Origin of the sequence: Phytohabitans aurantiacus (assembly GCF_027923225.1) — a bacterium.
Lineage (GTDB): Bacteria > Actinomycetota > Actinomycetes > Mycobacteriales > Micromonosporaceae > Phytohabitans > Phytohabitans aurantiacus.
Window position 1 is genome coordinate 1 of the sequence record NZ_BSDI01000037.1, and the last position, 55650, is coordinate 55650.

Here is a 55650-nt window from a genome sequence, read left to right on the forward strand (position 1 = left end):
TCGATCGCATATCCGCGTGCATTCGCCCTTGATCCATGCGAATGCCCTTGATCGGCCCGCAGCGCGCCGCGCGCGCGACCCGCGCACCGCGCAGGGTGCGCGCCCGCGGAGCGCGCGGCCCCCGGCCAGCGCCCGCCCGACCCGCCCGACCCGCCCGACCCGCCCGGCCAGCACGGCCCGCGGGCCAGCGGCGCCGCCCGACCCCCGCACGGGGCCGGCGTGGAGGATGCCTCAGACGCTCTGGCGCTGGGCCTCGACGGTCATGCCGGAGCGGTTCAGCCGCAGCAGCGTCGGGATCAGTTCCGTGGCCGGGCAGGGCGATTCGAGCACCATGCGGCGCACGTCGTCGGCCCAGCTCGACCGCGCGCCGGTGACGACCAGCGTGTCCGGCTCGGGTAGTCCCACGAGCAGGTCGTCTTCGCCGAGCAGCTCGGACATGCGCTCGTGGAAGTCGGGCATGGCGACCGCCGACGAGGCGAACGACCCCTCTCGGTCCAGTCGCAGCAGCGTGACCCGCTCGGGGTTCGCGTCGTCGTTGTAGCAGTTGACCTGCAGGCCACCGGCCAGCGCGCCGAACGCCTCCGCGACCAGGTCGTTGAAGGGCCGGCCGGACAGGCCGGACTCGGTCACATGGCTCATGCCGATCGTGCCGCGCGACGTGGGCCCTACCGTCGCGAGCGAGTAGCACAGCTGCCCGGGCACCACGTCGACGTGCGGCAGGAACTCCAGCATCCCGGACCGGGGCGAGCCGTGGCTCCACAGTACCGGCAGGAGCTCGCCGTTCTCGCCGACCTCGCGCATTCCCTCGGCCGCCGCGCGACCGGCCTGCTCGTGTGCGGCCTCGACCATCGCGTGGCGGGCGCCTTCGAGCGCAGCGCCCCAGCCGTCGGGTCCGGGGCGCTCGAAGGAGTACGACATGTCGGCGCCCGCGAACGTCTCGCGGACGAAGCGGACGTCGTCGGCGGACGGCTCCCATTCGCTGTACAGGCTGGAGACCTCGGCGGCGGTGGCGTCGTGCTCGCGCCGCACCTGCTCCCACGCCTGGCGCAGGCCGTCGTCGTCGCGGGTGGGCACCTCGGCGAGCGCGCGCTGGCCACCACCCCTGCGCAGCTCGAAGACCACCAGGTTGCGCGACGGATCGGCGTCCACGCCGACACCTCCTCGGACTGCGCTCGGGCATCGTCGCCCGGGCCAGGGTTTCACACGGCGTGAAGACCCTACCGGTGCCCGGGTCGGCCCACCACAGTGGAGCGTCGGCCGCGCGGGGTTCCACCGGTGCCCGGTGGCGAAGGGAAAGCGCTTGCCATATGATCGGCGTCAATCCTGCAAATATGGCGACTCTCTAATCCGGCAATAGCGCGCACACCACCGCCGACCGACGAGTCGCCTACTCGCATGTGCCGGATTTCTTGCAACAAAGCTGCACATGGCAGGCATTGACTGTTTTAAGTCTACCTTTCTACGTTGGCAGGAAAGCGCGTTCCGACGCAGGGAGGTAACAGTGCAGGAAGCGCGGCACGTCCACCACCGCCTGGGCAGGCGCACGCGAACCGCTTTCGCGGCCGGTGCCAGCGCCGCCGTCACCGCGGTGGTCCTGACCATCAGCGCGGTCGCGAACGCGGCCACGTTGTTCTCGGACGATTTCAACGACGGCAACGCCAGCGGTTGGAGCACCTCCGGCGGCAGCTGGTCGGTATCGTCCGGCGCCTATTCTCAATCCGGCTCCAGCGCCAGCGCCAAGGCCCTGGCCGGCGCCACGTCGTGGTCGACCGCCACCGTGCAGGCGCGGGTGACCGCGGGCGCGTTCGGCGGTGCGACCTCGCGCGGCATCGGCATCGCGGCCCGGGTGCAGAGCACCTCGAACTTCTACGCTCTGGTACTCACGCCCAACGCGGTGCAGATCCGCAAGGGAGCGACCACCACGCTCGCCTCGGCGTCGTTCTCGACGGTCACCGGCACCGCGTACACGCTGCGGCTGAGCGCCACCGGCGGCTCGCTGGTCGGCTCCGTCAACGGCACGCAGGTGGTGTCCACCTCGGACAGTTCGTACGCCACCGGCCGCGCGGGCCTCATCGCCAACTACGCCGCGGGCTCCTTCGACGACGTCCTGGTGACCGACGCGGCCGGCCCGAGCCCCACCACTCCGGCGCCGACGTCACCCTCAACCTCACCCTCAAGTTCACCTTCAGCCTCGCCGACGACCTCGCCGACCGCGGGGCCGACCACCAGCCCGCAGCCGCCCGGCGGGATCATCGGCTGGGCGACGCAGGCCGGCGGCACCACCGGCGGCTCGGGCGGCGCCACGGTCACGGTGAGCAACTGGAACGACTTCCGCACCCAGGCGCAGGCGTCCGGCACCCGGACCATCCTGGTCAACGGCATGCTCGCCGGCTCGGGCACCGTCGAGGTCACCGCCAACAAGACGATCCGCGGTGTCGGCGCCAACTCCGGCGTCTCCGGTACGACCCTCAACATCGAGGACATGTCACCGGCCAACGTCATCATCCAGAACATGAACATCCGCGGCGTGCCCGGCACCGACGCGATCCAGATCGAAAACGCGTCGCACATCTGGATCGACCACAACACCATGCAAAGCACCATCGAAAGCGATGTCGACTTCTACGACGGAATGATCGACATCACGCACGCCGGTGACTACATCACCATTTCCTGGAACATCGTCCGCGACCACTGGAAGACGTCACTGGTCGGCCACTCCGACGGCAACGCCGGCGAAGACGTCGGTCACCTACGAATCACGTACCACCACAACTGGTTCGACCGCACATTCGAGCGCAGCCCGCGGGTGCGTTTCGGCGAAACCGTCCACGTCATGAACAACTACTACACGAACGTCAACAACAACACATCCTCGTACGCCATCGCCTCCACCATGAACGCCGGCGTGCTCGTCGAAGGCAACGTCTTCGAAAACGTGCAGCAGGCATGCTGGTCCGCGAGCGGTTACGCCGACTCCGACCCCGGGCGGCTCGTGGCCCGCAACAACTCGCTCACCAACTCCGGGCCGTGTGAGGTCAACGGTTCGGTGGCCGCGCTCCCGTACGCCTACACGGCGGAGAGCGTCGGCACCGTCAAGGCGTCCGTCACCGCGGGCGCCGGCGCGGGCAAGATCTGACCCATCGCGGGTCACGCGCGGCCCTGAGACGTCCCGCGTCTCAGGGCCGCGCGGTTCGATTTGAGCTACCGCGACGCCCGCCGCGCTCCATACCGTTGCTCCCGCGGCCTCACCGTCCGCGAGTCTGGATATCGACGTGGCCGGATGGGAGAATGTGCCGATGCTTCGTCGAATTCTCGTCGTGCTGACCGCGGTCTGCGGTCTCACCGCCCTTGGCGCCGCGCCCGCCCATGCCGACTCGGCCTGGGGATGGAAGATCTATCGGGCCAGCTCCACCACCTACTGCGGCGGCAAGATGGTCGCGTCATACGCCAACAACACGGCCATTTCCATCAACTACAGCCGAAGTGTGACAACGTCGGAGCAGGTGTCGATCTCCGCTACCATCAGCGGCGGCACCGAACGGATCGGCATCGAGATCGGCGCCTCGAACGAGCAGACAATCACCATCAACGACCAGATCTCGATGGTGATTCCGCCGTACACGATAGTCAACATCAACGCCCGGCTCACCCGCGAGACGTGGAACCTCGAATACCGGAACCTCATCATCCAGTCGTACGGAACCGGTGTCAGCACACGCCCCGTCGGCATGTGCGTATCCACCGCGCCGGTGCCCGGAGGGCCGTGACAGCCTCCCAACCCGTCATTACCAGCAGTGTCCGCAGGCGGGCGTGTGCTCGACCGCGTACTCGGTGACCATGACCTTGCGGTTGACATAGGGGGCGGTCGGCGGCAGCGACGCCACGGTAAACGCCTTCTCCCCCTGCTGCCCGGGGTTCCTCGTCACCATGACGCACGCGACACGCACGCTGTAGTCGGTCACGAGGCAGACCGCGAACCGCCTGGTCGCCGCGGCGATCTGGTTCTCCACGGTGGCTTCGGTCGGTGCAAGCTTCGAGTACGGCTGGAGGTGGAACCAGAACACCACGCCGATGCCGCGGTCGCCGTAGCGGGCGTACGCGAAGGAGGCCCGGGACCGGCGGTTGACGCAGTCGAGGTGGCCCTTCAGCACGAGGAACTCGGCGTCGGTCACCGAGGTCGCGTGGATGCCGCCGCTGAGGCAGCGAATCCGCGTCCACTCGGTCTCTCCGGCCGTGACGGGACCGGCGGTGAACACCATCGCCAGCACGGTGGTCAGCACCATCACGGCCCGAGCCAGCCACTTCATCCTGTACTCCCATCGGTCGACCGACTCGACGATGAGACCACGGGGTCGTGGGCGCTGTCGGCGTCCAGCAAGATCATCGAAAGCTTCTCTTGCGGAATCACGCATTCGATCACGACAGCAGGCCGCGCCGGTACGCCTCGCCGACCGCCGCGGCGCGGTCGCGCACGCCGAGCTTGTCGTAGATGTGCAGCAGGTGCGTCTTGATGCTGGCCTCGCTGATGAACAGCCGGCGGGCCACCTCCCGGTTGGACGCGCCCTCCGCCACGTGCCGCAACACCTCCAGCTCCCGCTTGCTCAGTCCCGGACCGCCCGGCCGGCGTACGTGGCCCATCAGCTGACCGGCCACCGATGGCGCCAGCACCGACTCGCCCCGATGTGCCGCGCGCACGGCACGCAGCAACTCGCCAGGCGTGGCGTCCTTGAGCAGGTACCCGGTCGCCCCGGCCTCGATCGCGGGCAGCACGTCGGCCTCACTGTCGAATGTGGTCACCACCAGTACCCGGATTGCTGGCGCCCGTTCGCGCAGCGCGGCGATCGCCTGCACGCCGCTCATCACGGGCATCCGCAGGTCCATCAGCACCACGTCGACGCCCAGCCGGACGGCCTGCTCGACAGCCTGCCTGCCGTCGGCGGCCTCGCCCGCGACGTCGATGTCGGGCTCGTCGGCGAACGCGCCGCGCAGCCCGTTGCGGACGATCGGGTGGTCGTCGGCTATCAGTACCCGGATCACGGCGCCCCCACGGACATCATCGGTACGCTGACACTGACGGCGGTGCCCTCGCCGGGCGCGCTCTCCACGGTCACGGCGCCGCCGATGCCGCGGATGCGCTGGCGCATGCTGTTGAGCCCGAATCCGCCACTGTCGGCGTCACGCATCCCCACGCCGTCGTCGCGCACGTCCAGCAGTACCACGTCGCCCAGGTACGACAGCGTCAGCCCGACGCGCGCGGCGCTGGCGTGCTTGGCGACGTTGGTCAGCGCCTCCTGGGCCACCCGAAACAGCGCGACCTCGATCGCCGGGCTCAGCGGCACCGGCTCACCGGTGATCTCCACACTCGGTTCCACCCCCGTCTCGTTCGACCACCGCCGGGCGAGGTCGGCCACGGCGTCGGGCAGCCGCGCCTCCTCCAGCTCGCGCGGCTGCAGCGCCTGTACCGACCGGCGCGCCTCCGTCAGGCTCTCCTTGGCCAGCGCCAGCGCCCGGTCGACGTGCGGCCGGGCGCGTGCCGGCTCGGGCCAGACCCGCTGCGCGGCCTGCACCTGGGTGATGATGCCGGCCAGACCCTGCGCCAGGGTGTCGTGGATCTCGCGGGCCATCCGCTGCCGCTCATCCAGTACACCGGCCTCCCGCGCCTGGGTCAGCAACTGCGCGTGCAGGCCGGCGTTCTCCTCCAGGGCCGCCTCCAGGCGGGCCACCATCTCGTCGCGGCGCCGCTGCTGCTCGCTGGCCTTCTCGCCGAACACGATCCCGGCGCCGATCGCGGCCGACTGCACGATGATCACCCCGAGGTAGCCGCCGAGCGACGCGGGGGTGGCTTCCGGGGCGCCCATCGTCATCGTGTTCAGCACCACCGAGGTGACCAGCACCCCGGCCACTCCGAGCGGCCACGGCTTGAGCTGGTAGGCGTGGAAGAACGCGGTGATGGTGAACAGCACGTAGATCACGTCGTACGCCATCAGCGCCGCGCACAGGGCGAGCAGGCCGGCCATGTAGACGGCGCCCGGCCACCACCGCTCCCAGCGTTCGCGCCGCGGCCGGGTGTGCCAGCCGTACACCCACGCCGCGGCGAGCGCCGCCAGGGCGAGGGTGCCGGCCCGAACGCCCGCCGCCTGGTCGGGCGTGGCCTGGTTGATCGCCACGGACGGGACCAGCAGGAGCCACGGGACGACCACCAGAACCCGCGCGTACCGCCGGTCCCAGTCGATTGATGCCACGCCCGTCCCCATTCCCGGTCATTCCCAGCGGAACAGCTTGGCCGCGGCCGCCCCCGCCACGATGGCCACGCCCGCCATTATCGCCAGTTGGACGAGGCGCGTACTCCCGCTCTGGGCGCCGACGGTGGCCAGTACCCCCGGGTGGTCGGACCAGGCGGTCAGCAGGCCCTGGACGCCGGGAGGGGTGTAGTCGCCCATCCGCACCAGCGCGTCGGGCATCAGGAACCGGGGCAGGAACACGCCGCCGGCGAACATCACCACCATGTACACGAGGGTCGCCAAGCCACCGGCGACCCGGCTGCTCGGCGCGACGGCCGCGATCAGCGTGCCCAGAGCCAGCACCGCGCCGAACCCGACGCCGAACGCGGCCAGGAACGTCCACGGATGCCGCGGCAGCGGGACATCGAGTACCAGCCAGGCCGTGACGACGACCAGAGCGCCCGCCACGACGCACGCGGCCAATCCCACGAGGAGCTGGGCGAGCAGGAGCTTGACCGGGTGTACGGGGGTGGTGGACAGCCGGCGCAGCACCCCGTGCTCGCGGTAGGTGGCGAGGACGCCCGGGATGTGTTGCAACGCGATGACGCCGATGCCCAGTACCAGAGCCGACGGCGCCCACAGCTCGACGAACCGGGCCCCGTCGTACTCCTCGGAGGGCTCCCGGAGTGTGGGAATGGCGCCCAGGGCCAGCAGGATGAGGGTCGGTGACAGTACGCCCAGGATCGCGGCGGTCGGCTCCCGCAGGAACAGCCGGGCCTCGACGAGGGTGGTCCGCATCAGGGTCGACATCAGTGGTGGCTCCGTCCGGTCAGCGCCACGAAGGCGTCGTCGAGGCTGGCATGCTCGATGCGCAGGTCGTGGGCGACGATGCGGTTGCGGGCCAGCACAGAGGTGAGAGCGTGGAGCAGGTCCCCGGTACCGGTGACGATCACCTGTCCCCCACCGCGCCGCACGCTGGTCACCTCGTCCAGGTCGGTCAGCAGGGCGTCGTCCAGCGGCGTCGACGGGGTGAACCGCACCCGCTGCTCGCGGCCGGCGCGGGCGATCAACCCGGCGGGCGTGTCGAGGGCGGCGACCCGGCCCGAGTCGATCAGGGCGAGCCGGTCGCAGAGCCGCTCGGCCTCGTCCATGAAGTGGGTGACCAGCACGATGGTGACGCCGGACGCGCGGACCTGCTCGATCAGGTCCCAGGTGTCGCGGCGCGCCTGCGGGTCCAGGCCGGTGGTCAGCTCGTCCAGCACCGCCACCGTCGGGCTGCCGACGAGCGCGAGGGCGATCGACAGGCGCTGCTGCTGACCGCCGGAGAGCTTGCCGTACCGGGTGTTCCGCTGGTCAGCGAGGCCGAGCCCGTCCAGCAGCTCCCGCCAGTCCGCCGGATGCTGGTAGTACGAGCTGTACAGGGCGAGCGCCTCGCTGACCGTGATCTTCTCCTGCAGCCGGCTCTGCTGCAGCTGTACGCCGACCCGCTGGCGCAGCTCGGCGCGATCCCGCTGCGGGTCGAGCCCGAGCACCGTGATGCTCCCCCGGTCGGGCCGGCGCAGCCCCGTAATGGACTCGACCGTGGTCGTCTTGCCGGCACCATTGGGACCGAGGATGCCGAATATCTCGCCTTCTTCGACCGCGAACGACACGTCGTCCACCGCCACCGTGCGGCCGTACCGCTTGTGCAGGTTCTCCACCGCGATGATCGCCATGAATCGAGGATCGCGGGCGGTCGCCGAACGCGGGACGCCCGGCCGGCGACGAGCTCGGTGGATTCCCGTATCAACCAGTTGACGGATACCGGTGATCAGGGCGTCCCTGAAGTCGTTAGGGCGACTTGAGGGACGCCCTGATCATGGAGGCCCTCAGTGGGCGAAGTCCCAGCGGGTGGCGCCGTGAGGCTCGGCGGCGGCGACGCCGAAGGCGGTGTGCAGCGTCAGGCGGTACAGGTGCCACGGCGGCGGGCCGGCGCTGGGCGCGGTGAACGGAGCCGTCAGCCCGTCGCCCTCCACCGACGCCGGCCAGCCGCCCCCGCGATAGACAGTGGCGACACGCTCCAACGTGGACGGATCGGTGACCCGGTGCGCGTCGCCCTCCAGTACCAGATCTATGCCGGGCAGCCGCACCGACACCGTGCACGCCGGGTTGGCCGCGAGGTTCCGCGACCTGCGGGTGCCGGGACCGCCCACGAAGTACAGGGCGTCGTCCACCCACACCGCGCCAACCCCCGCCGTGTGCGGCCGGCCGTCGGGGCGGACGGTGGCGACGAAGAACGTGAGGTCAGACTCGGGCGACTCGCTGGCGAGCAGGTCACGCGGGCGGCTCCACGGCAGCTCCGCCGAGCCGTACTGGTCGAGGTTGCGAGTCGAGATCGGCTCGTTCATGTAGTCAGTCATACCCGTACGTCGACCGGCCCGCCCCATTTTCGACACCCACCCTCGCCCTTCTGCCCGCCGATCAAGGGCGAACGCACGTTGTTGGATCTCTTTGCCGCGTGCGTTCGCCCTTGATCCCGGCGTTTGCCCTTGATCGCGGCCGGCAGCCGACGCAGCTGCCGCCGAAGGCGTGCGGCCGTGCCGGCGCCCGGCCGGCTCGCTCCGCCAACCGGCGCATCGGTCCCGCGTCGGAGGCGCAGTACGTTCCGGCGGCGTCTTTGTCGTCGCATCGTGCATGGGCACAAACGGACGTACCCGGGGGTGGTGCCGGCGCCGATCTCGCACGCGCGCTGAATCTTGGAGCTGGACCGTCGCCAGGGCGACGCTGGGCATCCAAGATCTGGAGCTGAGCAGCGCCTGTGGCGCCGCTCAGCGCGGGCACGCTTGAGCGACGGCCGTCGGCGCTTCCTGAGATCGCCCGAATCGCCGGCGGAGAGCGCGAACACTTCCGCAAGAACGCCATGCGGCAGGCCCCGCGCGGCGCGGCACCCGCGCGATGGCCGCGCGAGCGCGCGTGGCCGCGTAAGCGCGCGTGGCCGCGTAAGCGCGCGTGGCCGCGTAAGCGCGCGTGGCCGCGTAAGCGCGCGTGGCCGCGTAAGCGCGCGTGGCCGCGTAAGCGCGGGACGGCCCGCGATGGTCGCCGCCGCGAGGTTAGCCCCCAGACGGCTCGGTCTTGACGCGCCCAGAATCACCCAGCTTGATGGCCGCGATCAAGGGCATCTGCATGGATCAAGGGCGAATGCACGCGGAAATGAGATCCAACCACGTGCATTCGCCCTTGATCGACGAACAGGGCAGCCAAGCGCGCGGGCCGAGCGGACGCGGGCCGAGCGGACGCGGGCCGAGCGGACGCGGGAGGGGCAGCGGGAGGGATGAGAAATCGGCTGTAACGTTCTCGGCCGCGCTCGCGATACATAGATGCCGGCCGCAACTCCGGCCACCCATAGCACCTAGAACGTGTTCCTGGAATTTCAGATAAGAAACATTTCAGGACTTGTTCTAACTTGTAGAACCTGTTCTACTAGCCCAGTGCGACCGGGATTGAGCGTATTCATGGCGATTGCTGCGTGTCTCGCACTGCCGGCCTGCGGGTCCGCCCTGACCCCCGAGCAGCGCGCCGACGTGCTGGGCGCACCCGGAGGCGGCGGGGCCGCAGCGGGTGGTGACAGCGGCGGCGGGACCACGGGCGGCGCCGGCACCAGCGATGGCGGCGGCGACGGAGCGGCGGCCGGTGGCGGCGGGCCGGGCGGCACGACTGGCGGCGCGCAAAAGGGTGCGCCGGTGAAGTGCCAGGGCACCGGGGGCGCGACCGCACCGGGCGTGACCGCCAACAAGATAAAGATTGCCAACGTCTCCGACGTCAGCGGGCCCGTGCAGGGGTTGTTCGAGTCGGCGCAGCAGGCCGTCAAGGCGTACGTCGGCTATGTCAACAGCACCGGCGGCGTCTGCGGGCGCACGCTCGAGCTGATGGCGCTGGACTCGCGCACCGACTCCCGCGGCGACCAGGAGGCTACCGCGCGGGCGTGTTCGCAGGCGTTCGCGCTGGTTGGCTCGATGTCGGCGTACGACCAGGGCGGCGCGGCGACAGCCAGCGGCTGCGGCATCCCGGATCTGCGGGCGGTCACCACGACAGCGCAGCGCCAGAAGGTGGCCGTCACCTACGGAGTCAACTCGAACAAGGTCAACTTTCAGTCGACCGCGGTCGCCGACCATTTCAAGGGTAAGTTTCCGGCCGCCGTGTCGAAGGCCGCCTTCCTGTACCTCAACTCCGAGGTTACCAAGCAGAACGAGGCCAGCTTCGTCAAAGCGTTCACCGGCCGCGGCTTCACGTTCGTCTACGAGCAGGCCATCGACGTCGCCGACTTCAACTACGCGCCCTACGTGGTGCAAATGAAGGACCGCGGCGTGCGCTACGTGCAGTGGCTCGGCTCGTACCAGCACGCGGCGCGCCTGCTGCAGGCCATGAAGCAGCAGGGTTTCAAGCCCGACGTGTTCGTCATGGACCCGGTCGCGTACGACGCCAACTTCGTCAAGCAGTCCGGTGACGCGGCCGAGGGCATGGCGGTGTTCACCAACACGGCCCTGCTCGAAGAGGGCGGCGGCAACGCGGAGATGAAGCTGTACCGTTCGTGGCTGGCTCGGGTCGCACCCGGCGCGGCGCCGGACTACTTCGGCTTCTTCGCGTGGGGTGCCGCCAAGCTCTTCGTCGAACTGGCCGCGAAGGTCGGACCCAACCTGACCCGCAAGGCCCTGCTCGACGCGGTCAAGGGCGTGCACGCGTACACCGCCAACGGACTGTTCTCGCCGCAGGACGTGGGTGGGAAGCGCACCGCGAAATGCTGGGCGTTCATCCGGCTCAAGGGCGGCCGGTGGGTCCGCGAGGCGCCCGGCTCCGGATTCCGATGTGGACAACTCGTCAACACAGGCGTGGGCGGATGAGCGGACTCATCGCGTTCACGGTGCTCGGGCTCGTCACCGGCGCCGGATACGCCGTTGCCGCGAGTGGGCTGGTGCTGACGTACAGCACGTCGCGGGTGTTCAACGTCGCGCACGGCGCGATCGGCATGGTGATGGCGTTCCTGTGCTGGGAGCTGACCGTCCAGCGTGGACTGCCGGGGTGGCTGGCCGTGCTGCTGGTCGTCGGGGTGGCCGCGCCGCTGCTGGGCGCGTTCGCCGAACGCGTCATGATGCGCCACCTGGCCGGCGCGCCCGAGGGCACCACGCTGGTCGTCACCGTCGGGCTGCTTATCATGCTGATCGGTGCGGCACAAGCGATCTGGCCAGCGACCGCACGCCCGGTGGAGCCGTTCTTCGGCCAGCGCGGGTTCCGGGTCGGCAGCGCCTTCGTCACGTACCACGATCTCGTGATGGTCGCCGCCGCCCTGGTCGTCGCCGCTGGCCTGTACAGCTTGCTCAGCCGGACCCGGATCGGCGCCGCGATGCGCGCGTCGGTCGACAACCGCGAGCTGTTGCGCCTTTATGGCGCGCGCACATCGCTGGTTTCCGCGCTCAGCTGGGCGATCGGCGCGGCTCTGGCCGCGCTCGCCGGCATCTTGCTGACGCCCGTCGTGGGCCTCAGCTACTTCGACCTCACCCTGCTGGTCATCAGCGCGTACGCCGCCGCCGTGGTCGGCCGCCTCCGCAGTCTACCGTGGACATTTGTCGGCGCGCTGCTGCTGGGCCTCGCGCAGTCGTACGCGGTCGGCTATCTTCCGCCCACCGAGGCCCTGAGCGGTCTGCGCGCCGCCATTCCGGCTCTCTTCCTGTTCGCCGCGCTGCTGCTGTCGCCGCAGGCCACTCTCCGCGTCGGCCAGATCAAAGGCATCGCCGGTGTACCGGTTCCGCCCGCCCGCCGCGCGCTGGTATCCGGGGTGCTGCTGGTCGGCGCGGCGGCGGCCGCCTCCTTCGCCCTTCCCGCCGCGCAGAACGACCAGCTGGCGCTCGGATTCGTGTACGGCATCGTGATGCTGTCACTCGTGCCCCTAACCGGGTACGGCGGATTCGTCTCCCTCACCCAGCTGACGTTCGTCGGCATCGGGGCGGTCACCGTGGCGCGGCTGGGCACCGCCTCTCCGCTCGGACTGCTGGCGGCGGCCGCCGTGGCCGCGCTCGTCGGTGCCCTCGTCGCGCTGCCCGCGCTGCGGCTGCGCGGGCTCTACCTTGCACTGTCCACATTGGCCTTCGGGTTGCTGATGGACAAGCTCGTCTTCCAGTCCAGCCTCGCGTTCGGCTTCAACGGCAGCCTCTCGGTACCCCGGCTGGCCGGCCTGCGCGGTGAGCGCGCCTATGTGATGGTCTGTGCGGCGGCGTTCGTCGTCGTGGGGCTTGGCGTGCTGGCGTTGCGCCGCAGCGGATACGGCCGGATCCTGCTCGCCATGCGCGACAGTCCCGCCGGCTGCGCCACGCTCGGCCTGAACATGCGGTGGACGCGGGTGCGGCTCTTCGCCCTCTCCGCGGGCATCGCCGGGTTCGCCGGGGGCCTGCTCGGCGGGTTGCGGCAGACCGTCGCGGCGACCGACTTCCAGCTCATGGGCAGCCTGCCGTTGCTGCTGCTCGCGGTCGTGGCCGGCGTCACCTCGGTCTCCGGGGCAGCTCTGGGCGGCATGGCTCTGATGCTGCTGCCGGTACTGGCCAGCGCGTTCCCGGCGCTGGGCGGGCTGGTCTACCTGCTCGTCGGTGTGGCCTCGGTCGGGCTCGGCCGCGACCCGAACGGCGTGGTGAGCCACCTGTTCAAGCTAGGCCGCCGGCGCGAACACTGGCGTCCTGCACCCGCGCGGCGCCCGCCCAGCTCTGCTTCCACGGAGGCGACACGTGTTTCCTCCGCGGAAGCAGAGCAAAGCAGCACGGAGAACAACAGCGGCGCCGAGCACAGCGGGACGCCAGCGCTTCCCCTGCGGGGAGCGGGGGTGAACCGATGACGCTGCTGGAAGCGGTCGACGTGACGGTGCGGTTCGGTGGGGTGACGGCGGTCGGCGCCGCGAGCCTGGCGGCCGCCGCCGGCCAGGTGACGGGGCTGATCGGGCCCAACGGCGCCGGCAAGACCACGCTGTTCAACGTGATCACCGGGCTGCAGCGCCCCACCCGCGGCACCATCCGGCTCGCCGGGGAGGACATTACCGGGCGCGCCACCCACGAACGGGCCCGGCGGGGCATCGCCCGCACGTTCCAGCGGCTGGAGGCGTTCGGCTCGTTGACGGTACGGGAGAACGTGCTCGTGGCGGCCGAGATCCACCGCCGGCACGCGCTGCGCCGCTCGCGCCGCCAGCAGGCGCCGGCCCGGGTGACCGACCGTCTCATCGAGAGGGTCGGCCTCGACGCGTACGCCGACCGGCCCGCCGACACGGTGCCCACCGGCATCGCGCGGTTGCTGGAGCTGGCCCGGGCGCTCGCGCTGGATCCCCGCCTGCTGCTGCTGGACGAGCCGTCGTCCGGGCTGAGCGTGGCGGAGACCGAGTCGTTCGGCGACCTGCTGCGGGAGCTGGCCGGCGAGGGGCGGGCGGTGCTCATCGTCGAGCATGACATGGACCTGATCATGCGAGTGTGCGACCGCGTCAACGTGCTCAACTTCGGCGCGGTCATCGCCTCCGGCACACCCGCCGAGGTCCGCGCCGACGCCGGCGTCCAGGCCGCCTACCTGGGAACGGCCGCATGAAGCCGATCCTGGAACTCGTCGGGGTGACCGCCGGATACGGCCGGATCGAGGTGCTGCACGGCGTCGACCTGGCCCTGCCGCGCGGCGCGGTGATGGCGCTGCTGGGCCCGAACGGCGCCGGCAAAAGCACGCTGCTGAAGGTCGCGAGTGGACAGATCCGGGCCACCGCCGGCCACGTGCACGTGGGCGGGGCGCACGTCAACGGCGCTTCCCCGGACGCCCTCGCCCGCGCCGGGCTGTGCACGATCCCGGAGGGCCGCTCGGTCTTCCCCAACCTCACCGTGCGCGACAACCTGCGCCTTTCCACGTACGCCGGTGCGCGGGCGGCAGATGTATACGGGACAGCGTTCGACCGGTTTCCCCGCCTCGCCGAGCGCGCCAACCAGCTCGCCGGGTCGCTGTCGGGCGGCGAGCAGCAGATGCTGGCGATGGCTCGCGCGCTCGCGACCAACCCGGCTGTCCTGCTGGTCGACGAGCTGTCGATGGGGCTCGCCCCGCTGGTCGTGCGGGAGCTGTACGAGGTGGTGGCCGGGCTCGCCGCCGATGGCGTGAGCGTGCTGGTGGTCGAGCAGTTCGCCGACGCCGCCCTGGCGGTCGCCGACCGCGCCGCCGTACTGGTCCACGGGCGGGTCGTCGCGACCGGCGGGCCCGACGAGATCGCCGACGAACTGGCCAACCTCTACCTGGGAAGCGTCACATGAAGACATCGCGCACCCTCATGACCGTGTTCGTAGGCGGCGCCCTGCTGGCGATACCGGGGCGGGCCGAAGCCGCGGACCTGGCCGGCTTCACCCTCAGCGCCGACGCGGCGCCGGTCGCCGTCCAGATATTCGAGCCGACCATCCCGATACCGGCCGAGCCCCAACTGGAGCTGAACCTCTCGTACTCCCGCGCCAAGCTGTCCAGCGGACCGACCGGGCGGGCGGTGTCGAGCCTCATGTGGCCCGGTGACGCGGTCGGGTACGGGCTGCCGGAGCTGCTGCAGAACCCGGACGCGACGTACCCGGTAAAGGTCGACGCGGCACACCCCGGCGGACCCGCGGACGCCAAGCAGGAGGTGGCGCCGGGCGCGGCGATGACCTCGCACGCGGACGGCGGCTCCGTCGAGGCGGCCGCCCACGGTGCGAAGCATTCCAGCCCCGCACTCCCCCTGCCCGGCCTGCCCATCTCGCCGGTACTGGTCGCGCTGGAGGGCTTCTCCTCGCACAGCAAGACGGCGGTCGGCGGCGACAAGGCGACCGCCGTCTCGTACGCCACCGCCGGCTCGATCTCGCTGCTCGGCGGACTGGTCAAAGTGGACGGTCTGCGGGCGGAAACCGAGGCGGTCAGCGACGGCGCCCGGGGTACGGCCACCGGCACCGTGGTGTGGAAGTCGTTGACCCTCGTCGGCCAGAAGGTCGCGCTCAACCAGGACGGTGTGGCCGGGCCCACCGGTGTCACCAAGCTGCCGGCGCTGCCCGCCGAACTCACCACCCGTCTGAAGGACCTGGGGCTGAGCGTCGACCTGCCAGCGGTACAGCGAAAGGTCAACGGCACGGCGGCCACGGTGACCGGCCGGGGTCTGACCGTGACCCTCGATACCGGCGCGCTGCTCAAACGGCTCGGCCTGGCGTCGCTGCTCGACCCGGTCCTCGCGCTGCTGCCGGCCGACCTGCGCACCCAACTCGTCCCGTGGCTCAACCTGTCGCCCCGGCTCGTGTTCGTACTGGGCACGGCGACCGGCCAGGCGACGGCCTCCCCAGCGGTGGCCGCCGAGGCCCCGCCGCCGGCCGCCGGACCGGCCGGCGGCGGGAGCCAGGCGGGCGGCGGCGACGCGGGCGCCGGGGTGGGCGGCACCGGCGGCGAGGTGCCGCCCGAGTCCGCGCCGGGTGAGGCCACCACGCCGGTCGCCAGCAACGAGTGGCCGGTGTTCCCCGGCGTGCCCTGGTACGCCTTCGTCATCGGCCTCGCCGTCGCCGCCGCCGTCTCGTACGGGCTGCGCCGGTATGTCGCGCTGATGTTTGGCGGTGGCGGCTGCGACCTGGGAGTACCGAACGGCGTGCCCAACCTGAGGGAGCGGTAGATGGGAAACGAGCAGCGGCTCCAGCAGATCCTGACGCTCGCCGGCGGCTTCCTCATGCCGCTCGGGCTCGCGGTCATCGGCATCGGCTGGTACGGCACGGCGCACACCGGGTACGTGTTCGAGCAGGTGCCGTACCTGGTCTCCGGTGGGCTCTTCGGGCTCGGGCTGACCATCTGCGGCGCGCTGATCTTCTTCAGCTCGTGGCTGGCCCGGCTCGTCTCCCTGCAACGGGAGCAGGCCGAGCTGATCCGCCGCCTGGCCGACCGCCCGACCGCCCCGGAGCCGGACTCGACGCGCCTGCTACCCACCGTCGAGCCCGACCGCGCCGGCGTCTCCTAGTCCGTCAGCCCTGCACCGTGGGTATGGCGATGATCTCGGCCAGGTTGAGCCGCGCGGGTGCCGCGGTGGCGTACGCGATGACGTCGGCGATGTCCTCCGCCGGCAGCGGCGGCACGGCGCGCCGCATCTCGTCGAGGATCTCGCGCTGCTGGCCGTCCTGCATGCCGTCGCCGAGTTCGGTGCTGACGAAGCCGGGCTCGACGTTCTTGACCCGTACGCCGCGCGGGCCGAACTCCGCCCGCAGGCCGCGGGTCAGGTGCGCGACCGCGGCCTTCGTCGCCGTGTAGACCGCGTAGTTCGGAAACACCGTGTGGCCGCCGATCGACCCGACGAGTACCAGGTCGGCGCGCTTGTCGCCGGCTGCGGCGGCGAGCAGGTCGTCGATGAACGCGCGGGCGGTGTAGAGCAGGCCGTTGATGTTGGTGCCGACCATCTGGTCCCACTCGCCGGTCCGCCCCGCTTCGAAGGGTGCGGCGAGCATCACACCCGCGTTCGCCACGACCAGGTCGGCAGGCCCGAGCGTCGAGCGGATGGTCGCCGCGGCGGCGTACACGGCCTGCTGGTCGGTGATGTCGACGGCGACCGGCAGCGCGGCCGTGCCGAGCTCGGTGGCCAGCTCCTTGAGACGGTCCTCGCGCCGCCCGAGGAGGGCGACGGACGCGCCGCCCGCGACCAGCCGCCGCGCGATGGCGGCGCCGATGCCGCTGGTGGCGCCGGTGACGATGGCGATCCGGCCGGAGAGTGCGTTGTTGTCTGTCATGGCTCCACCATCGCGGCGTCGCGGCGGGCCATCCAGGACGGGCTTTTCCTGGTAGTGGCGGGGCCAGGATAGCCGCGGGCGGCCGGTCTAGCCTGGGGTGATGAACAGCGACAACCGGCTCGGCGAGTTCCTGCGCGCGCGGCGCGAGCTGGTGCGCCCGGAGGAGTTCGGCCTGCCGGACCCGGGGCGGCGGCGGGTGCCGGGCCTGCGCCGCGAAGAGGTCGCGCTGCTGGCCGGGATGAGCGCCGACTACTACGTGCGGCTGGAGCAGGGGCGCGACAAGCACCCGTCCGAGCAGGTGGTCGACGCCCTCGCCCGGGTCTTCAGCCTCGACGAGGAGGCCGCGACGCACCTGCGCGAGCTGGCCCGCCCGGTCGCCCGCCGGCGGCGCCGGCCCAGCCAGCCAGAGCGGGTCAGTCCACACCTGGCACGCCTGCTTGACGCCTGGTCCGGCACGCCCGCCCTGATCCTGGGCCGCTACATGGACGTGCTGGCCAACAACCGGCTCGCCGCCGCGGTGAACCACTGCTCGGTCAAGGGGCAGAACCAGCTGCGGTTGGTGTTCCTGGAGCCGGAGACCCGCCAGATCTACCCGGACTGGTCCACAGTGGCCGCTCAGACCGTGGCGAGCCTGCGCGCCAGCGCCGGCGGCGACCTCGACGACCCCCGCCTGACCGAGCTGGTCGGCGAGCTGTCACTCAAGAGCGAGGACTTCCGCCGGCTGTGGGCACGCCACGACGTGCGGGCCAAGACCGCGGGCAGCAAGCGCTTCCACCATCCGATGGTCGGCGAGCTGACGCTCGCCTACGAGACCTTCACGGTCAACGGCGCCGACGGGCAGATGCTCATCGTGTACCACGCGGAGCCGGCCAGCCCTTCCGAACACGCCCTGAAGCTGCTGAGCAGCACGGTGGCGGACGCCCCCACACGGGAACCCGTGGCGAGAAACGGGGTCGCTGGCGCCGGATCGGTACAGTCGCCGCGTGCCTGAACCGATGACCGACGCCGCCCTCCTGGAGCGCGTCCGCAGCACCCCCGCGATCGCCAAGCTCCTGACCGACTTCGACTTCGACGTCGCGCGGGTGGCGGGCGGCCCGGCCGAGCCGATCCACCTGGCCGGTGGCGAGCCCCTGGAGATGGTCGCCGGTGACGCGTCCGGCGGCGCGTTCATGCTGGTGGGCTCCGGTGACCAGCGCCCGGTGCTGTACGCCGGCTCCGAGGGCGAGGGTGGGCTGATCGCCACCAGCCTTCGCGACGCGCTCGCCCTCATCGCGAGCGTCTCCTCCATCCACGACGCGACCGCCGGCCGCTGGGACGACGACGGCGGCGCGGCGGTTCTCGCGATGCTGGCCGAGGCAGACGAGGAGCTGCGCGAGGACTGGCCGGATCTGGACGAGGACCGCCAGCGGCTGCGCGAGGCGCTCGCCCTGCCGGCCGGCGACGGCCTCGTGGAGGCGCTGCACCGGCTGGCGGCCGACGAGACGTACCGCCCGATCAGCGACGCCGGCGACCGCTACGACTCCATGCTGCCCTAGGGCTTGCGATAGTCAGTTGGACTCAATACTCTGATGGAATGAGTATTCGCGAACCGACGTACTTCGCGCTCGCCGCGCTGATGGACGGTCCGCTCCACGGATACGCGATCATCAAGCGCGCCGAGGAGCTGTCGGACGGCCGCGTGCGAATGGCGGCCGGCACCCTTTACGCGGCACTCGACCGGCTCAGCGCCGAGGGCCTGCTGCGCGTCCTGTCCGAGGAAGTGGTCAACGGGCGGGCCCGGCGATACTACGGTCTCACCGACGAAGGGGTCGCCGTGCTGCGTGCCGAGGCGAACCGGATGGCGCAGGCGGCGCGCGTCGTGACCGACCGGCCGATCCGATCCGTCGGGGTGGTGAAGCCCGCATGAGCGAGGCACTGGAAGCCCGGTACCGGCGGCTGCTGCGGGCGTACCCGAAGGGGTACCGCCACGAGCGCGGCGCCGAGATGATGGGCACGCTGATGGAGGCCGCCGGCGACGACCAGCGGCGCCCGACCGCGCGCGAGGCCGCGGCGCTCGTCCTGCGCGGCCTGCAGGCCCGCGCCGGTGCGCACCACGCGCGCTCCGTCCGCCAGTCCTGGCTCGGGGCACTGCGTCTGGCGGTACTCCTACTGCTGGTCTACGCCACCGCCGGGGGCCTGGCCGAAACCGGCCGGGTCATCCCGCGGGTGCTCACCGACGGCCTAGCGTATCCGCCTGAGCTCTTCTATCCACTGGGGATGGTCATCACGGCGCTCGCGGTCGTCGCGGTGGCGCGCGGGCGGTACGTGCTGGGTCTACTCGCGACGCTCGGCGGGCTCGCCGCGACCCTGACCTCGGCGTACTTCGCGATGGCCGGCAGGGACAACGTCACCGGGCAGCTCCACTACCCGGAAATCCGACTGGTCGTGCACTTCACGGGCATCGAGCCGACGTTCTGGCCGCTGCCGCTCGCCCTACTGCTGATCGCACCGCTGATCGCGTGGCCGGCCGCCGGCACCCGGCGACCGCTGCCGTGGCTGCTCGGCGTCCTGGCCGCCGTATTCCTGCTGCCTACCGCGTACGAGGTGACGATCGGCGTGCAGCCCTGGGCGACGGTCGCGGTGGTGGTCGGCTTCCTGTTGTGGACGGTGGTCGACGCCCGGGCCACCATCGCCGCGGGCGTGCTGCTCGTGCCGGTGATCCTCGCGCTGCTGGTGGTGAACACACAAAGCTATGGGCAGTTCGAGACCCTTGCCAGCGCGTGGTTCTGGACGCTCGTCGTCGGCGCGGTCGCTCTCGTGGCCGCCGGTACCTTCGGACTGCGCCGCCAGGCCCGCCTGTGACGGGCGAGCTGGGTAGGGGCATCAACTTCGGCAACGCCCTGGACGCCTACTCTGATCCGTTGCGGCTGACCGAGGCGCACTTCGACGCGGTGCGGGCGGCCGGTATCGACACCGTACGCCTGCCCGTGCGCTGGTCGGCCCACGCGGCGGCGGAAGCACCGTACACAATCGACGGTGGGTTCCTCGCGCGCGCCGACTGGGCGGTCGGGCGCGCGATGGAACGCGGCCTCAACGTCGTACTGAACGTGCACCACTACGACGAGCTGAACGCCGATCCCGACGGTCACACGGCCCGGTTTCTCGGCCTGTGGAAGCAGATCGCGTCCCGATACGCGGCTCAGCCCAACCGCCTGTACCTGGAGCTGCTCAACGAACCACACGGCGCGCTGGATCCGCCGCGCTGGAACGAACTGCTAGCCCAGGCGCTGGCGGTCGTCCGCGAGACAAACCCCGACCGGGCCGTCATCGTCGGCACCGCGCGCGCCAACGACATCGACGCGCTACCCGAGCTGCGGCTGCCCGACGACGACCGGCTCATCGTGACGGTGCATTACTACGCGCCGTTCGCGTTCACCCATCAGGGCGCGACGTGGATACCCGACACCGAGCGCTGGCTGGGCACGACGTGGGGTACCGAATCGGACCGCAAGGCCGTCGCCGACGACCTCGAAACCGCCGCGCGCTGGACGGCGAGCCACAACCGGCCCCTGTTCCTGGGCGAGTTCGGCGCATACTCCAAAGCGGACATGCCGTCCCGGCTGCGCTGGGTCGAGTTCGTCCGCGAGCAGGCCGAACGCCTCGGGATGAGCTGGGCCCACTGGGACTTCGCCACCGACTTCGGCGCATACGACCCCGAGCACGACGCCTGGCGCGCCCCACTGCTGCGCGCCCTCGTCGGCCCGGCCTCTCCGCCGATCAAGGGCAAAGGCACGTGATTCGATCTCTTTCCGCGAGCATTCGCCCTTGATCGATGCACATGCCCTTGATCGACGCGGCCAGGCTCGCCAACCGACGCGCCCCGCGGGCCGTGCGGGCCTCGCCCCGCGCGCGGGCCGCGCGGGGCCCGCGAAGCGCGCGGGGCGGGCAGGGCGCGCAGGACCGCACGGGGCGCGGCAGAGCTTCGATGCCGGGGCCGTCCGTCCACATAGGTCTGGGCACGAACGGCGCCGGATCGCCGGCAGGGCCTCGAACCTCAGAGATTTCGAGCTACCGCGACGTGCGTCGCGGTCGAGGCCGTTGCTCCCGCGGCCTCACCCATCACCTTTCCACGCCCACCCCCGACGGGGTTGGCGGATGTGGAACCGCGCGGGGTGAGGCCGCGGGAGCAACGGCACGGAGCACGGCGGACGCCGCGGCAGCTCAAAACTCTTTCGATCCCGAGATCGTGGCGACTGGCTGCCCCTGGAGGGGCAGCCAGTCGCCACAGACGCCGCACATGTCGATGCTCGCGCGTGGCGCGCCGCCGGCGGCGCGGCCAAGCGGCACGCGGACCGGGCGCGCGCGGCGGGCGGGTCCACGGCCGGCGGGTCGTGGCTCGTCGATCAAGGCCATTCGCATCGATCAAGGGCAAACGCACGCGGAAAAGAGATCGAACCACGTGCATTTGCCCTTGATCGACGGAAGGGGGCGGCGGAACGGGCGGAAGGCGGAAGGGGGCTCGTTAGCAGGAGACGGTGTTTTCGTACTGGTTGGTGCGGTAGCCGGCGGTGTTGGATTCATACGCGCTGTAGCCGCGGGTGCCCCTCGGGGCGATCGTGTAGCAGGAGCTGTCCGGGCCGTTGTTGACGACGACCTTGCGGCGCACGGTGCTTCCGCTGCAGTTGAAGTAGTTCCAGGTCCACTTGCGCTGCCACGTCAGTGTGTCAGGGATGTGGGTCCACGAGCCGTAGGTGACGCTGGTTCCGCAGGCGTAGGCGGGGGTGGGGACGACGAGTGCGCCAGCGATCGCGAACGCGCTGAACGCGACAGCCAACGATTTTCGACCGAGCTTCGACATGACGGCCACTCTCCCGATCATCGAGATCCGCTGATGCAGATATTCGCATAAGTGCGCGCCAGGCTCGCCCGAGCGACCGCCGATCTTGTGCGAATCTTGAGGGCCGGCACCTGCGAGAGATCCACTTATTCACCCTTGTCTCTTGCGCGGCGGCGCCGCGTCCGTCACAGTTACCCGCTAGTAGAAATAATCTTCACATTTGACGGAGCGGGGAGGTCGCGGATGGACGAGCCGGAACACGCCACCACGGTGAGTCGGCGGCGGGCGATGGGCCTGGCCGGCGGCGTGCTGGCCGGAGCGGCGGTGGCGCAGGCGGTGACCGCGCCCGCTTTCGGCGCCGCGGCCGCGCAGGACGCGGATGCCATCGTCGTCGGCGGCGGACTCGCCGGGCTGGTCGCGACCGCCGAGCTGGCCGCGGCCGGGCGCAAGGTGATCCTGCTGGACCAGGAGCCGGAGTCCAATCTGGGCGGTCAGGCGTTCTGGTCCTTCGGTGGCCTGTTCTTCGTCGACTCGGACGAGCAGCGGCTCATGGGCGTCAAGGACTCGCGCGACCTGGCGTGGCAGGACTGGCTCGGCACCGCGGGCTTCGACCGGGGTGTCAGCGACCCCGCCGGGCAGGACTACTGGGCGTACAAGTGGGCCGAGGCGTACGTCAACTTCGCGGCTACCGAGAAGCGCTCCTGGCTGTACGGGCTGGGCGTGCGGTGGTTCCCGATGGTCGGCTGGGCCGAGCGCGGCGGCGGTCACGCGGACGGGCACGGCAACTCCGTCCCCCGCTTCCACGTCACGTGGGGCACGGGGCCGGCGGTGGTCGAACCGTTCGAGAAGCTGGTACGCGCCGCGGTGGCCTCCGGGAAGGTCACGCTCAAGTTCCGGCACCGCGTCGACGAGGTGGTTCGCACCGGCGGTGCCGTCACCGGTGTACGCGGAGCCGTGCTGGAGCCCAGCACCGCCGCCCGGGGCAAACCCAGCTCGCGCACGGTGATCGGCGACTTCGAGCTCCGCGCGCCGGTCGTGATCGTCACCTCCGGCGGTATCGGTGGGAATCACGACCTGGTCCGGCAGAACTGGCCGGCGCGGCTCGGCCCGGCACCCGGGTACATGGTGACCGGCGTGCCCGCCCACGTCGACGGCCGGATGCTGGCGATCACCCAGCGGGCCGGCGGGCGGATCGTCAACTCCGACCGGATGTGGCACTACACCGAGGGGCTGCGCAACTACGACCCGATCTGGCCCGGGCACGGCATCCGCATCCTGCCCGGCCCGTCGTCGATGTGGTTCGACGCCAAGGGGAAGCGGTTCGGCGCCCCCGACTTCCCCGGGTACGACACGCTGAACACCCTCAAGTCGATCACCGCCTCGGGCTACGACTACTCGTGGTTCGTCACCACCAAGAAGATCGTCGCGAAGGAGTTCGCGCTCTCCGGCTCGGAGCAGAACCCGGACCTCACCAACAAGAACATCTGGCAGCTGCTGTCTCGGATCTGGCAGACGCCGCAGCCGATCCAGAACTTCCTGGACAAGGGCGCGGACTTCGTCGTCGCCGCCACCCTGCCCGAGCTGGTCACCGGCATGAACCGGCTCGCCGGCAGCGACCTGATCGTCCTCGCCGACCTCAAGCGGCAGATCGAGGCGCGCGACCGCGAGATCGAGAACTCGTACAGCAAGGACGCCCAGGTGATGGGGATCCGCAACGCGCTCGCGTACCCGGGTGACTCGCTGAGCCGCACGGCGTCGATCCACCGCATCCTCGATCCCGCCGCGGGACCGCTGGTCGCCGTACGGCTCAACATCCTTACCCGCAAGAGCCTCGGCGGCCTCCAGACCGACCTTTCGGGCCGCGTCCTCGATACCGCCGGCCAGCCCATCCCCGGCCTGTACGCGGCCGGGGAGGTGGCCGGGTTCGGCGGCGGCGGTGTGCACGGGTACCGGTCCCTGGAAGGGACGTTCCTCGGCGGCTGCCTGTTCTCCGGTCGCCAGGCCGGCCGGGCGGCGGCGGCCGCGACCGCCACCTGACACGGAGTAACCTGCGGTCATGGACCGCGCGGTGGATGGCGAGCAGGTGGCCGCGTCGCTCGCGGACCGGCTCGCGGCGGTGACCTTCGTCGACCTCAGCGCCGACGAGGTCACCGCGCTGCTCGTCGACTCGATCGTGGAGTGGGCGGTCGACCAGGGCTGGCGGGCCTACCGCAGAGCGCCCAGCGTGATGCCGCTGCCGCCGCCCTATTCGCACCGTCACTCGTGGATAGACGTCGGATGCGCCCGCCCCGACGGCACGCCAATCGCCGTCGAGATCGACCGCACCGGCCGCCAGCGCACCGTCGACAAGCTTCTCGCCGAGGCCGAGGCGGGCCGGCTCGCCATCTGGGTGCGGTGGGGCACCGGCCGGTTCGCGGCGCCGCCGCCACCGGTCGAGATGGTCACCCTGGAGGTGACCGCACGCCGCGCGTCCGGAGGGTCGGGCGCGTCCGTCGCATCCGGCGGGTCCGGCGGGTCCGGGGCCGGCCGGTCCGGCGGTTCGGGCGGGTCCGGGTCCGTCGGATCGGGCGGGTCCGGCGAGAAGGGGCAGCGGTTCAGCCGCCAGCCAGCGCGCGAACGGCCGGCGCCGGCGCACACCGCCGCGGCTCTCAAGACCGACGAGCAGCCCGATCTTTTCGCGGGCCCGGCCTGATCGCGGGGTTCAGGAGCGCGGCCGGACCAGCCCCATGTCGTACGCCAGGATGACGGCCTGGATGCGGTCGCGCGCGCCCACCTTGGCCAGTACCCGGCCGACGTGCTTCTTGACTGTCGACTCGGTCAGGACGAACTGGTCGGCGATCTCGGTGTTCGTCAGGCCCTGCCCGATGGCGAGCAGGATCTCCCGTTCGCGCTCGCTCAGCGCCCGCAGCCGCGGGTCGTCCGGCGGCGCCTGTTCGGTGGTGGCGGGGCCGCTGCCGATGTACGCGTCCATGAGCCGGCGGGTCAGGCTCGGCGAGACGATGGCGTCGCCGGTCGCGACGGCCTGGATACCAGCCAGCAGCTCCTCGGGTCGGGCATCCTTGAGCAGGAAGCCACTCGCGCCGGCGCGCAGCCCCGCGTACACGTACTCGTCAAGGTCGAACGTGGTCAGGATCAGGATGCGGGTGCGGCCACCGGAGGCGGTGATGCGCCGGGTGGCCTCGATGCCGTCCATGCCCGGCATGCGTACGTCCATGAGCACCACATCAGGTCGCAGCTCGGCGGTCATCCGCACCGCGTCGGCACCGTTGCCGGCCTCGCCCACGGCGCTCATGCCGGGCGTGCCCTCCAGCAGCATGCGAAATCCCAGTCGCTGCAACGGCTGGTCGTCCGCGATCAGCACGGTGGTCATGCGTGTCCCTGTCCTGGGTCGGTGGCGCGCGTATGCAGCACCACATCTACCAGCCAGCCGCCGCCGGGGCGCGGGCCGATGGAGACCTCCCCGTCGTACAGGCCGGCACGCTCGCGGATACCGACCAGCCCGTGCCGCAGCTCGTCCGGCTCGGACGGCCGGCGCTCCGAGCCGGTGTCGGTGACCCGTACCCGCACATCGTCACCGTCGACGGCGACGCTGACCTCGGCCGCGGCGGCGGCACCCGCGTGCTTGAGGGTGTTGGTGAGCGCCTCCTGCACGATCCGGTACACCGTCAACTGCGCGCCACGGCCAACGGAGTTGAGGTCACCGGTGGTCTGGTAGGTGACGTTCAGCCCGGCGGTGCGGACCCGTCGCAGCAGCGTGTCGATGTCGGCCAGTACCGGCTGGGGGTTCAGTTCGGCGTCGCGGGGCTCGTCTCGCAGTACACCAAGAAGACGCCGCAGCTCCGCCAGCGCCTGGCGTCCGGTCTCGCCGATGGCGCGCAACGGCTCGGCGGCCTGCTCCCCGCGACTCGCCGCCAGCACCGCGCCCCCATCCGCCAGCCCCACCATCACGGCCAGATTGTGGCCGATGATGTCGTGCATCTCCCGCGCCACCCGCGCCCGCTCCGCGGCGGCCGTCAACCGCACCCGCTGATCCCGCTCGACCTCCAGCCGCGCCGCCCGATCCTCCACCGCCGCCAGATAGGCGGTGTGGGTGCGCACCGCGAGCCCGATCGCGACAGCCGCCGCCGTGGTACCCAGCAACAGGAACACCCCCGGCACCGGACGCGAGACCGGCAGGAGGAAGAAGGCCGCGGCGGTCACCTCGACGACGGACGCCGCCACCGCCCACCCGAGCGCGCGCAGCGGCCCGTAGCGGGCGAGGCTGTAGAGGGCCACGAGCATGCTGGCGCCAGCGTCCAGCCACACGCCCAGTGACCACGTGACAAGCACGACGGCCGCGACCACGGCGAACGCCACGGTCGGCGCCCGCCGGCGCCACCACAGCGGCAGCACGAGCCCGACGACCAGGAGAACCACCAGCACGGTGGGCAGGTCGGTGCCGGCGGCCGCCTCGCCGAAGGGGCCGTCGGGGTGGTCGGAGCCCAGGTCCCCCAGCCCCAGCAAGAGGACGCCAGCCATGACGGCGACGTCGAGTACCCACGGGCGGTGCTTGTCCGCCTCCGCCAAGCGGCGACGGGCGGACAGCAGCCTGTCCTGCGTGGGTACGAGGTTGGCGCTCATCGCCCCATTTTCCCTGCCCGCCCCACTCACCCCGCGCGACAAAACACCCTCGGCCCGCGCCGCGGCCCGCTCCGCCCGCAGCGCGCCCGCCGCCCGCCCGCGCGCCCCGCCCCGCCCGCCGCCCGCCGGGGGCGGCGCCCGCCGGAGGCGGCGCCCGCCGGGGGCGGCGCCAGGCCCGCCGGGCGCCCCCTCTCCGCGCCGATCAAGGGCGAACGCACGTGGTTGGATCTCTTTTCCGCGTGCATTTGCCCTTGATCCATGCAGATCTCCTTGATCGACGCCGCCGAATTGAAGCGTGTCGCCGCGTCTCGCAAGGCCGCGGTTACGCGCGGTCCGAGCCGGCGCGATCAGCGCCGCGAGCAGCGCGGAATTGTCTGACCGCTGCCCAACTAAACGGCGTTGCCACCGGCCCGCGGCCCGAGGAGTCAACCGCGGCAAAAGCTGTGAACGTTTGTGGCTGCTGGAGCAACCACAAGTGTTCACAGCCCGAGAGGCCGGCCGCGCGACCCAGGACAATCCGGTCAGGCAGCGCCCGCAGTGCCCAGCCGCCCCCAGTGGCCGGGGCATTGACAAAAACTTCTTTTACGTAAAGACTGGTTTTCGCTATGAGAGATGTCGTGTACCTCCACCAGATCGAGCAGGCCGAGGCCCTGCTCAAGCCGCAGCGGATCGAAGTGCTGCGGCGGCTCGCCGAGCCCCGGTCGTGCACCGAGGTGGCGGTCGAGCTCGACCAGACCCCGCAGCGGGTCTACTACCACGTCAAGCGCCTGCTGGACGCCGCCCTGGTCCGCCAGGTGGCCGAGCGCCGGGTGCGCGGGATCAACGAGGGGATCTACCAAGCGGCCGGCCGGTCCTACTGGCTGTCCCCCAGCCTGGTGGGCCGGATCGGGCTGCGTCAGACCCGCGACCGGCTCAGCCTGGGCTACCTGGTCGACCTGATGGAAGACGTGCAGGCCGACGTCGCCGCACTCGACCTCACCCGGCCGGACCTGCCCTCGATCGGCGTGTCCGGTGACATCCGGGTGCGCCCGGAGCAACGCAAGGCGTTCCTCGACGAGCTGCAGCAGACGCTGCAGGACCTGTTCACCCGCTACGGCGGTGCCGAAGGCGACGCGTTCCGCCTGGCCGTCGCCTGCTACCCGAAGGGAAATCCCGATGACCGAGCCTGACCTGCGCCTACGCGCCGTCGTTCCGGCCCCGTTGAAGGTCACGTACGAGGCGTTGACCGACCCGGCCGCGCTCCGCGTGTGGCTGGCCGAGCACGCCGATGTCGACCTGCCCGGCAAGTACGAGTTCTGGGGGCGCTACACGCCCGATGGCGGGCAGCCGCACCAGCGCGTGCTGCACGTCGACGAGCACACCATCCGGTTCGCCTGGACCCTGGACGGCGTGGAGACCACGACACAGATCGAGGTGGCCGAAGACAAGGATGGCACGCTGGTCACGCTGAGCCAGAGCGACCTGCCCACCTTCGCGGACGTACTGGCCGACAAGGCCGGTGCCCGCGGCGCCCTCCAGACGTACTGGTCCCTGGCGATCGCCAACCTCGCCGACTATCTGGACGGCCGCGAGCTGACCCCCAGGTGCGACTTCACGTCGAGCGAGCTGCGCGCGTCGGTCGTCATCGACGCCGCACCGGATGCAGTGTTCGACTCGATGATCAAGCCCGAGGTGTTCCGCGAGTGGTTCGGCGCCAACGTGGACATCGAGCCCTATGTGGGCGGCCGCTTCGCGATGGGCGGATTCGAGCTGGATCCGGGCGGGGCGAAGTTCGTCGAGTTCGAACCGGGTCGCAAGGCGACCCTGCGATTCGCCGACGGCGAGACCACCAGCTGGGAGCTGGAAGGCTCGGACGGCAAGACCCGGCTCACCACGATGCACAGCGGGTTCGACCCCGCCAACCCGCCATACGCGGCCTGGGGCGGCTGGCTCGGCGGCATCGCAGGGCTGCGGCGGTACCACGAGCTGCCGCGCCGGCGCTCCATCTGGCGCCAGGTCGAGATCGCCGGTGTCCCCGGGGGCATGTTCGCGATCGACGAGTGAAACGATCGACGAGTGAGATGAGTGCCGACGTCTCGTGGAAGTCCACGCTGGCCGCCATCGGGATCGCGATCGCCGGATCGGTCGCCGCGAACAGCGTGATCGCACTGGTCGCTCGCGGCCCGCTGGACGCCCCCTCGGAGTTCCAACCGCTCACCCCCGGCGCCTACGTGTTCCTGACCTCCGTCGGCGTCATCCTCGGCGCGGTCGTCTGGCGGCTGATCGTCGCCCGCAGCCGCAACGCGACCAGCGTGTTGCGCTGGCTGGTGCCCACCGTCGTGGCCGCCTCGCTCCTGCCTGACGTGGCACTGCTGGTCGCCACCGAATCGCAGCCGGGCATCACGACAGCGGGCGTGGTGGCGCTGATGCTGATGCACATAGCGGTAGCGGCGGTCGCCGTGCCAACCTTCCGCCGATACCTGCCGCCGCGCACCTGAGGCCCGTTCCCAGATCTCCCCCGCACCTTCACCAGATCCTCACCGGCGGCCGCAACCGTGACCGTACCGTCGCGATCATGCCGTTGACCCTGCCGACACATCCGCTCGCCGTCCTGCCACTCAAGCTCTGGCGGCCGCGCTGGTTCGACGGCGTGGCGCTCGTGGCCGGCGCGGTCGCGCCCGATCTCGCCTATGCGATCGACGGATACGGCGTCACCATCCACAGTCACGCCTGGCACGCTCCACTGTGGTGGGCACTGCCGATCTCGCTCGTCGGTGTGCGGCTCGCACGGTGGGCAGCACCGGCCGTGGCGGCCCACCTGCCCGCGGGTGGGCCGCTCGCGCTGCGAGACTACGGCGTCCTCGGCGGCGTGCACCATCCATGGTGGACAACCGCGATATCGGCGATCCTCGGCGCCGTCAGCCACATCGTGTGGGACGCCTTCACCCACCCTACCGTCGACGGCGGCCGAGTGCTGTTTCCCTGGCTGCACAACTGGGTCACACCAGAGTTGCCGTGGTGGCGACTACTGTCCATAGTGTCCGACCACATAGGCTTCGTCGCGGGCATCGCAATGGCGCTCCACATCGGCAGCGCCCGGCTGCTGCGCCGCTGGCACGGGCACCCTCCCCCGGCACCGCGACGACCGGTAGCGTTCTGGACCGCCGCCTTCGCGGTCGCCGCCGCGGGCATGGCGCTCCTCCCGCTCCAGCCCGCCCAGCTGATGCACAACCAGGCCATCCGGTGCCTGGTCATAGCCTGCGCCGCACTGCTCGCCGGCACGACCGCGACCCACCTAATGGCAGCGCCACAAACCCCCGCCCCCACCAGCTGACCCTCCCTCCACCGACGGCTGCCCGCTCTCCGCGCCCGCTCTCCGCCCGGCTTTCCGCCGGCTTTCCGCCGATCAAGGGCAAACGCACGCGGTTCGATCTCATTTCCGCGTGCATTCGCCCTTGATCCACGCAGATCTCCTTGATCAACGCCGAGTGAAGCGTTACGGCGCTGTGTCAAGGCTCCGACGCGCACGACCCAAACCCTCGCGGCCCGCGCCACGACCGGCCGGATTGCCCACGATCTGGCAGGGCCACTGGGTCAACCAGACCTACTTCTCGTGTAGCGACGTCATCTTCACCGGCACGAACGCCACCAGCACCGTCGCCGACGAGCACGCTCACCATGGGAAATCGTCGACCCTCCACCGGAGCGCAGCGACGACGCCGGACCATGACAACCACACCGAGTGCCCACTGAGCTGACGGTTCAGTGGGCAGCCCGCGGGCGGGGATGGGAGGCGGGGCGCCCGAGGTCATGGCCCGTGACAGACTGGCCCGGTGACCGCGATGCAGAATTCACCGGCCGCAGGTGTGGAACGCCGGCGCGACGCGGAGCGCACCCGCGCCGAGATTCTCGACGTGGCCGCCGCCGAGTTCTCCGAACGGGGCTACAACGGCGCGCGGGTCGACGAGATCGCCGCTCGCACCCGCACGACCAAGCGGATGATCTACTACTACTTCGGCGGCAAGGAACAGCTTTACATGGCGGTGCTCGAACGCGCGTACACCCGGATCCGCGCCGCTGAGCAGGCGGTCGAGGTCGACCACCTCGACCCGGTCACCGCGATCCGCAGGCTCGCGGAGATCACCTTCGACCACCACGAGGCCCATCCCGAGTTCATCCGCCTGGTCAGCATCGAAAATATCCACCACGCCGAGCACATGGCCGAGCTCGCCAGCCTCGTCGACCTCAGCATGCCCGTGATCCAGCTGCTCGACGGGATCCTCAAGCGCGGCCGGGACGCCGGGGTCTTCCGCGCCGACGTCGACGCGATCGACGTGCACATGATGATCAGCTCGTACTGCTTCTTCCGGGTCGCCAACCGCGACACGTTCGGCTCGCTGTTCGGCCGCGACCTCGTCGACCCGGCACAGCACGACCGGTACCGGGTAATGCTCGGCGACATGATCGTCAGCTACCTGACGGCGGGCGATAGACAGCCGTGACCGACGAGGCTCCCACCACCGCCCTGCTCGAACGCGTGCTGGCGCCGGCCGCCGAGGTGCTGATCGTGGAGGCACCGCCGAGCGACCTCGGCCGGGCCGGTGCCGCGCGGGTTGTCGTGTCCGGGGCGGAGATCAGCGAGCTGGCCCGGCTGCTGGCGGTCGTCGACGGCGGCACCGGCGACCGCTGCCGGTGCCTGGGCTGGCCGACAATTGTCGTGTCCGACGCGGGTGGCCACGAGATCGCCCGGTGGACGCTGCACCATCAGACCGGCATCCGCGGGCTCGGGTACTGCGATGCCGAACTGCGGGACGGCCCCGCGCTCACCGACTGGCTGGCCGCGCGCGGCCTGACCGGGTCGCTCAGGGCCCAGCGGATGCTCGCCCGCCAGGACGCCGAGGCCGAGAAGCGACGCGTCCGGTGGGTTGAGGCCGCGCCGCCGGGCCTCGCCGAGGCCGCCGAGGCGGCCTCACGGCGCGAGGCCGGCGCGGAGGAGAGCCTGGCCGCGCTGGTCCGCAGCCGGTACCCGGACGCCGTCGAGCGGATCCGGACGCTCGCGGCCTGGGCCGGTTTCCCGCCTCGCCAGCCAAGCGGTATCCCCTGGCACGAGCTCGCGCCCGAGCGCCTGCTGCTCACCGAGCCCGCTGAGTCGATCTTCAAGGCGCTGGCATCGGCACCGTTGACGCCGGAGCAGCTCGACGGCGCCGCGGAGCTGTTCACGTCCACGGCGTGGACACGCGCACGGCGCGCCCGAATCCCGAGGTCGCTGAGGTCGTCGCTGATCGCTCACGTGACGGCGACCGGCACCGACCCGATGAAGTTCCGGATCGCCTCAGGGTTTTAGCAGGTGTCAGCCGCGAGACGCTGGAACTCGGCCGCGATGCCGCTCGTGTAGAAGTCGACCGTCTGGGTCAGCGCGATCGCGGTCAGGTCGCGGTTCGGGTCGTTGTGCCAGGCCGTGCCGAAGCCGCCTTCCCAGCCGTAGCGGCCCGGCTCGGAGATCTCGTCCGGTGCGACGCTGACGGCCATGCCGTACCCCCAACCACGCCCGACGAGCGGGAAGAATCCGGCGGCGGCGACCTGCTCGGGCGTCAGGTGGTTGGTGGTGAGCAGCCGCACCGACTCCGCGGACAGCAGGCGGCGGCCACGGTGCACTCCCCCGGCGCGCAACATCCCCGCGAACGCCAGGAAGTCGTCGATGGTCGATGCCAGCCCGGCGGCGCCGTCCGGGAACGCCGGCGGGCGGGTCCACTCGCTCGGCGGGGAGACCGGCCACGGTTCCAGTCGCTGCGTCTCCTGGTTCGTCGCGTACATGCCGGGCAGCCGGGCGGCATCGCTGGCCGGCAGCCAGAAGCCGGTGCGCCGCATGCCCAGCGGCCGCAAGAGGCGCGTGCGCAGGAAGTCGGGCAACGACTGGCCCGAGGCGCGCGCGATCAGCACGCTCAGCACGCGCGCGGCGGCGTTGTACTGCCAGCGTTCGCCCGGCTGGTGCATCAACGGCAGCGTGCCGAACAGCCGGATCCACTCGTCGGGCCCGTGCGGCGTCGGCGGGTACGGCACCGACATCACCAGTCGCAGGTCGTTGGCCGCCTTGATGATCGGGTAGTTCTCCGGCTCGAAGGTCGGCTCGAAGATCATGCCGTATCCCATCCGGAACGTCAGCAGATCCTCCACCGTGATCGGGCGGGTCGCCGGCACCGTCTCGTCGAGCGGCCCGTCGATCCGCGCCAGCACGCGCCTACCGGCCAGCTCCGGCAGGAGCCGGTCGACCGGTTCGTCCAGCGCGAGCCGGCCCTCCTCGACCAGCAGCATCGTCGCCGCGCCGATGATCGGTTTCGTCAGTGACGCGAGCCGGAACGGCGTGCCGCGCCGCATCGGCTCATCGCCGTCGAGCGAGAGCCTTCCGAGCGTCTCGACGTGTACCGCGGCGCCGCGCGCGACGGCGTAGACGATCCCGACCAGCTCGCCCCCGGCGATGCGCGCGGCCATCGCCTCGCGCAGCCGGGCGAGCCCGGCCCGCGGCAGCCCCGGCGTGCCGCTCGGGCTCGCCGAGGCCGACCCCGAACCCGCGAGGAGCGACGCGCCCACCGCACCTGCCCCCGTCAACAGCGCTCGCCTGTCCATGTGCGATCTCCCCTCGCTCAGCCAACCAGTAGAACCGAGACCTGTTTCATTTCTGCTTCACGCCGCCCAGGGCGGGCGCGGGTATCGTGCTCCGGTGCAGATCCGACCGTTCGCAGACGCTGACTGGGCCGCCGTGTGGGCCATCGTGCGCGACGTGGTGCGAGAGCAGGAGACGTTCCCGTACGACCCGGGCATGACCGAGGCACAGGCGCGCCAGACCTGGATCGAGACCCCGCCGGGACTGACCGTCGTCGCCGTCGACAACGGCACCATCGTCGGCACGGCGAAAATGGGCGCGAACCGTTCCGGACCCGGGTCGCACGTGTCGACCGCCAGCTTCATGGTCGCCGCCGACGCCCGCGGACGCGGCGTCGGCAGCGAGCTGTGCCGGTACGCGCTGGACTGGGCGAAGGACGCCGGATACGCGGGGATGCAGTTCAACGCCGTCGTCGAGTCGAACCACGCGGCGGTCAAGCTCTACGAGCGCAACGGCTTCACCGTCATCGGCACCGTGCCCCGCGCCTTCACCCACCCAACCCAAGGCCGCGTAGGCCTACACATCATGTACCACGAGTTCTAACCCCACGCCCCTCGGCCTCGCCCGCCGGGCCGCCGCCGCCCGCGCCCCGGCCCGCCGCCGCCCGCGCGGCGCGCCCGCGCCGCCCGCCCCCGCCCGCGCCGCGCGCCCCCACTCCCGCCGATCAAGGGCAAAAGCACGTGGTTCGATCTCTCTTCCGCGTGCATTCGCCCTTGATCGACGCAAATGCCCTTGATCGACGGGCGCAGGCCCTGCCGGCACCGCACCCCGGCCGCGGCCACCGATGTGGACAGACAAGCTTCGAGCTACCGCGACGTCCGCCGCGCACCCGACCGCTGCTCCCGCAGCCTCACCCTCCGCGCACCCAAGCCCCCACCCGCCGCCCGCCTGCTATCCGGGCACGGTCGATGCCCCTTCTGCCCGATAACGCGGCACCCTCGGTTTCAGTCTTCCGTGACACCGGCGCGTTCCTCGAGCCGCTCGATGCGGCGCATCAAGGGTTGCAGCTCTTGCCGGACCATGGCCGCCACGGCCGCGATCGGGTCCGCGCTTCCGTCGCCGCTGGCGGCGGGTTGGCCGGTTTGGGCGCGCAGGTGGACGTAGCCGGCCAGCGCCGCCGCCACCGCCCGGCGGGTCAGTCGCAGCTCGGCGCCCATGGACCGCAGGGTCTGGCCGGCTTCCCCGTCGGGCTCGGCGACCAGGCCGAGCAGCAGGTGCTCGCAGCCGACGTAGTTGTGACCGAGCGCGGTGGCCTCCGTGACGGCCATCTCCAGTGCGTTCGCCGCCGGACCGCTGAAACGCCGGGAGCCGTCGCCGGCGACCACGATCTCTGCCGACGGCTGGCGGGCGAGTTCTCGGGCCAGCTGCTCCGGTGCGATCTCGATCGCCTGCAGCACGTGCAGGGCCAGGTTGCCGCCCTCGGCGAGCATGCCGGCGAGCACGTGACTGGTGGTCACCGCCGCCGCCTGCTCGGTCTGGGCCTGCTCGGTCTGAGCCTGCTCGATACCGAGCTTCAGCGCGGCGCGGGCGCGGGCGGTGAGGTGTGGCATCCGGGCGGCCAGGTCGGCGTCGTCCAGTTCGCCGAGGGCGGTTTCCCGGATCGCGGTCACCCGCCGCACCGCCTGCTCCAGAGCGCGCTGGCAGACGGCGGAGACCGGTACGCCGGCTTCCTTGACGGCCTCGGCCAGCTCGTCGGGCAGATAGACGTTGATCTTTGGCATCACGGGGCCTCCTTGATTGTCGCGAGCGTCGCAGCTTGCATAACCCTTGTATACCCCCTTAGGGGTTACATGTCCAAGAGCGGCTCAGCGGTAGCCTGGCCCCGGAGACGACCATGGGGGGACGGCGGCGATGGCACGGCAGCGAGCCGGGCGGCGGTCGGGTGGGCCGCGGGTGCCCTACCGAGGGCCGGGCTGGAAGCAGCATCCGGCGCTGGGCGTCGACGTCGGCGGCGTGATCGTCACGCTGGCCGACCGGGACGAGGACACCTCGTTCTTCGGCACCCGACCGCTGGAGACTCCGGCGGTGGAGGGCGTCTTCGAGGTACTCGCCGCGCTGACCGACCAGACGTTCGCCGGCCGGGTTCACCTGGTGTCCAAGGCCGGGCCCAAGGTCGCCGCCAACACCCGCGACTGGCTGGCCCATCACGACTTCTTCAGCCGCACCGGCATCCCTGACACGCACCTGCATTTCGTGCGGGAGCGCAGGGACAAGGCCGAGGTGTGCCAGCGCCTCGGTATCACCCACTTCGTCGACGACCGGCTCGACGTACTGGCCCACCTCGACACGGTCGAGCACCGGTACCTGTTCCTCGGCGGCACCGCCGAACCGGTCACACAGACCATCCCGCCCTGGGCGACAGTGGTCTACGAATGGGCCGAGTTGATGGACGCGTGAGTCTTCTCGTCGTGGGCGGCAGCGGCCTGCTCGGGCTCGAAGTCACCCGCCAGGCGCTGGCCGCCGGCCGCCGCGTCACGGCGACGTTCCACCGTCATGCTCCCGCCCTCGGCGGCGCGGACTGGAGAGGGCTGGACATCCGCCGCCGTGACGACGTCGTGGCGCTGGTAGGCGCGGCGCGGCCCCGCGTGATCGTCAACGCCGCCTACCGGCAGGCTGACTGGGCGACCACCGCTGACGGCGCCGCGCACGTCGCCCTCGCGGCGGCGGCCGCCGGAGCCCGGCTCGTGTACGTGTCCAGCGACGCGGTCTTCTCCGGCGCCGCGGTCCGGTACGACGAGACGCGCGCCCCGGATCCCACGACGCCGTACGGCGCGGCCAAGGCGGCCGCCGAGACCGCGGTCAAAGGCATCGTCCCATCCGCGGTCATCGCCCGGACTTCGCTGATCGTCGGCGGTGGCGCGTCCCAGCACGAAAAGCACGTGCGCGCGCTGGCCTCGGGTGCCGTGAAAGGTGTCCTGTTCACCGACGACGTGCGCTGCCCGGTACACGTCACCGATCTCGCGTCCGCGCTGCTGGAGTTGGCCGCGTCGCCACACGCCGGGATACACCATGTCGCCGGCGCGGACGCGGTCAGCCGCTACGAACTCGGTGCGCTGATCGCACGGCGGGACGGGCTCGACCCGGCCGCCCTTCCGTCGGGGCTCCGCGCCGGCTCCGGCATGCCCGGGCCTGTCGACGTGCGGTTGGACTGTGCCATGACTCAGTCGCGACTGGACACCCGCCTACGCGGCGCGCACGAATTCCTGTAGCCGCCTCAGAGAACGATTTTGGCGATTTCGGCCGCTCGCCGCCTGGCCCGCGGCATGTGCGAGACGAACATCCACGAACCGGCGTCGCACGCGCGGCACGCCCTCGCCCGGCCGATCTCGGCGCGCCGGCCGTCGGCGGCGACAAGCAGCATGTGGTGCCGCTCCTGCAGCCGGTGGTCGCAGCGCCGGCAGACACCGACCTCGACCCGGGTGGCCGTGTACGAATAGTGCTTCTCGGCGTACCGGATCTGCTCGGCCTGAACGCCCTTGACCTTCAGCTCAGGGTTGCGTGGCGTGCCGCCGAGCAGCCCGCCGAGCACCGAGTGTGACACCGCGTCGCCGGCACCGGATACGGGGTGGAAGACCCGCCGGATGCGGGCGAACGAGTCTGTCGAGTGGCTCAGCAGCCATTCGTCGTCGGCTTCGACCCGCCACGGCTCCCAGTCACGCATGACCGATCACCCCTTGAGTGTGCCACGGTCGCGGCGCCTTGTCCGGTCGCGTCCAGCCGCGTTCAGTATCCGGCTCACCGTCCCGACCTGATCGTGAGACTGGCGTGATCCAAACAGACCAGTCCCCTCCTGAAGGGAACGGGAATGTCAATACCAGCACACCATCCACGTACCAGAAAACCCAGTCGGCGGGCCGTGCTCGCCGCCGCGATCGCCGTCATGGCACCGATGGCCTTCATACCGACCGCCGCGGCGGCCGAACCGGCCGACCAGCCCGCTCCGGCCAGGGGTGGAGCCGTCATCGCCGGCGCCGCGACGGACCTGGCCGGTGCGCTCGCCGAGCACCGGGGCATCGGCCGGGACGCGGCCGAGAGGCTGCTGCGCGCCGAGAACGCCCAAGTCGAACTCGCCGGCCGGCTGACCGCCGAGTTGGGCGCGAAGACCGGTGGCAGTTACCTGTCCGGCGGCGAACTCGTCGTCACCGTCACCGACGCGGCCTCCGCCGCGAAGGTGACCGCCGCCGGCGCCAAGGCTCGCGTCGTCGCGCGCGGCGACCAGCAACTGCGGTCGATCCAGCGGGCGCTGGAGAACGCGCCGAGCGAGCCGAACACGACCTGGGGCGTCGACCCGCAGACCAACCAGGTGGTGGTGAGCCTGCCGAAGTCGGGCGCGAAGAACGCCGCGCAGCGCCTGGCCGCACGCAGGTTCGGCGCGGCGGTGCGGTTCGAGACCGAGAGCGGCACGATCCAGCCGAACGTCGGCATCTCCAGCGGCGACGCGATGGGTGGCTGCTCGGTCGGCTTCACCGCGACGGACAACAGTTTCAATTACATCATCACGGCCGGACACTGCACCCAGGGCTTTCCACATTGGACCCTGCCGGACGGTTCCGACGTCGGGCCGTCGCTGGAAAGCAACTACCCGGGCGACGACTTCGGCCTGATCTGGATGAACGGTCCCTCGGTCTGGCCGACCGGTGTCTTCAACCTGTGGCCCGGCTCGCAGGGCATCCACGGCTGGGCGACCGCCGTGCGCGGTCTGTCGGTCTGCAACTCCGGCAAGACGACGGGGCTGCGGTGCGGCACCGTCCTGCGAACCAACGTGACCGTCAACGGCACCGGCGGCACCGTGCGCCAGATGGTCGAAACCAACATCTGCACCCTCGGCGGCGACAGCGGCGGGCCGCTGTTCGCCAACCACATCGGGTACGCGCTGAACTCGCACGCCAACCGAAATGGCAGCCAGTGCAACGCCACGCCGCGGACCTGGCACCAGCCCGTGGGCGAGGCGATCAACGCGTACCAGGTAGTGATTTACGGCGCGCCGTGACCGGACGAAGGAGAATTGGCATGAGACTCACGAGGTTCCTCCGCTTCGCTGTCGCGGCCGCCGCGACGACGGCGGCGACACTGGCCGTGGCCGCGAGCCCCGCGCACGCCGACCTGTGGCAGCACACCGACGGGTTCGAGGGGAGCCCGGCCTCGGTGTGGGAGTTCCACCGCTCCGGCGCCGGCAGCGGCACGTTCGAACTGAGCGCCGGCACAGCGCGCACCGGCCTGAACAACGCCCACCTCACCACCTCGGCCGGCGGCTGGTCCGGCGTGGGCAAGCTGCTCACCGTCCGGCCCCGTACGGTCGGGCACGCCACCACCTGCGGCGGCGGCTTCCACATCCGGGCGCTGAACGGGCCGGCGGTGCTCAACGTCGAGGTGATCGACCCGGCCAGCTGGACGTATCTGGCCCTGCGCACCGTACGCGTCACCGACACGGTCTGGCGGCTACACAACGTGGCCACCTACCAGAACGGTCCCGCCGAGGTGTTCTTCCGGGTCTCGCTGCTCGGCGGCAGCGGACCGGTGCGGGTCGACGACATGATCTTCCAATGCACGTTCTTCCGCTGAGCGGGTGACGCGCGGGTCAGCCAGCCGTGTAGTACGACGTCACGGCTGGCTGGCCGGTGTAATTCGGGCCGGTGCGGTCATCGGCGCCAAGGTAGGTGTACGGCAAGGACACCTGGCCCGGGCCCGTGCGCGACACCTTCCGCTCGCGGGGATCGACCGTGAAACCGGCCGCGTGCAACGCCGTGACGAGCGACCGTCCGGCTGGCCGGCCCGAGGCGAGCCCGACGCTGTCCAGGTCGAGGTCGGCGACGAAGAGGCCGCCTTGAGTGAGCCAGCCCGCCGCGCGGGCCAGCACACCCAGCTTGTCACCCACATAGTGCAACCCGTGCACGCAGGTGATGAGATCGAACCGGCGTGACGGCGACCAGGCCGTGGCTGAGGCGCAGCTCAGGCTCAGCAGGTCGGCGGGGTGCGGATTGGGGTCGAAGAAGTCGACGAGGTCGACGCCGACCATCCGCACCCGGTGCGCCAGCCCGGCCCCGACAAGCTGATCCGCGGCCTGCACGAGCGGGCGCCCGGTGCCGCAGCACAGGTCGAGCCAGGCCACCGGCCGATCGTCGTCGCGCTCCCCGAGCCGGGCCAGGAGCCACTGCAGCGGCTGGAAGCCGAGCTCACGCTCGTAGCTGTTGACGCCGTCGAGCTGGCGTTCGCGATTCATGGCACAGTTGGCCACGACCGATGACGACTCCAGCTGCTCGTCGCTCAACAACCGATCCGCCACGACGCCCAGCCTGCCACAATCCGCGTCGCCACCACGCCCCACCCGGGCCGAGACTTTGAGCTACCGCGACGCCCGCCGCGCTCCATACCGCCGCTCCCGCGGCCTCACCCTCCGCCGTCCCCAGACCCAACCCCCTCCGCCGCCGCCGGCTACCAGTTCAGCGACAGGGTGCCGATGAAGGTGCCGAGGCGGTCGGCGATCAGCTGGTCGTCGCGGGTGGAGTAGTGCCAGTGGCAGCCGAGCAGGTCCAGGCCGGTGCCGTCCTGCAACCAGTACCGGACGCGGCTGTCGCCGGCCGCGGTGCGTTCCTGCACCACCTGCTGGACGTAGTCGGCGAACGGGCTGGCGCCGACCGCGACGATGGTCGTGTTGGCGCCGTACCGGGTGCGCAGCTTCTGCAGGAAGCCGCTGTACGCGCTGCGGTAGGCGGTGACCAGGCTGTCGGCCGTCCACGGCTCGCCGGAGCCGAGGGCGGTGGAGAAGTCGTTGGTGCCGAGGAAGACCACGACCAGTTGCGGACGCCAGGTGCCCGGATTCCACACGTCGCCGGCCATGCTCAGCAGCGCCCGGTCGTAGTACGTGCGGTAGTCGGTGCCCAGGTCGCCGCCGGCGTAGTTGCGCACCATGCCCTTACCGGAGATCGCGTTGATCTGGTAGTCAGCGGACAGCCGGCGGGCGGTCAGGGCGCCATAGCTCAGGTCGGCGTTCGTGGTGCGGTTGACCTGGTCGCCGGCGCAGTCCCGGGTGCCGGAGGCGTTGCCGTAGCCGGCCGTCAGCGAGTCGCCGATGAACTCGATCTGCCGGGTGCGGGCGGCCGGCTTGGCCAGGATCGCGCCACCGGGGGCCGCGACGAACCCGCCGAACTCGCTGACGCTCCACGGGTTCTCGCTACGCTTGACCAGGCGTACCGTGTGCTCGGCGTTGCTCAGGCCGTTGACCCACCGGGTGCCGGCGCCGGGCGTGACGAGGGTGGTGACGGTCGCGCCGTCGACCTGGACGTCGTAGTCGGCCGCGCCGTCGTTGAGCACGATCCCGACACCGGTGCCGCGGACCCGGCCCTCGAAGTAGACGCCCGGCCAGCTGTACTGCACGGCGCTGCCGCTGGTCTTGACCCGCCCGGCGGTGTGCACCTGGGACAGCACGTCGCCGGTCGGTGGTGTCGTCGGGCCGCCCGTCGGTGAGGCGCTGGCCGAGGGCGAGGCGACGCCGCCGGTGCAGGTCGTCCCGTTGAGCGCGAAGCCCGCCGGCACCGGGTTGCTGCCGGTCCACGAGCCGTTGAAACCGAAGCTGGCGCTGCCGTTGGTCGGCAGGTTGCCGTTCCACGCCGCGTTGCGGGCCGTCACCGCCGCTCCGCTCTGCGTCAGCGTGGTGTTCCACGCCTGTGTCACCTGCTGGCCGGCGCCGAACGACCAGGTCAGCGTCCAGCTGGTCAACGGGTCGCCGAGGTTCTTGACGGCGACGCTCGCACCGAACCCGCCAGTCCACTGGGAGGTGACGCTGTAGGTGACGGCGCAGCCCGCCGCCGCGGCGTTCGCGGCGGCCGCCACGACGGTCGCCGCGCCAGCCAGCGCGGCCGACGCGGTCACCGCCACGACAAGCCTGGTTCGGGATCGGTACGAGGTCATGGCTACTCCGTTCGACATGCGTCAGCCATCGAAGTATGACGATCTAGCAAACCCTTGGCAATGCCCCGCCGGCGGCGGGTGGATACCCTGTCTGGCATGTCCATGGCGAGCTCGCTGACCGACCAGCTTCAAGGCTGGGGTACGGCGGGAGCCGCGCTCGTCGCCTTCGCGGCGTTGATCGCCGGAATCGCCGCCTATCGGACGCAGTCCGGGCAGCTGCGTCTGCAGCAGCAGCAGATCAACGACCAGGCCGAGGTGCTCGCGTTGCAGGCGGAGGAGCTGCGAGCGTCCATCAAGGACCGTCAACGAGAGGAGATGGAGCGGCAGCGGGCGCAGGCGGTACAGGTGTACATCGTCCAGGAGACGCGGGACTTCGTGGGCGACCGGGGTCGCCGCGGCCGGCGTCTGGCCGCCACGGTGCGCAACGTGAGCCCTTTGCCGGTACACGATCCGGCGATCATCTGGCACGAGACCGGCGGGGAGATCACCGGCATACTGCCGCCGTACCTGGCGCCGGGCGACTCGGTGAGCCACGAGTACCTTCCGGTCGACGAGACGCCCGATCCGCCGGCGAACGTCTTCGCGACGGCCCGGTTCCGCGATGCCGCCGGTGCGGTGTGGGAGATCGCTCCCCACACGACGCCACGGTTGATCCGCATGGCGCTGGAGCTGGTCGACGAGTAACCCGATCGGTGTCTGGTACCCCTTTCGCGGCTGCCATATCATCGGGTCAGCGCGACTCGGACGGAGTGGCCGGGTGAATGATTCCCTTTCGGACGACGGCTCTCCTTCCGTCGTCGGGCAAGCCGCTCCCGGTGCGATCGACCGCCGCGAGCTGCTGCAGTCCAGTTTGATCCTGTTGGGCGGAGAGGTCTCCGCTCGCGCGCTGCGTCCGCCGTCAGGTGTGGCGCTCGGGATCGCGGAGCTGCTGGACAGCGCCCGGAGCACGCCCACGGTCATGGACTCGTTGCAGGTCGCCGTCACCTACTTCGCGAGCTCGTTCGACGAGCACGACTTCGAGGAGCTGTACGACTCGCTGACCCAGCATCTGAAGATCGTGCTGGGTCTGCTGCGCCGGCCCGCGTACCGCCACCGCCGCGACCTGTGCCTCTACGGTGCGCGGCTGTCCGGGATGATGGCGCTGCTCACGCACATGCAGGGCAAGCTCAACGAGTGCCTCAGCCACTACAGCAACGCGTACGCCTTGGCCGAGGAGATCGGCGACCAGGGCATCATGTCGTGGGTGATGGCGGAGCGGGCAGCCGTCGCGTGGTCGGTCGGTAACGCTGCCGCGGTACTGGCGTTGACCGAGGGCGTCGTCGACGGCACCCGAGGCGCCAACCGGGCCAACATGGTGAGCAATCTGGCGCAGGCCGTCGCCCGCACCGGCGACCGGTCCCGCGCGGTGAAGCTGATCGTCGCGGCCGAGGCAGCCGCCGAGGCGATACCGCAGTCGGAGAACTCGGATCGAGCGGGCACCCCGATCTGGGGGTTCTCGCCCAGCAGCACGATCACCAACACCGCGATCGCGTGGCTCAACCTTGGCGAAGCGCGGCGGGCGCTGGAGTCCGCCCAGCGCAGCATTGAGCTGTTAGGCGACCATGCGCTGCATCGACACGCGGCCCACGCCAAGATCATCATGGCGACCGCGCACGTCGGGCTCGGCGATCCGGCCGAGGCGAGCCGCCTGGCCACCGAGGTGATCCAGAGTGCTCCGCAGGACGTGTACATCGTCTCGCGCCAGTCGACCGATCTCCTGCGCGCGCTGGATCAGCACCGGGCGTCGCCGGAGGTGCGCCAGCTCCGCGAGGTGATCAGCCACTACGAAAAGCGGCTGGAGGCGGCCGCGAAGTCCGCTTACGACGGCGACTTGGCGTAGACGAGCCCCGCGGCGCGCAGGTCCTCCAACAGCATCCGCAGGTCTGCCGGCTGGAAGGCGTCGAAGCGCCGGTACACCTCCTGGATGTGGATCGGATCGCCGCTGACCAGAACGCCCAGCAGGTCGGCGATGGACTCGTCGAAGGTCCACCGACGGCCATCGGCGTACAGGTGGACGGCGCCGGAGGCGGTCTTGATCGACGCCCGCGGCGCGGCGAAGCACACCAGGAAGTCGTCGCCGGGCGGAAGCAGGTCGCCGGTGGCGGAGGCCGGCAGGCCGAAATGCTGGCGGCCCCTGGCCTGTAGGTCGCGGTACTGGACAAAGCTGCGCAGGAGGTCCGCATCCCAGATCTTCGTGATCGCCTGAAGCAGGTCGTCCATGTAGGCGGACTGCTCGTCGTCTCCGCCGAGAATGGGCATGTCGCGACGGAACACGAGGTCGCCGAGCATCTGGTCCGCTACCCACTCCAGAAGATCGGAGCCGGTCGCCGACGCGACGCCAAGGGTCACATGCATCGCCGGCGGCTCCACCGTCTCGACGCTGTGCCACCAACCGCGCGGGAAGTAGAGGACGTCACCCGGGTAGAGGACCTCGTCTATCAGGATCTTCTCCGGCGGCGCCGACCGCACGACCATGTCCCGCAGCAGCGGCGCCTCCCTGGTCGGCTCGTAGATCCGCCACCGCTTGGCGCCATGTATCTGGAGCACGAACGTGTCTACCTGGTCGGTGTGGCTGCCAAAGGCCGGCTCGGTCGTGCCGCTCACGTACGCGCAAGCACCGACCTGCAGGCGCAGCTTTCGCTCCAGACCCATCGCGACGCTCTGCAGCGGATCCCAGAGCTCGTCGACCGAGTCGAGGATGAGCGTCGCGCCCTGCCGAACCTGCGTCAGCAGCGGCGCGGCGAGCACCCGCGCGGCGGTGCGCCCCGCACCGGTCGACACCCGCTCGGTGTACCGCTCCGGAGGCAGCGCCTCGCCCTGCCGGACCAAGCGCAACCGCGGAAATTCGAGGCGGTTGTGGCTCAGCGCCGCGTTCAACGCCTCCCACGGAAAGAGCCCGGCGAACCGGTCGCGATCACCCGGCGCGTGCAGCGGTCGCCGGTGGTAGATGTCGGTGAGGAAGTCGGCTTCGGTCGTCGGCGCCAAGAGATCGGCAAGCCCCAATGCCATGCCTAGCGCTCCTTGTCGCGATAGCCGGGGAGCAGTTCGGGGCTTGAGGTCGTGTCCTTCTCGTCCTGCTCCTTCACGACCGGCGGCCGCTCCACCGCGCGCACAAAGGCGGACCGCGTGGTCTCGGCGTACTCCTCGTCGGTGGAGAACTCAGGCCACAGGGACGGATTCGACATGGTCGATCACCTCGCGGTCGGGGTGCGCGGGAATGTCGACACTGTACAGCGCGTGTCCGTTCCATCACCAGAGGTGCCATCGTGGGCGCTCGAACTGTTCAGGTGCGGCATGCAACCGTCTCGTGAACTCACCGGTGTCTGAAGCATGCACGGTTTAGGGGGAGGGCTCAGTGCTGGACGCTGAGGACTTTGACGAGTTCTACCGCAGTACTCGCGTGCGGGTCAGCGCCTATGTCTATGCGCTGACCGGCGATCTCACCGAAGCGCAGGACGCTACCCAGGACGCGTACGCCCGGGCCTGGGAGCGTTGGGCCAAGGTGCGCACCTACGACAGTCCGGAGGCGTGGGTGCGGACTGTCGCCCGGAGGTTGGCGACCAACCGGTGGCGCAAGGCGCTGTCCCGCGCGGTCGCCCACCGGCGACACGGTCTGGTCGAGTCGGTTCCAGGACCGACCGAGAACGTCGTCGCCATCACGGCGGCGCTGCGGCAGATCGTCGAGCCGCAACGGGTCGCCATCGTCCTGCACTACTTGATGGGGCTGACGATCGCGCAGGTCGCCCGGGAGACCGGCGTACCCGAAGGCACGGTCAAGGCCCGACTCTCACGCGGACGCGCCGCACTGTCCGGCCTGTTGAGCATCGACGTCAAGGAGCCGGACCATGCCTGAGCTCGATGAAGTTCTGAGCCCTCTCATCCAATCCACTAGTGAGGTGACTTTCCAGATGCCATCAGAGATTCGCCGCCGTGGCGAGCGTCGCCGTATCCTGCGGCGGACCGCAGTGACCGGGCTCGTCCTCGTCAGCGTCATCGGTATCGGTGTGGGGTCGGCGTGGGCGCTGAACGGACCGGCACCAACGCCGGACGTGGCCGTCACGCCCTCGCCCAGCACGCCACCCGCGACGTCGGCCCCACCGACCAACCCGCCCACCCACACCACCACCCCGCCTCCCACCACCCCGCCGGCCACCAGCCCGCCGACCGGATCGCCGCGGTCGACCGGCGAACCGGCGACGCCGCGGTCGATCCCCACGACCGCCATGCTTCGGCCGGCCGACGTCGGATCCGGTTACACCGCCTCGGACGCACAAGAGGGCGACGACCACGGCTCAATCTCGATGATGATGAGCTACTGCGGTCAGGGTGACTACACCAACGCCGGCGAGCACCGGGTCGTGAACCGCAAACGCAGCGTGCGCCGCGACGACGAACACTACGTCCTCGAAGAGGTCAGCGCATACCAGAACACGTGGGCCGCCCGCCACATGGACGACCTACGCGCCGTCCTACCACAATGCACCACCATCGACATCATGGGCGACCCGAACGCGCGGGCCACTTTCACCGTCGTCGACTCCAACTTCACCGGTGACGAAGCCATCCTGCTCAAGGAAACCCGCAACGGAATCGTCCAGTACCACGCGGTGGTACGCCAGGGCAACGTCGAGGCCCGACTGCGTATCCACACCGGGGCAACCCAGAGTCAAGCCCGCGCCATCGTCGTCGCCGCGGCGGCCCGCCTCTGCAACGCCACACCCACCTGCTGACCTGACATCCGACCAGCGGCTCGCCGTAGCCCCGCCGGCTAAGCCGGCGGGGCTACGGACGGCGCGCACGGCCTTCCTCGTGTCGCCACTCCCCCACGGTTGCCCTTGGTCGTGCCGGTACGCTCAACGTCGGTCACGTCTCGTGATCGTAGGAGTGGCCGGCAAAGCGATTCCGGGCCGGATCTACTTGATTCATCGGCAAGACGCGTCCACAAAGGAGACCGGGAGGACCAGGTGGTCCGGCGTCGCATCAGCGATCTCCGGCGCACAAGGCACGGTTCGTCGCACATCGCTATCGATGACCGCCTACTGCGGGCGAGCTTCATGCTCGCGGTAGTCGCGTCGTTGGCCGCCGGCTTTGTGGCCGCCGTGCAGTGGAAAATGTCGACGAAGCAGTGAGCCTGGCCAGGCGGGCGCACCGTCGGGGTCGGCTATGCGGCGAACAGCTTCCAGTGCCCCTCGGAGACGACCTCGACGGCGCCGTCGGTCACCTTGATGGCCGTCTGGTCGTCGATTGCGTACGCCGGACCCGCGATCGCTGCCGCCCATCTCTCGGCAGCGGCCATGGTGTTGTCCGGCAGGAGACCCAGGTGCGGGAAAATCGAGAAGTCGACGACCCCGAGGGCGCTGTCGCCCCCATTGGGCGGCGTCCACTCGACGAAGTCCTCACCGATCCGCGGGGTCAGCACCATGCTCCCAGCACTCAACCCCACCCAGACGATGTCCCGCAGCGACGGCAGGAGGTCCGCCAGCCCGGACTGGCGCATCCAGTGACACAGGTACATCGCATCGCCGCCGGCCACCAGCAGGACGTCAGCCTCCCGGACCCAGGGCAACCACCGTTCCTCGCCGATGCTGGGCAGCGCTGTCAGCTCGAGGACGCCCAGCGACTTCCAGCCCAGGTCGCACATCGGTAGCGGCGTCTGGCCGGTGATGAAGCGCCAGGCCGAGGCTGGCCCGCACATGGGGTGGCCGTACTGCGCCGTAGGAACGCACAGGGCACTGGAGTCTGCGATCGGCTTGCCCAACAGGTCTACCAGCGAATCGCGGATGCTCGGGTTCGTGACGCCCGCGGAGGTGAGAAGAAGCCTCACGCTTGCCTCCTGTACATAGTGGACGCGTGCGAGGATAGTCCGCTGGTCTCGTTTTCATGGCCTTGCGTGTGCTTGCAGGGCCGAGTGCACGCCTGGCCGCTTGCTCTGGCGTCTCTCGGGCCGGCTTGTATCCGCCCCCCGGCAGGCCCCACAGGGACTGGTCGCCGTAGCTGTGTCGGACCAGGAGCACTCGGCCAGAGTCGGTTGGATGAACGATGAGCGCTTTCACGCCGTACGTTGTCGGCCTGACGATCCGCCAGTAGACAGCACGGACGCGATAGAGCAGCCTGAACGCGAACGGTGGAACCCTCATTCAACCATCATCCTTCGCGGAGGCTTGGATGACGCTGGTGCGGGTCCCCACGCGCGGGGGCCTTGTGAAGCGCCGTCGGCGCGTCCTGGTCGCCGCGGCGCTGGCTGTCATAGTGTGCGCCGTCGGGTATCTGTCTGCGGTCATCGCCCATCGCCTCGATCATGGCAGCTCATGGTGGCACGGCGCTGACGGGAGCTTCCGCACGGAAGGGCCGAGGGCGGAGCTGCGGTTCGCCTTCGACCCCGGAGGACAGGTCACTTTCGGCGTGTCCATCCGCAACCCCGGTCCGTGGCCAGTCACGATCACCGGTGTCGCGGTCGATGACGGTCCGGCGGATCACCACGTGTTCAAGATCGCGCATCTGGCGACAAACCATGCCGACAAGTCGACCGCCGTCGTGTTCGACCCGGCCGCGGCAACACCGTTGCGACCGACGAGGGTCGGGGTCGACATGGAACTGCCGGTCTTCGTCACGATCACGATTCCGAGCGTGGAGATGGGGTCCGGATCAGGGCTAGCTTTCGAAGACCTCGCGGTCGAGTACGACGTGCTCGGCCTGCCTCGTCACCAGCGGGTGCCGATGGGCTTCCGATTGTTGATCCACTCCGCAAACGGCCATGTTCCACGCTGACTCCGAACGCCGGAAGCCGATAGCGGCGCTGGCGGGCTGGTTGTGTTGCCGCGGAGGGTGAGGCCGCGGGAGCAACGGGCAAGGAGCGCGACGGGCGTCGCGGTAGCTCAGAATATTGGCCCTCGGCTCAGGATGTGCTCGAGTTCCTTATCGGGTCCTTGCTACGTGGGGCGTCAGCCGCGTCGCGGCCCTCGCGGACGACCTTGAGCGCGATGGCAGCCGACAGCAGCCCGAGGAGCCCGACGATCAAGACGTGGCCGCTGTTCTGTCCACTTTGGCCAATGACGAACCCGGCAGCAGCCGGGGCAGCCGTATACAAGCCACCAATGGCCACGACCGACCAGGCCGAACCCACCATCCTGTGCGCCAGCACGCCGATCAACCCCACGATCGCCAAAGACGACACAATGATCGAGGGACCGAGCACCGTCACGTCCGTCGTGTCGTAGAACATACCGCCGGCAACCGCGAGCCCGGCGACTCCGGCCACGGCGCAGCCAACACCCGCGACCGGTGACAGCGTCCCGCCGCGGTGGCGAGCCGCCGCGGCACCAAATGCGAGAGCGGCCGTCCCGGCGGCGAGCCAACCCTCGCCCGTCGACCACATGCTGACCAGCGCGGACCCGGCGAGAAGACCGGCGGCCACCACGAGCAGCCTGACCGCCGTCACCGGCCGCCTGCCCGCCCCGGCCGAAAGTGCGTCGCCGCTCTCACCAGTCACCATCGCTGGGCGTTCACCGGCGGCGCGGCCACGACCGGTGAGGCCGCTGCCCAACGCTCCGGCGCCCAACCCCAGCACAGTCACCAATACCCAGGCGCCAACATCACCCGCATGGTGTAGTGGTCGCCATCGCTGCGACCACCCGGCAGCGGCGTCACCACCAGATGCACAGCGACAAGCAGGAGTGGCCCAACCACCACCCCGACCAGCGGCGCACGGTCTGCCCGACGCCTGGCCCACCGGCCCACAAGCGCGGCCGGCAGCAGCGCCGACAGCACGACCATGGTGACCACGTCGGTCTGACCGGGCCAGGTCGGCGTGAACATCCCCAGCGGATGAACCGGCACGACATAGTCCCGGCCGGCCCGGTGAGGTTCGTAGGTGGCCCCTCGCAGCGAGGCTGTCACCACAATGACCCGTCCCGGCTGGATGCCAGACCGTGGGATTCGAGGGTGAGTTGGGTGGCTTCGGGTACCCCGAGTTCGTGGTAAATCTCCATGGCCTGCCGCAGGTGGACGAGGGCGGTGGTGGCGTCGTCGAAGCCGATGGCGGCGCGGCCGATGCCCTCCAACGCGTGGGCTTCGGCCAACCGGTGGCGGATGACGCGGGCGATCGCGAGGGCTTGGCGGTGGAAGGCCCGCGCCTGCTCGGGGCGTTCGGTGAGTCGGTGCAGCGTGCCGATGTGGTTGAGGGTTTCGGCCTCGTCGTGCGGCGCCCCGACCTCGCGCAGGATGGTCAGCGCCTGCCGGAGCAGGTCCTCGGCGCTGGGATAGTCTCCGGCGACATACCGCACCGCGGCGAGCTGGGTCAGCACGTTCCCCTCGTCGTGCCGGTTGCCGATGGCCCGGTGCAGGTTCAGGGCCTGTCTCAACAGGTCAGCGGCGCCCGAAGGGTTTCCGGTCAATCGCCGCACGATCCCGAGTTCGCTCAAGGTGATCGCCTGCCCACGCCGGTTACCGATGGCCTGGTACAGCTTCAGGGCCTGACCCAGCAGGCTGGCCGCGCCGGAAGCGTCTCCGGTCAACCGCCGCACACGCCCCAACTCCCTGAGCGCGGTCGCCTGACCGCGCTGGTCGCGCAGAACACGATGCAGGTTCAGGGCCCGGCCCAACAGGTCGGCCGCACCGGGATAATCACCGGCCAGGTACCGGACGACTCCCAGCTCGTGCAGGGTGTTGGCGTTGCCGCGCCGGTCTCCGATGGCGTGGAACAACCAAAGGGCCTGACCCAACAGGTCGGCGGCACCGGGATAGTCACCGGTCAACGACCGCACGGTCCCCAGCTCGTGCACGGTGTTGGCGTGTCCGAGCCGGTCACCGATGGCCCGGTACAGGCTCAAGGCTTGACCCAGCAGGTCGACCGCGCCCGGATAGCTCCCGGCCAGCCGGCGCGCGATACAGAGGTCGTGCAGCGCGTTGGCGTGGCCGCGCTGGTCGCCGCTTTGTCGGGCGATGGAGGCGGCGGTGTGGTGCAAGTCGATGGCCAGGCTCCACGGCCCGTCGGTGCGCAACAGGGCGGCGATTCCGGCGATGAGTCCGACGGCGTGCTCGTGTAACCGATGGGTGGTGGTGTGGTGAATACAGGCAAGGAGGTTCGCGCGTTCGGTGCGCAGCCACGCGGCCGCCTGCTTCCGGTCGTTGAGCTCGGGTGCGGCGGCTGGCTTGGATGTCGGGGAGGCGGCGGAGCGGGTGTGGCGTGTCAGGTAGGCGTCGGCGCGGGTGGCGGTGTGCTGGTAGTAGTCCAACAAGTTCGCAAGCGCCTGGTCACGCATTTCCGGTGGGTCGCGGATGGTGGCTTGGGCGTGGGCGTAGTCGCGGACGAGGTCGTGCATCCGGTAGCGGCGATAGGTTGGCTCGCCGAGCAGATGGTCGTTGTTCAGCGCGTCCAGCTCTTCCAACGCCCGCTCGTAGGAAACGCCGGTGAGGGCCGCGGCGGCGTAACCGTCGATGTCGCTTCCGGGGTGCAGACCCAGCAGACGGAAGAAGCGCTGCCGAGGCTCGGGCAGGTGGTGATACGACAGGTCGAACGCGGCTTTGACGGTGTGCTGTTCACCGGTAGCGGTCAGCCGCCGCCCCCGAATCTCCGCGACGAGCTGCGTCAGTGTCCAGGTGGGATGCCGGGTGTAGAGGCTGGCGATGATGGCGATCGCCAACGGCAAATGCCCACACACCTCCACCACATCTCTGACGGCGTCCGCCTGCGACTGGGCTCGCGGCGCCAATCGCGTGAACATGGCGATGGCGTCGATCGCGGGCAGGAGGTCCAGAAGCAGGTGGGTGGCGGTCAGATCGGCCAGCTGGCGCCGGGAGGTGACCAGGACCAGACAATCCGGGGTACCCGGGAGCAGCGGGGTGATCTGGTCGGTGCTGGCGGCGTTGTCCAACACGACGAGAGTGCGAGAACCAGCCAGACGATCGCGCCACATCGCGGCCCGTCCGTCGAGGCTGTCGGGCAGGTGACGTGGATCCACACCGTCGGCGATGAGCAGATCGGCCAAAGCGTCGGCCGGCGCGGTAGGTGGCTGGTCAGGGGTGTGGGCGTGCAGGTCGATGAAGACTTGCCGATCCGGGAAGCGGCCAGCGAGTTCGTGCGCCGCGTGAATCGCCAGGGCGGTTTTGCCGACGCCGGGCATGCCGTCGATGGCGTGGATGGCCACCACACCACCTTGCCGGGCCGCGTCGGTCACGGCGGTGATGTCAGCGAGTTCGCGGGTGCGTCCGATGAACGTGATCGTGTCGGCCGGCAGGGTGAACCGCACTGCCCGACGGGGCTCCGCCACCGGAGGCTGCGCCGCGGGTCGCGGACTCGTGCCGCCAGCCAGGATCTCCCGCTGTAGGCGTTGGAGGTCGGGTCCGGGTTCAAGGCCGAGTTCGCTGACGAGGATCCGGCGGCCCTCGTGGAAGACGGCCAGCGCCTCCGCGGGCTGGCCACACCGGGACAGGGCGAGCATGAGCTGGCCGCGCAGCCGCTGCCGCAGCGGATTTCCGGCGACCAGTTCCGTCAGCTCCGCGACCAGGTCACCGTGCCGCGCCAGGAGCAGGTCGGCCTCGACCCGATCCTCCACAGCCGACAGTCGCCGTTGCTCCAACCTGTTCTGCCGCTCGACCAACATGTCACAGCCGGCGGCGACATCCTCCAACGCCGGGCCGCGCCACAGCGCCAATGCCTGACGGAGGAGCTCGGCCGCTTGGCCAGGATCTCCCGCCGCCCGTCGCTCACGAGCCTGCCCGACCAGGCGGTCGAAATGGTGCAGGTCCAGCTCATCTGCAGCCACCCGCAACCGGTATCCAGGTGCGCGAAACACCAGCCGATCCCGCACGGTCGACCCCACACCACCGTCGGCTTCATCCAGCAACCGGCGCAGCTGAGAGACGCGGACCTGAAGCCCTCGCCGAGAACCCCGCGGCGGCTTGCGCTCACCCCACAACAGAGTCGTCAACTGCTCGACCGTCACCGTCCGGTTGGCGTGCAGCAGAAGCAAGGCCAGCAACGCCCGGCGCTGCCACCCACCCAACGGAATCTGGCCATCCGTGGACCACGCCTGCACCGCACCGAGCAAACGGAAATCCATCCCCCGAGCCCCCGGATCCCAAAGTCAGCGTCGCCGCTCACCGTAATCGTCAGAGTCAACCATCGATCGGTGCCGTCTGACCAGCGTCGTTAGGCGGGCGTTAAGCGTCTGGTGAGCGCGCGCCGCCACGCTGACCTCACCAGCCGCCCTCGGGGTGGTCACCAAAACAACACGGGAGGAAATCACATGCCGCGGCTCCTCAAGAGAACGACGATCATCCTCGGATTGATCGTGGCGATGCTGCTGCCCGGCGTAGCCGCGACGGCCAGTTCCACCGCGACCAGAACCGCCCCCGCCGGTGCCGCAGCCGCCGTGGATACGTGGCTCATCGGTACACCCGTGTCCGCGGGCTCGGGTCTCTACTGGTTCCCCTGCACCATCCCCAGCCAGCGCACCAACATCATCATCCTCGCCGTACCGTTCGGCGGGCATCCCGTCAACGACGACATCAACTGCACCCTCAGCGGTGAGCACGGCTTCGCCGCGCTCATCACCAACTCCAGCACGTCACGCACCGTCAAGGTCTGCAACCACACCTCCGTGTCGTTCTGGGAGGGCGTCAACGTCGCGAACGCGAGCGGCGGCGCGACCGGCGAGATCCGCTGGTACGAGGACACGCCAGGCGGTGGCTGCTACGTAACGAACATCAGCTACCCGGTTCGCAAGTTCTACGCGTACTGGGCCGGTAACGGCTCATACTCGCCGTGGGCGCCGCCGTACTAACTAGGGCCACGTGGAAGGTCGCATACCGGTGTCGTATGCGGCCTTCTGCCCGTCGCCGCCGGCGCTCTGGCCTGCCTGGTCGAACCCGGCCCGCGCACGCATGAGCTCGTCGAGATGGCAACGGGCCCAGCCACGCGCGTGCTCGATCACGTCGAGCAAGGAGCGACCGAGCGACGTCAGCTCGTACTCCACGCCGCCGTCATCGCCCTCGGCCAGACAGCGCCGCACCAGGCCGTCCCGCCCCATGGCGGCCAGGGTCTCGGCGAGCACCTTCGCGCTGATCGGCCGCAGATGGCGGCGCAGGACGCCGAACCGCCGCGGGCCACCCTCCAGGCACAGCACCACCATCGCGGTCCACTTGCCGCCGATCTGGATCGGGAACGCACTCGTCGGGCAGATCGGATCGAAGGAAGGCAACGGAGAACTGGTCCCGATCACAGACTCAGCGTACGTGGTTACGTTGCGGTGACCACCCATGCGGCGGCTACGGTCCCGGACATGTCCATCGCATCATCCGACCTTCCGCGGCGGGTCGCCGTCTTCGGCGCCGCCGGCCGCACCGGGCGCGCGGTCACCGCCACGCTGCTCCAGCAGAACCTTCACGTCGACGCCGTGCTCCGCGAACCGAGCCGGCATGACCCACCGCACCACCCGAATCTGCGCGTGATCCGGGGAGACGCCCAGCGGCCCGAGGAGCTGGCGGCGGACCTCCGTGCCGTCGACGCGATCGTGCTCTCCGTCACGCCGTTCACCGCGCCGCCCTCCTCGTTCGACGGCTTCGACCTCGACTACTACGCGAAGATCGTCGCTGGCGTCGACGCCAACTGGCACGGTCCCCGCCGACGCCTCGTCGCGGTCGGTCTGACGGCCACGCTGCGGCTCGACTCCGGCAAAACGGTCATGGACGACCCGGCTCTGTTTCCGCCAGAGCTAATGCCATTCGCCGAAGCGCACGCCAGACAACTGTCCGCGCTCGCCGGCACGAGCCTCGACTGGACGATCCTGGCCCCGCCGGCTGGATTCGGGGCACGGCAGGAGCCGGAGGTCGGGCAGGGCTACCGGCTGGTCACCGAACCCCTCACCCGCCAGCAGGCGACGGCCCAGCTCACCCACGCTCAGTACGCCCAAGCCGTCGCCGCCGAACTGGTCCACCCGACCGTCCACGCGGCCCGCGCCGCGGTCATTCCCAGCGAGTAACGGCGCCACCGGTCAGATCAGGTCGATGTAGTCGAGGTCTGCCGTGCCGGTGCCGCCGGCGTAGCGGGGAGCGCCTTTGGCCAGGCGGATGTGGTTGAAGCCGGCCCGCAGCGTCACCGTCGTGGTGACGGACCCGAACTGGCCGGCGCCGGTCGCCGGGTAGCTGACGGTGCCGAAGGCGCCGCCGTTGACCGACAGGCCCTGCGTCGCCGTGCCGCCGCCGGCGTTCGCGTATCGCACGGTCATCGTGTACGACCGCGCCGCCGGTACCTCGACGACGAAGTCCACATAGCTGTCGCTGCGCGGGTCGCAGCAGTTGGCGATGCGGCCGACGTAGCCGCCGTTGGACGCCGCGGAGTTGGACAGGGTGGCGGCGCGGAAGACCGATCCGTTCTCGGCCTCGTACCGCTGCTGGTAGCTGGGCACGCCGCTGGTCGGCTGGACGACCACGTGGTACGCGCTGCCAGCGGCCATGTTCGGGATGACGACCACCAGTTCGCCGTTCACGATCTGGTAGGTGCCCGTCGAAACGGTCGTGGGGGCGGTGACGGCGGTGAAGCGGCCGTTGGCCGGAGTGGACTCCACAGTGACCCGTGCGGTCGCTCCCAGCGCGCCGAGCCCGGTCAGGCGCACGCTGTTGGTGCCGGACTCGTCGCCGAGCGCCACGTGCACGATCCGGCGGGTGCTGTCGTACGCGGCGAACCCGTCGAGGCCGCTCTGGCTGGGCGGTGTGGTGGCGACCATGTTGCCGGCCATCTCGCCGTACCACTTGTAGAGCCACCACGTGCCGGTCGGCTGGTTGTTGTTGACGACGAGCCCGTTGACCGTGCCGTACTCGTACCAGAAGGCGCGCTGCGCGTCGGCGACACCGGCCCGTTCGAGCTTGGCGATGTAGTTGGCGACCCGGCCGGGCACGTCGACCTCGTCGGTCCACGCGTATTCGTTGATGGAGATGGGGCGGGGGCTTATGCCCAGTGACGCCTCCATCTGCCGGTAGGCGGCCACGTTGGCGGCGATGCTGGCGGAGGTGCGGTTGAGCTCGTGCCAGACGACCACGTCGGGCAGCGCGTTGTTGGCCTGGGCGTGGGTGAGGAACGACCGCATGTACGACGGCTGCCAGCCCGCGGTGCCGGGCCCGACGATCGGCGTCACGGTGTCGCGGGCGCGGATCTGCCGGTACGTGCGCACCCAGCCGTCGTTGAAGGGGCCGGCGGCGCTGGTGTTCCAGGTCCAGTCGGGCTCGTTCCAGATCTCCCAGCCGGCGACGTTGCTGACCCCGGTCGCGTTCAGCCGGGCGGTCACCATCGTGTCCACCTTGGACAGCCAGTCGGACCAGCTGACCCACTGGTACGGGAAGTTCGGGTAGATGTCGGGCATCCGGATGTACTGCCCGGCGCCGACCCGGTCGGCCTGCGGGGCGATCAGCAGCGAGTCACCGCCCGGCGGCTGCCCGTTGGGGCGCTGCCCCACACCGGGTGCCGGCTGGACCAGCTTGTTCAGGCGCAGCGGCAGCAGCGTCGAGTCCGCCGGGCGGCTGTTTTCGGCCAGGGCGTAGAGCCCGCCGGCGGCGGCGTGGGTGACCGGCCGGAACGGTGATCCGACCGCGACCGAGAGAACCCTGCCGACGGGCTGTTGCGGCGGGGTACCGGTCGCGGTCGGCACCACGGTTGGG

At 70.5% G+C, this 55650-nt stretch carries 58 protein-coding genes and 1 pseudogene (1 of these 59 only partly in view); 34 read left to right on the forward strand and 25 right to left on the reverse strand.

The window, feature by feature from the left end; genetic code table 11:
• Positions 1 to 231: 231 nt before the first annotated feature.
• The gene (locus tag QMG73_RS30400) at positions 232 to 1149 is read right to left on the reverse strand and encodes a hypothetical protein (RefSeq protein ID WP_281901380.1); all 918 of its coding nucleotides are present in this window, start codon (positions 1147 to 1149) and stop codon (positions 232 to 234) included.
• Positions 1150 to 1501: 352 nt separating this feature from the next.
• On the opposite strand from QMG73_RS30400, the gene QMG73_RS30405 reads away from it, so the two are divergent.
• Together QMG73_RS30405 and QMG73_RS30410 are read left to right on the forward strand one after the other, a co-directional pair.
• The gene (locus tag QMG73_RS30405) at positions 1502 to 3139 is read left to right on the forward strand and encodes a pectate lyase family protein (RefSeq protein ID WP_281901382.1); all 1638 of its coding nucleotides are present in this window, start codon (positions 1502 to 1504) and stop codon (positions 3137 to 3139) included.
• Positions 3140 to 3275: 136 nt separating this feature from the next.
• Positions 3276 to 3770, forward strand: coding sequence for a hypothetical protein (locus QMG73_RS30410; RefSeq protein ID WP_281901383.1), 495 nt, complete (start codon positions 3276 to 3278; stop codon positions 3768 to 3770).
• Positions 3771 to 3788: 18 nt separating this feature from the next.
• Here the strand turns inward: QMG73_RS30410 and QMG73_RS30415 are convergent, their stop codons facing one another.
• The 6 genes from QMG73_RS30415 to QMG73_RS30440 all read right to left on the reverse strand — a co-directional run bounded on the left by QMG73_RS30415 (position 3789) and on the right by QMG73_RS30440 (position 8611).
• Complete coding sequence (locus QMG73_RS30415; protein WP_281901385.1) at positions 3789 to 4310, reverse strand: hypothetical protein; 522 nt, start codon at positions 4308 to 4310, stop codon at positions 3789 to 3791.
• Positions 4311 to 4419: 109 nt separating this feature from the next.
• Positions 4420 to 5040 carry a response regulator gene (locus QMG73_RS30420; protein ID WP_281901386.1) on the reverse strand — a complete coding sequence of 207 codons (621 nt, stop codon included), beginning with the start codon at positions 5038 to 5040 and terminating at the stop codon, positions 4420 to 4422.
• Entirely contained in the window at positions 5037 to 6245 is a 1209-nt protein-coding gene (locus QMG73_RS30425) for a sensor histidine kinase (protein ID WP_281901387.1), read from the reverse strand. The genes QMG73_RS30420 and QMG73_RS30425 overlap by 4 nt, the downstream gene beginning before the upstream one ends.
• 18 nt (positions 6246 to 6263) lie before the next feature.
• On the reverse strand, positions 6264 to 7034 hold the full coding sequence (locus tag QMG73_RS30430) for an ABC transporter permease (RefSeq protein WP_281901388.1): 771 nt from the start codon (positions 7032 to 7034) through the stop codon (positions 6264 to 6266).
• Positions 7034 to 7939 carry an ABC transporter ATP-binding protein gene (locus QMG73_RS30435; RefSeq protein WP_281901390.1) on the reverse strand — a complete coding sequence of 302 codons (906 nt, stop codon included), beginning with the start codon at positions 7937 to 7939 and terminating at the stop codon, positions 7034 to 7036. Before QMG73_RS30435 ends, QMG73_RS30430 begins: the two co-directional genes overlap by 1 nt.
• Before the next feature lie 153 nt (positions 7940 to 8092).
• The gene (locus QMG73_RS30440) at positions 8093 to 8611 is read right to left on the reverse strand and encodes a pyridoxamine 5'-phosphate oxidase family protein (RefSeq protein ID WP_281901391.1); all 519 of its coding nucleotides are present in this window, start codon (positions 8609 to 8611) and stop codon (positions 8093 to 8095) included.
• Between the two features lie 1104 nt (positions 8612 to 9715).
• Between QMG73_RS30440 and QMG73_RS30445 the strand changes: the two genes are divergently transcribed.
• From QMG73_RS30445 to QMG73_RS30470, 6 genes are read left to right on the forward strand one after another with little or no spacing between them, the layout of a single operon-like run.
• Positions 9716 to 11101 carry an ABC transporter substrate-binding protein gene (locus QMG73_RS30445; RefSeq protein ID WP_281901392.1) on the forward strand — a complete coding sequence of 462 codons (1386 nt, stop codon included), beginning with the start codon at positions 9716 to 9718 and terminating at the stop codon, positions 11099 to 11101.
• Positions 11098 to 13080, forward strand: a complete 1983-nt coding sequence (locus QMG73_RS30450) for a branched-chain amino acid ABC transporter permease (protein WP_281901394.1) — start codon at positions 11098 to 11100, stop codon at positions 13078 to 13080. The genes QMG73_RS30445 and QMG73_RS30450 overlap by 4 nt, the downstream gene beginning before the upstream one ends.
• Positions 13077 to 13814, forward strand: a complete 738-nt coding sequence (locus QMG73_RS30455) for an ABC transporter ATP-binding protein (RefSeq protein WP_281901396.1) — start codon at positions 13077 to 13079, stop codon at positions 13812 to 13814. The genes QMG73_RS30450 and QMG73_RS30455 overlap by 4 nt, the downstream gene beginning before the upstream one ends.
• Positions 13811 to 14515: an ABC transporter ATP-binding protein gene (locus tag QMG73_RS30460; RefSeq protein WP_281901398.1), complete on the forward strand. Its 705-nt coding sequence runs from the start codon at positions 13811 to 13813 to the stop codon at positions 14513 to 14515. The genes QMG73_RS30455 and QMG73_RS30460 overlap by 4 nt, the downstream gene beginning before the upstream one ends.
• The gene (locus tag QMG73_RS30465) at positions 14512 to 15876 is read left to right on the forward strand and encodes a hypothetical protein (RefSeq protein WP_281901399.1); all 1365 of its coding nucleotides are present in this window, start codon (positions 14512 to 14514) and stop codon (positions 15874 to 15876) included. The genes QMG73_RS30460 and QMG73_RS30465 overlap by 4 nt, the downstream gene beginning before the upstream one ends.
• Positions 15877 to 16215, forward strand: coding sequence for a hypothetical protein (locus tag QMG73_RS30470; protein WP_281901400.1), 339 nt, complete (start codon positions 15877 to 15879; stop codon positions 16213 to 16215).
• Between the two features lie 4 nt (positions 16216 to 16219).
• Here QMG73_RS30470 and QMG73_RS30475 read toward each other — a convergent pair whose 3' ends face one another.
• A complete protein-coding gene (locus tag QMG73_RS30475; RefSeq protein ID WP_281901401.1) occupies positions 16220 to 16975 on the reverse strand; it encodes an SDR family oxidoreductase in 756 nt (251 codons plus the stop codon).
• Between the two features lie 100 nt (positions 16976 to 17075).
• On the opposite strand from QMG73_RS30475, the gene QMG73_RS30480 reads away from it, so the two are divergent.
• Genes QMG73_RS30480 through QMG73_RS30500 form a run of 5 tightly spaced genes read left to right on the forward strand, consistent with a single transcriptional unit; the run spans position 17076 to position 20751 of the window.
• A complete protein-coding gene (locus QMG73_RS30480; RefSeq protein ID WP_281901403.1) occupies positions 17076 to 17966 on the forward strand; it encodes a helix-turn-helix transcriptional regulator in 891 nt (296 codons plus the stop codon).
• On the forward strand, positions 17959 to 18510 hold the full coding sequence (locus QMG73_RS30485; protein ID WP_281901404.1) for a hypothetical protein: 552 nt from the start codon (positions 17959 to 17961) through the stop codon (positions 18508 to 18510). Before QMG73_RS30480 ends, QMG73_RS30485 begins: the two co-directional genes overlap by 8 nt.
• 38 nt (positions 18511 to 18548) lie before the next feature.
• Positions 18549 to 18881, forward strand: a complete 333-nt coding sequence (locus tag QMG73_RS30490) for a PadR family transcriptional regulator (RefSeq protein WP_281901407.1) — start codon at positions 18549 to 18551, stop codon at positions 18879 to 18881.
• Positions 18878 to 19816 (forward strand): hypothetical protein, encoded by a 939-nt coding sequence (locus tag QMG73_RS30495; protein ID WP_281901409.1) that lies wholly within the window; start codon positions 18878 to 18880, stop codon positions 19814 to 19816. Before QMG73_RS30490 ends, QMG73_RS30495 begins: the two co-directional genes overlap by 4 nt.
• Positions 19813 to 20751 (forward strand): glycoside hydrolase family 5 protein, encoded by a 939-nt coding sequence (locus QMG73_RS30500; protein WP_281901412.1) that lies wholly within the window; start codon positions 19813 to 19815, stop codon positions 20749 to 20751. The genes QMG73_RS30495 and QMG73_RS30500 overlap by 4 nt, the downstream gene beginning before the upstream one ends.
• A gap of 725 nt (positions 20752 to 21476) precedes the next feature.
• Here QMG73_RS30500 and QMG73_RS30505 read toward each other — a convergent pair.
• Complete coding sequence (locus tag QMG73_RS30505) at positions 21477 to 21812, reverse strand: hypothetical protein (RefSeq protein WP_281901413.1); 336 nt, start codon at positions 21810 to 21812, stop codon at positions 21477 to 21479.
• A gap of 222 nt (positions 21813 to 22034) precedes the next feature.
• Between QMG73_RS30505 and QMG73_RS30510 the strand changes: the two genes are divergently transcribed.
• Together QMG73_RS30510 and QMG73_RS46235 are read left to right on the forward strand one after the other, a co-directional pair.
• Positions 22035 to 23828, forward strand: a complete 1794-nt coding sequence (locus QMG73_RS30510; protein WP_281901414.1) for an FAD-binding dehydrogenase — start codon at positions 22035 to 22037, stop codon at positions 23826 to 23828.
• 19 nt (positions 23829 to 23847) lie between these two features.
• On the forward strand, positions 23848 to 24483 hold the full coding sequence (locus QMG73_RS46235; RefSeq protein WP_309299545.1) for a hypothetical protein: 636 nt from the start codon (positions 23848 to 23850) through the stop codon (positions 24481 to 24483).
• Positions 24484 to 24492: 9 nt separating this feature from the next.
• Here QMG73_RS46235 and QMG73_RS30520 read toward each other — a convergent pair whose 3' ends face one another.
• Both QMG73_RS30520 and QMG73_RS30525 read right to left on the reverse strand, forming a co-directional pair.
• Positions 24493 to 25161, reverse strand: a complete 669-nt coding sequence (locus QMG73_RS30520) for a response regulator (RefSeq protein ID WP_281901416.1) — start codon at positions 25159 to 25161, stop codon at positions 24493 to 24495.
• The gene (locus tag QMG73_RS30525; RefSeq protein WP_281901418.1) at positions 25158 to 26411 is read right to left on the reverse strand and encodes a histidine kinase; all 1254 of its coding nucleotides are present in this window, start codon (positions 26409 to 26411) and stop codon (positions 25158 to 25160) included. Before QMG73_RS30525 ends, QMG73_RS30520 begins: the two co-directional genes overlap by 4 nt.
• Positions 26412 to 27016: 605 nt before the next feature.
• Between QMG73_RS30525 and QMG73_RS30530 the strand changes: the two genes are divergently transcribed.
• The 7 genes from QMG73_RS30530 (at position 27017) to QMG73_RS30560 (ending at position 31734) form a co-directional block, all read left to right on the forward strand.
• On the forward strand, positions 27017 to 27580 hold the full coding sequence (locus tag QMG73_RS30530) for a winged helix-turn-helix domain-containing protein (protein WP_281901419.1): 564 nt from the start codon (positions 27017 to 27019) through the stop codon (positions 27578 to 27580).
• Positions 27567 to 28454: an SRPBCC family protein gene (locus QMG73_RS30535; protein ID WP_281901420.1), complete on the forward strand. Its 888-nt coding sequence runs from the start codon at positions 27567 to 27569 to the stop codon at positions 28452 to 28454. The genes QMG73_RS30530 and QMG73_RS30535 overlap by 14 nt, the downstream gene beginning before the upstream one ends.
• Positions 28455 to 28471: 17 nt before the next feature.
• Entirely contained in the window at positions 28472 to 28888 is a 417-nt protein-coding gene (locus QMG73_RS30540) for a DUF6069 family protein (RefSeq protein WP_281901421.1), read from the forward strand.
• A gap of 77 nt (positions 28889 to 28965) precedes the next feature.
• Entirely contained in the window at positions 28966 to 29724 is a 759-nt protein-coding gene (locus QMG73_RS30545) for a DUF4184 family protein (RefSeq protein ID WP_281901423.1), read from the forward strand.
• 232 nt (positions 29725 to 29956) lie between these two features.
• A complete protein-coding gene (locus tag QMG73_RS30550) occupies positions 29957 to 30148 on the forward strand; it encodes a hypothetical protein (protein WP_281901425.1) in 192 nt (63 codons plus the stop codon).
• Positions 30149 to 30232: 84 nt separating this feature from the next.
• Positions 30233 to 30892, forward strand: a complete 660-nt coding sequence (locus QMG73_RS30555; RefSeq protein ID WP_281901503.1) for a TetR/AcrR family transcriptional regulator — start codon at positions 30233 to 30235, stop codon at positions 30890 to 30892.
• A complete protein-coding gene (locus QMG73_RS30560; RefSeq protein WP_281901427.1) occupies positions 30889 to 31734 on the forward strand; it encodes a hypothetical protein in 846 nt (281 codons plus the stop codon). Before QMG73_RS30555 ends, QMG73_RS30560 begins: the two co-directional genes overlap by 4 nt.
• On the opposite strand, the gene QMG73_RS30565 is transcribed toward QMG73_RS30560, so the two are convergent.
• The gene (locus tag QMG73_RS30565) at positions 31731 to 33014 is read right to left on the reverse strand and encodes a serine hydrolase domain-containing protein (RefSeq protein WP_281901429.1); all 1284 of its coding nucleotides are present in this window, start codon (positions 33012 to 33014) and stop codon (positions 31731 to 31733) included. The two genes, QMG73_RS30560 and QMG73_RS30565, sit on opposite strands and share 4 nt — an antisense overlap.
• Positions 33015 to 33108: 94 nt before the next feature.
• Between QMG73_RS30565 and QMG73_RS30570 the strand changes: the two genes are divergently transcribed.
• Complete coding sequence (locus tag QMG73_RS30570; RefSeq protein WP_281901431.1) at positions 33109 to 33594, forward strand: GNAT family N-acetyltransferase; 486 nt, start codon at positions 33109 to 33111, stop codon at positions 33592 to 33594.
• 401 nt (positions 33595 to 33995) lie between these two features.
• On the opposite strand, the gene QMG73_RS30575 is transcribed toward QMG73_RS30570, so the two are convergent.
• The gene (locus QMG73_RS30575; protein WP_281901505.1) at positions 33996 to 34772 is read right to left on the reverse strand and encodes a Clp protease N-terminal domain-containing protein; all 777 of its coding nucleotides are present in this window, start codon (positions 34770 to 34772) and stop codon (positions 33996 to 33998) included.
• 130 nt (positions 34773 to 34902) lie between these two features.
• On the opposite strand from QMG73_RS30575, the gene QMG73_RS30580 reads away from it, so the two are divergent.
• Together QMG73_RS30580 and QMG73_RS30585 are read left to right on the forward strand one after the other, a co-directional pair.
• Positions 34903 to 35448: a hypothetical protein gene (locus tag QMG73_RS30580; RefSeq protein WP_281901433.1), complete on the forward strand. Its 546-nt coding sequence runs from the start codon at positions 34903 to 34905 to the stop codon at positions 35446 to 35448.
• Positions 35445 to 36260, forward strand: coding sequence for a sugar nucleotide-binding protein (locus QMG73_RS30585; protein WP_281901434.1), 816 nt, complete (start codon positions 35445 to 35447; stop codon positions 36258 to 36260). Before QMG73_RS30580 ends, QMG73_RS30585 begins: the two co-directional genes overlap by 4 nt.
• Positions 36261 to 36265: 5 nt before the next feature.
• On the opposite strand, the gene QMG73_RS30590 is transcribed toward QMG73_RS30585, so the two are convergent.
• Positions 36266 to 36712, reverse strand: a complete 447-nt coding sequence (locus tag QMG73_RS30590; protein ID WP_281901435.1) for a hypothetical protein — start codon at positions 36710 to 36712, stop codon at positions 36266 to 36268.
• A 228-nt stretch (positions 36713 to 36940) separates the two neighbouring features.
• Between QMG73_RS30590 and QMG73_RS30595 the strand changes: the two genes are divergently transcribed.
• On the forward strand, positions 36941 to 38041 hold the full coding sequence (locus QMG73_RS30595) for a S1 family peptidase (RefSeq protein ID WP_281901437.1): 1101 nt from the start codon (positions 36941 to 36943) through the stop codon (positions 38039 to 38041).
• 20 nt (positions 38042 to 38061) lie between these two features.
• Positions 38062 to 38613 (forward strand): hypothetical protein, encoded by a 552-nt coding sequence (locus QMG73_RS30600; RefSeq protein ID WP_281901438.1) that lies wholly within the window; start codon positions 38062 to 38064, stop codon positions 38611 to 38613.
• Positions 38614 to 38629: 16 nt separating this feature from the next.
• Here QMG73_RS30600 and QMG73_RS30605 read toward each other — a convergent pair whose 3' ends face one another.
• Both QMG73_RS30605 and QMG73_RS30610 read right to left on the reverse strand, forming a co-directional pair.
• Positions 38630 to 39334, reverse strand: a complete 705-nt coding sequence (locus QMG73_RS30605; RefSeq protein ID WP_281901440.1) for a methyltransferase domain-containing protein — start codon at positions 39332 to 39334, stop codon at positions 38630 to 38632.
• Between the two features lie 149 nt (positions 39335 to 39483).
• Positions 39484 to 40959: a cellulose binding domain-containing protein gene (locus QMG73_RS30610; protein ID WP_281901441.1), complete on the reverse strand. Its 1476-nt coding sequence runs from the start codon at positions 40957 to 40959 to the stop codon at positions 39484 to 39486.
• A gap of 96 nt (positions 40960 to 41055) precedes the next feature.
• On the opposite strand from QMG73_RS30610, the gene QMG73_RS30615 reads away from it, so the two are divergent.
• Together QMG73_RS30615 and QMG73_RS30620 are read left to right on the forward strand one after the other, a co-directional pair.
• Positions 41056 to 41643: a hypothetical protein gene (locus QMG73_RS30615; protein ID WP_281901442.1), complete on the forward strand. Its 588-nt coding sequence runs from the start codon at positions 41056 to 41058 to the stop codon at positions 41641 to 41643.
• Positions 41644 to 41716: 73 nt separating this feature from the next.
• Positions 41717 to 42838, forward strand: coding sequence for a hypothetical protein (locus QMG73_RS30620; protein ID WP_281901444.1), 1122 nt, complete (start codon positions 41717 to 41719; stop codon positions 42836 to 42838).
• Here the strand turns inward: QMG73_RS30620 and QMG73_RS30625 are convergent.
• Complete coding sequence (locus QMG73_RS30625) at positions 42817 to 44007, reverse strand: cupin domain-containing protein (RefSeq protein WP_281901446.1); 1191 nt, start codon at positions 44005 to 44007, stop codon at positions 42817 to 42819. The genes QMG73_RS30620 and QMG73_RS30625 overlap by 22 nt on opposite strands.
• 2 nt (positions 44008 to 44009) lie before the next feature.
• A complete protein-coding gene (locus QMG73_RS30630; protein WP_281901448.1) occupies positions 44010 to 44183 on the reverse strand; it encodes a hypothetical protein in 174 nt (57 codons plus the stop codon).
• Between the two features lie 170 nt (positions 44184 to 44353).
• On the opposite strand from QMG73_RS30630, the gene QMG73_RS30635 reads away from it, so the two are divergent.
• A complete protein-coding gene (locus tag QMG73_RS30635) occupies positions 44354 to 44851 on the forward strand; it encodes an RNA polymerase sigma factor (RefSeq protein ID WP_281901450.1) in 498 nt (165 codons plus the stop codon).
• Between the two features lie 112 nt (positions 44852 to 44963).
• Positions 44964 to 45728 carry a hypothetical protein gene (locus QMG73_RS30640; RefSeq protein ID WP_281901451.1) on the forward strand — a complete coding sequence of 255 codons (765 nt, stop codon included), beginning with the start codon at positions 44964 to 44966 and terminating at the stop codon, positions 45726 to 45728.
• Positions 45729 to 46159: 431 nt separating this feature from the next.
• On the opposite strand, the gene QMG73_RS30645 is transcribed toward QMG73_RS30640, so the two are convergent.
• Both QMG73_RS30645 and QMG73_RS46500 read right to left on the reverse strand, forming a co-directional pair.
• Positions 46160 to 46822, reverse strand: a complete 663-nt coding sequence (locus QMG73_RS30645) for a Type 1 glutamine amidotransferase-like domain-containing protein (protein WP_281901453.1) — start codon at positions 46820 to 46822, stop codon at positions 46160 to 46162.
• A 94-nt stretch (positions 46823 to 46916) separates the two neighbouring features.
• A pseudogene (locus tag QMG73_RS46500) lies at positions 46917 to 47135 on the reverse strand (NUDIX domain-containing protein); the annotation flags it as partial.
• 64 nt (positions 47136 to 47199) lie between these two features.
• Here QMG73_RS46500 and QMG73_RS30650 point away from each other — a divergent pair.
• Positions 47200 to 47766 (forward strand): hypothetical protein, encoded by a 567-nt coding sequence (locus QMG73_RS30650; protein ID WP_281901455.1) that lies wholly within the window; start codon positions 47200 to 47202, stop codon positions 47764 to 47766.
• Positions 47767 to 47893: 127 nt separating this feature from the next.
• Here the strand turns inward: QMG73_RS30650 and QMG73_RS30655 are convergent, their stop codons facing one another.
• From QMG73_RS30655 to QMG73_RS30665, 3 genes are all read right to left on the reverse strand, one after another.
• Entirely contained in the window at positions 47894 to 48436 is a 543-nt protein-coding gene (locus QMG73_RS30655; RefSeq protein ID WP_281901457.1) for a hypothetical protein, read from the reverse strand.
• Between the two features lie 131 nt (positions 48437 to 48567).
• On the reverse strand, positions 48568 to 48834 hold the full coding sequence (locus QMG73_RS30660; protein ID WP_281901459.1) for a hypothetical protein: 267 nt from the start codon (positions 48832 to 48834) through the stop codon (positions 48568 to 48570).
• 56 nt (positions 48835 to 48890) lie between these two features.
• A complete protein-coding gene (locus QMG73_RS30665) occupies positions 48891 to 52058 on the reverse strand; it encodes an AfsR/SARP family transcriptional regulator (protein WP_281901461.1) in 3168 nt (1055 codons plus the stop codon).
• Positions 52059 to 52244: 186 nt separating this feature from the next.
• Here QMG73_RS30665 and QMG73_RS30670 point away from each other — a divergent pair, with 186 nt between their 5' ends.
• A complete protein-coding gene (locus QMG73_RS30670; protein WP_281901462.1) occupies positions 52245 to 52781 on the forward strand; it encodes a hypothetical protein in 537 nt (178 codons plus the stop codon).
• Here QMG73_RS30670 and QMG73_RS30675 read toward each other — a convergent pair whose 3' ends face one another.
• On the reverse strand, positions 52782 to 53219 hold the full coding sequence (locus QMG73_RS30675; protein ID WP_281901463.1) for a winged helix-turn-helix transcriptional regulator: 438 nt from the start codon (positions 53217 to 53219) through the stop codon (positions 52782 to 52784).
• A 60-nt stretch (positions 53220 to 53279) separates the two neighbouring features.
• Between QMG73_RS30675 and QMG73_RS30680 the strand changes: the two genes are divergently transcribed.
• Positions 53280 to 53978, forward strand: a complete 699-nt coding sequence (locus QMG73_RS30680) for an NAD(P)-dependent oxidoreductase (RefSeq protein ID WP_281901465.1) — start codon at positions 53280 to 53282, stop codon at positions 53976 to 53978.
• Between the two features lie 12 nt (positions 53979 to 53990).
• Here QMG73_RS30680 and QMG73_RS30685 read toward each other — a convergent pair whose 3' ends face one another.
• Positions 53991 to 55650 carry the 3' portion of a cellulose binding domain-containing protein gene (locus QMG73_RS30685; protein WP_281901467.1) on the reverse strand. 470 nt of this gene lie beyond the right edge of the window, so only the last 1660 of its 2130 coding nucleotides appear in the window; its start codon lies beyond the right edge, outside the window; the stop codon is at positions 53991 to 53993.

Bases quoted from the DNA above. Each gene is read 5' to 3' on its own strand.
- QMG73_RS30415 (WP_281901385.1), bottom strand. From the start codon at position 4,310: ATGAAGTGGCTGGCTCGGGCCGTGATGGTGCTGACCACCGTGCTGGCG.
- QMG73_RS30430 (WP_281901388.1), bottom strand. From the start codon at position 7,034: ATGTCGACCCTGATGCGGACCACCCTCGTCGAGGCCCGGCTGTTCCTG.
- QMG73_RS30435 (WP_281901390.1), bottom strand. From the start codon at position 7,939: ATGGCGATCATCGCGGTGGAGAACCTGCACAAGCGGTACGGCCGCACG.
- QMG73_RS30440 (WP_281901391.1), bottom strand. From the start codon at position 8,611: ATGAACGAGCCGATCTCGACTCGCAACCTCGACCAGTACGGCTCGGCG.
- QMG73_RS30445 (WP_281901392.1), top strand. From the start codon at position 9,716: ATGGCGATTGCTGCGTGTCTCGCACTGCCGGCCTGCGGGTCCGCCCTG.
- QMG73_RS30450 (WP_281901394.1), top strand. From the start codon at position 11,098: ATGAGCGGACTCATCGCGTTCACGGTGCTCGGGCTCGTCACCGGCGCC.
- QMG73_RS30455 (WP_281901396.1), top strand. From the start codon at position 13,077: ATGACGCTGCTGGAAGCGGTCGACGTGACGGTGCGGTTCGGTGGGGTG.
- QMG73_RS30460 (WP_281901398.1), top strand. From the start codon at position 13,811: ATGAAGCCGATCCTGGAACTCGTCGGGGTGACCGCCGGATACGGCCGG.
- QMG73_RS30465 (WP_281901399.1), top strand. From the start codon at position 14,512: ATGAAGACATCGCGCACCCTCATGACCGTGTTCGTAGGCGGCGCCCTG.
- QMG73_RS30470 (WP_281901400.1), top strand. From the start codon at position 15,877: ATGGGAAACGAGCAGCGGCTCCAGCAGATCCTGACGCTCGCCGGCGGC.
- QMG73_RS30475 (WP_281901401.1), bottom strand. From the start codon at position 16,975: ATGACAGACAACAACGCACTCTCCGGCCGGATCGCCATCGTCACCGGC.
- QMG73_RS30480 (WP_281901403.1), top strand. From the start codon at position 17,076: ATGAACAGCGACAACCGGCTCGGCGAGTTCCTGCGCGCGCGGCGCGAG.
- QMG73_RS30490 (WP_281901407.1), top strand. From the start codon at position 18,549: ATGAGTATTCGCGAACCGACGTACTTCGCGCTCGCCGCGCTGATGGAC.
- QMG73_RS30495 (WP_281901409.1), top strand. From the start codon at position 18,878: ATGAGCGAGGCACTGGAAGCCCGGTACCGGCGGCTGCTGCGGGCGTAC.
- QMG73_RS30505 (WP_281901413.1), bottom strand. From the start codon at position 21,812: ATGTCGAAGCTCGGTCGAAAATCGTTGGCTGTCGCGTTCAGCGCGTTC.
- QMG73_RS30510 (WP_281901414.1), top strand. From the start codon at position 22,035: ATGGACGAGCCGGAACACGCCACCACGGTGAGTCGGCGGCGGGCGATG.
- QMG73_RS46235 (WP_309299545.1), top strand. From the start codon at position 23,848: ATGGACCGCGCGGTGGATGGCGAGCAGGTGGCCGCGTCGCTCGCGGAC.
- QMG73_RS30520 (WP_281901416.1), bottom strand. From the start codon at position 25,161: ATGACCACCGTGCTGATCGCGGACGACCAGCCGTTGCAGCGACTGGGA.
- QMG73_RS30525 (WP_281901418.1), bottom strand. From the start codon at position 26,411: ATGAGCGCCAACCTCGTACCCACGCAGGACAGGCTGCTGTCCGCCCGT.
- QMG73_RS30530 (WP_281901419.1), top strand. From the start codon at position 27,017: ATGAGAGATGTCGTGTACCTCCACCAGATCGAGCAGGCCGAGGCCCTG.
- QMG73_RS30535 (WP_281901420.1), top strand. From the start codon at position 27,567: ATGACCGAGCCTGACCTGCGCCTACGCGCCGTCGTTCCGGCCCCGTTG.
- QMG73_RS30540 (WP_281901421.1), top strand. From the start codon at position 28,472: ATGAGTGCCGACGTCTCGTGGAAGTCCACGCTGGCCGCCATCGGGATC.
- QMG73_RS30545 (WP_281901423.1), top strand. From the start codon at position 28,966: ATGCCGTTGACCCTGCCGACACATCCGCTCGCCGTCCTGCCACTCAAG.
- QMG73_RS30555 (WP_281901503.1), top strand. From the start codon at position 30,233: ATGCAGAATTCACCGGCCGCAGGTGTGGAACGCCGGCGCGACGCGGAG.
- QMG73_RS30565 (WP_281901429.1), bottom strand. From the start codon at position 33,014: ATGGACAGGCGAGCGCTGTTGACGGGGGCAGGTGCGGTGGGCGCGTCG.
- QMG73_RS30575 (WP_281901505.1), bottom strand. From the start codon at position 34,772: ATGCCAAAGATCAACGTCTATCTGCCCGACGAGCTGGCCGAGGCCGTC.
- QMG73_RS30580 (WP_281901433.1), top strand. From the start codon at position 34,903: ATGGCACGGCAGCGAGCCGGGCGGCGGTCGGGTGGGCCGCGGGTGCCC.
- QMG73_RS30590 (WP_281901435.1), bottom strand. From the start codon at position 36,712: ATGCGTGACTGGGAGCCGTGGCGGGTCGAAGCCGACGACGAATGGCTG.
- QMG73_RS30595 (WP_281901437.1), top strand. From the start codon at position 36,941: ATGGCCTTCATACCGACCGCCGCGGCGGCCGAACCGGCCGACCAGCCC.
- QMG73_RS30600 (WP_281901438.1), top strand. From the start codon at position 38,062: ATGAGACTCACGAGGTTCCTCCGCTTCGCTGTCGCGGCCGCCGCGACG.
- QMG73_RS30610 (WP_281901441.1), bottom strand. From the start codon at position 40,959: ATGACCTCGTACCGATCCCGAACCAGGCTTGTCGTGGCGGTGACCGCG.
- QMG73_RS30615 (WP_281901442.1), top strand. From the start codon at position 41,056: ATGTCCATGGCGAGCTCGCTGACCGACCAGCTTCAAGGCTGGGGTACG.
- QMG73_RS30625 (WP_281901446.1), bottom strand. From the start codon at position 44,007: ATGGCATTGGGGCTTGCCGATCTCTTGGCGCCGACGACCGAAGCCGAC.
- QMG73_RS30630 (WP_281901448.1), bottom strand. From the start codon at position 44,183: ATGTCGAATCCGTCCCTGTGGCCTGAGTTCTCCACCGACGAGGAGTAC.
- QMG73_RS30665 (WP_281901461.1), bottom strand. From the start codon at position 52,058: ATGGATTTCCGTTTGCTCGGTGCGGTGCAGGCGTGGTCCACGGATGGC.
- QMG73_RS30670 (WP_281901462.1), top strand. From the start codon at position 52,245: ATGCCGCGGCTCCTCAAGAGAACGACGATCATCCTCGGATTGATCGTG.
- QMG73_RS30680 (WP_281901465.1), top strand. From the start codon at position 53,280: ATGTCCATCGCATCATCCGACCTTCCGCGGCGGGTCGCCGTCTTCGGC.